Source organism: Bartonella sp. CL266QHHD (assembly GCF_042195355.1).
Classification (GTDB): domain Bacteria; phylum Pseudomonadota; class Alphaproteobacteria; order Rhizobiales; family Rhizobiaceae; genus Bartonella.
The window spans coordinates 173,015-230,288 of the sequence record NZ_JBHIOD010000018.1 but is presented as its reverse complement, the minus strand read 5'-3'; the positions used below and the strand labels follow the sequence as shown (position 1 = coordinate 230,288).

At 39.5% G+C, this 57,274-nt stretch carries 60 protein-coding genes and 4 pseudogenes; 37 read left to right on the top strand and 27 right to left on the bottom strand.

Features of this window, described 5'->3' with window-relative positions; translation table 11 throughout:
• Positions 1-560 precede the first annotated feature (560 nt).
• From ACFIK7_RS02290 to dut (ACFIK7_RS02280), 3 genes and pseudogenes are all read left to right on the top strand, one after another.
• Complete coding sequence (locus tag ACFIK7_RS02290; protein WP_375637786.1) at positions 561-1,370, top strand: VIT1/CCC1 transporter family protein; 810 nt, start codon at positions 561-563, stop codon at positions 1,368-1,370.
• 259 nt (positions 1,371-1,629) lie between these two features.
• Positions 1,630-2,160, top strand: a complete 531-nt coding sequence (gene dut, locus ACFIK7_RS02285; RefSeq protein WP_375643289.1) for a dUTP diphosphatase — start codon at positions 1,630-1,632, stop codon at positions 2,158-2,160.
• 82 nt (positions 2,161-2,242) lie between these two features.
• Positions 2,243-2,813 (top strand): annotated as a pseudogene (gene dut, locus ACFIK7_RS02280) (dUTP diphosphatase).
• Between the two features lie 155 nt (positions 2,814-2,968).
• Here dut (ACFIK7_RS02280) and ACFIK7_RS02275 read toward each other — a convergent pair.
• The 3 genes from ACFIK7_RS02275 to ACFIK7_RS02265 all read right to left on the bottom strand — a co-directional run bounded on the left by ACFIK7_RS02275 (position 2,969) and on the right by ACFIK7_RS02265 (position 5,346).
• Positions 2,969-3,091, bottom strand: a complete 123-nt coding sequence (locus ACFIK7_RS02275) for a hypothetical protein (RefSeq protein ID WP_375654362.1) — start codon at positions 3,089-3,091, stop codon at positions 2,969-2,971.
• A 774-nt stretch (positions 3,092-3,865) separates the two neighbouring features.
• On the bottom strand, positions 3,866-4,447 hold the full coding sequence (locus ACFIK7_RS02270; RefSeq protein ID WP_375630957.1) for a biopolymer transporter ExbD: 582 nt from the start codon (positions 4,445-4,447) through the stop codon (positions 3,866-3,868).
• The gene (locus tag ACFIK7_RS02265; RefSeq protein ID WP_375630956.1) at positions 4,444-5,346 is read right to left on the bottom strand and encodes a MotA/TolQ/ExbB proton channel family protein; all 903 of its coding nucleotides are present in this window, start codon (positions 5,344-5,346) and stop codon (positions 4,444-4,446) included. Before ACFIK7_RS02265 ends, ACFIK7_RS02270 begins: the two co-directional genes overlap by 4 nt.
• A 1,002-nt stretch (positions 5,347-6,348) precedes the next feature.
• On the opposite strand from ACFIK7_RS02265, the gene ACFIK7_RS02260 reads away from it, so the two are divergent.
• Both ACFIK7_RS02260 and ACFIK7_RS02255 read left to right on the top strand, forming a co-directional pair.
• Positions 6,349-6,687, top strand: coding sequence for a YqjD family protein (locus ACFIK7_RS02260; protein ID WP_375613241.1), 339 nt, complete (start codon positions 6,349-6,351; stop codon positions 6,685-6,687).
• Between the two features lie 3 nt (positions 6,688-6,690).
• The gene (locus tag ACFIK7_RS02255; RefSeq protein ID WP_375630955.1) at positions 6,691-7,134 is read left to right on the top strand and encodes a hypothetical protein; all 444 of its coding nucleotides are present in this window, start codon (positions 6,691-6,693) and stop codon (positions 7,132-7,134) included.
• A gap of 583 nt (positions 7,135-7,717) precedes the next feature.
• On the opposite strand, the gene ACFIK7_RS02250 is transcribed toward ACFIK7_RS02255, so the two are convergent.
• A complete protein-coding gene (locus tag ACFIK7_RS02250) occupies positions 7,718-8,485 on the bottom strand; it encodes a nuclease (RefSeq protein WP_375662851.1) in 768 nt (255 codons plus the stop codon).
• A 159-nt stretch (positions 8,486-8,644) separates the two neighbouring features.
• Between ACFIK7_RS02250 and ACFIK7_RS02245 the strand changes: the two genes are divergently transcribed.
• The 22 genes from ACFIK7_RS02245 (at position 8,645) to virB11 (ending at position 22,088) form a co-directional block, all read left to right on the top strand.
• A complete protein-coding gene (locus tag ACFIK7_RS02245; protein ID WP_375662850.1) occupies positions 8,645-8,992 on the top strand; it encodes a TrbC/VirB2 family protein in 348 nt (115 codons plus the stop codon).
• A 22-nt stretch (positions 8,993-9,014) separates the two neighbouring features.
• The gene (locus ACFIK7_RS02240) at positions 9,015-9,341 is read left to right on the top strand and encodes a type IV secretion system protein VirB3 (protein ID WP_375612517.1); all 327 of its coding nucleotides are present in this window, start codon (positions 9,015-9,017) and stop codon (positions 9,339-9,341) included.
• A complete protein-coding gene (locus ACFIK7_RS02235) occupies positions 9,338-11,698 on the top strand; it encodes a VirB4 family type IV secretion/conjugal transfer ATPase (protein ID WP_375662849.1) in 2,361 nt (786 codons plus the stop codon). The genes ACFIK7_RS02240 and ACFIK7_RS02235 overlap by 4 nt, the downstream gene beginning before the upstream one ends.
• A complete protein-coding gene (locus ACFIK7_RS02230) occupies positions 11,695-12,474 on the top strand; it encodes a type IV secretion system protein (RefSeq protein ID WP_375662848.1) in 780 nt (259 codons plus the stop codon). Before ACFIK7_RS02235 ends, ACFIK7_RS02230 begins: the two co-directional genes overlap by 4 nt.
• Before the next feature lie 24 nt (positions 12,475-12,498).
• Positions 12,499-12,771, top strand: coding sequence for an EexN family lipoprotein (locus tag ACFIK7_RS02225; protein WP_375662847.1), 273 nt, complete (start codon positions 12,499-12,501; stop codon positions 12,769-12,771).
• A 2-nt stretch (positions 12,772-12,773) separates the two neighbouring features.
• Positions 12,774-13,151: an EexN family lipoprotein gene (locus tag ACFIK7_RS02220; protein WP_375662846.1), complete on the top strand. Its 378-nt coding sequence runs from the start codon at positions 12,774-12,776 to the stop codon at positions 13,149-13,151.
• Complete coding sequence (locus ACFIK7_RS02215; RefSeq protein ID WP_375662845.1) at positions 13,151-13,420, top strand: EexN family lipoprotein; 270 nt, start codon at positions 13,151-13,153, stop codon at positions 13,418-13,420. The genes ACFIK7_RS02220 and ACFIK7_RS02215 overlap by 1 nt, the downstream gene beginning before the upstream one ends.
• Complete coding sequence (locus ACFIK7_RS02210) at positions 13,417-13,821, top strand: EexN family lipoprotein (protein WP_375662844.1); 405 nt, start codon at positions 13,417-13,419, stop codon at positions 13,819-13,821. Before ACFIK7_RS02215 ends, ACFIK7_RS02210 begins: the two co-directional genes overlap by 4 nt.
• Positions 13,822-13,856: 35 nt before the next feature.
• Entirely contained in the window at positions 13,857-14,075 is a 219-nt protein-coding gene (locus ACFIK7_RS02205) for a hypothetical protein (protein WP_375662843.1), read from the top strand.
• Between the two features lie 49 nt (positions 14,076-14,124).
• On the top strand, positions 14,125-14,505 hold the full coding sequence (locus tag ACFIK7_RS02200) for an EexN family lipoprotein (protein ID WP_375662842.1): 381 nt from the start codon (positions 14,125-14,127) through the stop codon (positions 14,503-14,505).
• Positions 14,505-14,909 (top strand): EexN family lipoprotein, encoded by a 405-nt coding sequence (locus ACFIK7_RS02195; RefSeq protein WP_375662841.1) that lies wholly within the window; start codon positions 14,505-14,507, stop codon positions 14,907-14,909. The genes ACFIK7_RS02200 and ACFIK7_RS02195 overlap by 1 nt, the downstream gene beginning before the upstream one ends.
• 283 nt (positions 14,910-15,192) lie before the next feature.
• Positions 15,193-15,528 (top strand): EexN family lipoprotein, encoded by a 336-nt coding sequence (locus ACFIK7_RS02190; RefSeq protein WP_375662840.1) that lies wholly within the window; start codon positions 15,193-15,195, stop codon positions 15,526-15,528.
• An 89-nt stretch (positions 15,529-15,617) separates the two neighbouring features.
• The gene (locus ACFIK7_RS02185; RefSeq protein WP_375613231.1) at positions 15,618-15,923 is read left to right on the top strand and encodes an EexN family lipoprotein; all 306 of its coding nucleotides are present in this window, start codon (positions 15,618-15,620) and stop codon (positions 15,921-15,923) included.
• On the top strand, positions 15,923-16,294 hold the full coding sequence (locus tag ACFIK7_RS02180; RefSeq protein WP_375662839.1) for an EexN family lipoprotein: 372 nt from the start codon (positions 15,923-15,925) through the stop codon (positions 16,292-16,294). Before ACFIK7_RS02185 ends, ACFIK7_RS02180 begins: the two co-directional genes overlap by 1 nt.
• A gap of 26 nt (positions 16,295-16,320) precedes the next feature.
• Entirely contained in the window at positions 16,321-16,524 is a 204-nt protein-coding gene (locus ACFIK7_RS02175; protein ID WP_375662838.1) for a hypothetical protein, read from the top strand.
• Between the two features lie 64 nt (positions 16,525-16,588).
• Positions 16,589-17,011: an EexN family lipoprotein gene (locus ACFIK7_RS02170; protein ID WP_375657596.1), complete on the top strand. Its 423-nt coding sequence runs from the start codon at positions 16,589-16,591 to the stop codon at positions 17,009-17,011.
• Positions 17,012-17,057: 46 nt separating this feature from the next.
• Positions 17,058-17,996, top strand: a complete 939-nt coding sequence (locus ACFIK7_RS02165; RefSeq protein ID WP_375657595.1) for a type IV secretion system protein — start codon at positions 17,058-17,060, stop codon at positions 17,994-17,996.
• A gap of 6 nt (positions 17,997-18,002) precedes the next feature.
• Positions 18,003-18,290 carry a type IV secretion protein VblB7 gene (locus tag ACFIK7_RS02160; RefSeq protein WP_375653609.1) on the top strand — a complete coding sequence of 96 codons (288 nt, stop codon included), beginning with the start codon at positions 18,003-18,005 and terminating at the stop codon, positions 18,288-18,290.
• The gene (locus tag ACFIK7_RS02155) at positions 18,287-18,958 is read left to right on the top strand and encodes a virB8 family protein (RefSeq protein ID WP_375662837.1); all 672 of its coding nucleotides are present in this window, start codon (positions 18,287-18,289) and stop codon (positions 18,956-18,958) included. The genes ACFIK7_RS02160 and ACFIK7_RS02155 overlap by 4 nt, the downstream gene beginning before the upstream one ends.
• Before the next feature lie 2 nt (positions 18,959-18,960).
• Entirely contained in the window at positions 18,961-19,812 is an 852-nt protein-coding gene (gene virB9, locus ACFIK7_RS02150; RefSeq protein ID WP_375662836.1) for a P-type conjugative transfer protein VirB9, read from the top strand.
• A gap of 27 nt (positions 19,813-19,839) precedes the next feature.
• The gene (gene virB10, locus ACFIK7_RS02145; protein ID WP_375630943.1) at positions 19,840-21,018 is read left to right on the top strand and encodes a type IV secretion system protein VirB10; all 1,179 of its coding nucleotides are present in this window, start codon (positions 19,840-19,842) and stop codon (positions 21,016-21,018) included.
• Between the two features lie 17 nt (positions 21,019-21,035).
• On the top strand, positions 21,036-22,088 hold the full coding sequence (gene virB11 / locus ACFIK7_RS02140) for a P-type DNA transfer ATPase VirB11 (protein WP_375655031.1): 1,053 nt from the start codon (positions 21,036-21,038) through the stop codon (positions 22,086-22,088).
• 818 nt (positions 22,089-22,906) lie between these two features.
• Here virB11 and ACFIK7_RS02135 read toward each other — a convergent pair.
• The 10 genes and pseudogenes from ACFIK7_RS02135 to ACFIK7_RS02090 all read right to left on the bottom strand — a co-directional run bounded on the left by ACFIK7_RS02135 (position 22,907) and on the right by ACFIK7_RS02090 (position 34,004).
• Entirely contained in the window at positions 22,907-23,026 is a 120-nt protein-coding gene (locus ACFIK7_RS02135) for a type II toxin-antitoxin system RelB/DinJ family antitoxin (protein WP_375630941.1), read from the bottom strand.
• Between the two features lie 293 nt (positions 23,027-23,319).
• Positions 23,320-23,520, bottom strand: a pseudogene (locus ACFIK7_RS02130) (HigA family addiction module antitoxin).
• 164 nt (positions 23,521-23,684) lie between these two features.
• Positions 23,685-23,906: a hypothetical protein gene (locus ACFIK7_RS02125; RefSeq protein ID WP_375630940.1), complete on the bottom strand. Its 222-nt coding sequence runs from the start codon at positions 23,904-23,906 to the stop codon at positions 23,685-23,687.
• 576 nt (positions 23,907-24,482) lie between these two features.
• Positions 24,483-25,856, bottom strand: coding sequence for a phosphoglucosamine mutase (gene glmM, locus ACFIK7_RS02120; protein WP_375617881.1), 1,374 nt, complete (start codon positions 25,854-25,856; stop codon positions 24,483-24,485).
• Between the two features lie 551 nt (positions 25,857-26,407).
• On the bottom strand, positions 26,408-28,570 hold the full coding sequence (gene ftsH, locus ACFIK7_RS02115; RefSeq protein ID WP_375637580.1) for an ATP-dependent zinc metalloprotease FtsH: 2,163 nt from the start codon (positions 28,568-28,570) through the stop codon (positions 26,408-26,410).
• Between the two features lie 114 nt (positions 28,571-28,684).
• A complete protein-coding gene (gene tilS / locus ACFIK7_RS02110) occupies positions 28,685-30,172 on the bottom strand; it encodes a tRNA lysidine(34) synthetase TilS (protein ID WP_375660650.1) in 1,488 nt (495 codons plus the stop codon).
• A gap of 18 nt (positions 30,173-30,190) precedes the next feature.
• Positions 30,191-31,030, bottom strand: a complete 840-nt coding sequence (locus tag ACFIK7_RS02105; protein WP_375662835.1) for a hypothetical protein — start codon at positions 31,028-31,030, stop codon at positions 30,191-30,193.
• A 24-nt stretch (positions 31,031-31,054) separates the two neighbouring features.
• A complete protein-coding gene (locus tag ACFIK7_RS02100; protein WP_375662834.1) occupies positions 31,055-32,530 on the bottom strand; it encodes a tol-pal system protein in 1,476 nt (491 codons plus the stop codon).
• Positions 32,531-32,582: 52 nt separating this feature from the next.
• A complete protein-coding gene (gene pal / locus ACFIK7_RS02095) occupies positions 32,583-33,104 on the bottom strand; it encodes a peptidoglycan-associated lipoprotein Pal (protein WP_273790460.1) in 522 nt (173 codons plus the stop codon).
• A gap of 204 nt (positions 33,105-33,308) precedes the next feature.
• Positions 33,309-34,004, bottom strand: coding sequence for a DUF1013 domain-containing protein (locus ACFIK7_RS02090; protein WP_375617877.1), 696 nt, complete (start codon positions 34,002-34,004; stop codon positions 33,309-33,311).
• A 368-nt stretch (positions 34,005-34,372) separates the two neighbouring features.
• Between ACFIK7_RS02090 and ACFIK7_RS02085 the strand changes: the two genes are divergently transcribed.
• Positions 34,373-35,119, top strand: coding sequence for a YebC/PmpR family DNA-binding transcriptional regulator (locus ACFIK7_RS02085; RefSeq protein WP_254492472.1), 747 nt, complete (start codon positions 34,373-34,375; stop codon positions 35,117-35,119).
• A 1,064-nt stretch (positions 35,120-36,183) separates the two neighbouring features.
• Here ACFIK7_RS02085 and tolB read toward each other — a convergent pair.
• From tolB to ACFIK7_RS02035, 11 genes and pseudogenes are all read right to left on the bottom strand, one after another.
• Positions 36,184-37,509, bottom strand: coding sequence for a Tol-Pal system beta propeller repeat protein TolB (gene tolB / locus ACFIK7_RS02080; RefSeq protein ID WP_375620980.1), 1,326 nt, complete (start codon positions 37,507-37,509; stop codon positions 36,184-36,186).
• A 38-nt stretch (positions 37,510-37,547) separates the two neighbouring features.
• The gene (locus tag ACFIK7_RS02075; RefSeq protein ID WP_375662833.1) at positions 37,548-38,969 is read right to left on the bottom strand and encodes a cell envelope biogenesis protein TolA; all 1,422 of its coding nucleotides are present in this window, start codon (positions 38,967-38,969) and stop codon (positions 37,548-37,550) included.
• Positions 38,970-39,077: 108 nt separating this feature from the next.
• Positions 39,078-39,530 (bottom strand): protein TolR, encoded by a 453-nt coding sequence (tolR, locus tag ACFIK7_RS02070; RefSeq protein ID WP_375643262.1) that lies wholly within the window; start codon positions 39,528-39,530, stop codon positions 39,078-39,080.
• 14 nt (positions 39,531-39,544) lie between these two features.
• Positions 39,545-40,258, bottom strand: coding sequence for a protein TolQ (tolQ, locus tag ACFIK7_RS02065; RefSeq protein WP_273790464.1), 714 nt, complete (start codon positions 40,256-40,258; stop codon positions 39,545-39,547).
• Positions 40,259-41,938: 1,680 nt separating this feature from the next.
• Positions 41,939-42,379, bottom strand: a complete 441-nt coding sequence (gene ybgC, locus ACFIK7_RS02060; protein ID WP_273790465.1) for a tol-pal system-associated acyl-CoA thioesterase — start codon at positions 42,377-42,379, stop codon at positions 41,939-41,941.
• 224 nt (positions 42,380-42,603) lie between these two features.
• On the bottom strand, positions 42,604-43,698 hold the full coding sequence (gene ruvB / locus ACFIK7_RS02055; protein WP_273790466.1) for a Holliday junction branch migration DNA helicase RuvB: 1,095 nt from the start codon (positions 43,696-43,698) through the stop codon (positions 42,604-42,606).
• Between the two features lie 13 nt (positions 43,699-43,711).
• Entirely contained in the window at positions 43,712-44,326 is a 615-nt protein-coding gene (gene ruvA, locus ACFIK7_RS02050) for a Holliday junction branch migration protein RuvA (protein WP_375659896.1), read from the bottom strand.
• A 13-nt stretch (positions 44,327-44,339) separates the two neighbouring features.
• A complete protein-coding gene (ruvC, locus tag ACFIK7_RS02045; protein ID WP_375659897.1) occupies positions 44,340-44,855 on the bottom strand; it encodes a crossover junction endodeoxyribonuclease RuvC in 516 nt (171 codons plus the stop codon).
• A gap of 1,329 nt (positions 44,856-46,184) precedes the next feature.
• Positions 46,185-46,455, bottom strand: a pseudogene (locus ACFIK7_RS09820) (DUF1465 family protein); the annotation flags it as partial.
• Positions 46,456-46,476: 21 nt separating this feature from the next.
• Positions 46,477-46,995 (bottom strand): DUF1465 family protein, encoded by a 519-nt coding sequence (locus ACFIK7_RS02040; protein ID WP_375649927.1) that lies wholly within the window; start codon positions 46,993-46,995, stop codon positions 46,477-46,479.
• Between the two features lie 179 nt (positions 46,996-47,174).
• Complete coding sequence (locus tag ACFIK7_RS02035) at positions 47,175-48,317, bottom strand: OpgC family protein (RefSeq protein ID WP_375662832.1); 1,143 nt, start codon at positions 48,315-48,317, stop codon at positions 47,175-47,177.
• 365 nt (positions 48,318-48,682) lie between these two features.
• Here ACFIK7_RS02035 and ACFIK7_RS02030 point away from each other — a divergent pair, with 365 nt between their 5' ends.
• Both ACFIK7_RS02030 and ACFIK7_RS02025 read left to right on the top strand, forming a co-directional pair.
• Positions 48,683-49,345 carry a thiamine phosphate synthase gene (locus ACFIK7_RS02030; RefSeq protein ID WP_375662831.1) on the top strand — a complete coding sequence of 221 codons (663 nt, stop codon included), beginning with the start codon at positions 48,683-48,685 and terminating at the stop codon, positions 49,343-49,345.
• A gap of 311 nt (positions 49,346-49,656) precedes the next feature.
• Complete coding sequence (locus ACFIK7_RS02025; RefSeq protein WP_375662830.1) at positions 49,657-50,397, top strand: TIR domain-containing protein; 741 nt, start codon at positions 49,657-49,659, stop codon at positions 50,395-50,397.
• A 272-nt stretch (positions 50,398-50,669) separates the two neighbouring features.
• Here the strand turns inward: ACFIK7_RS02025 and ACFIK7_RS02020 are convergent, their stop codons facing one another.
• Together ACFIK7_RS02020 and ACFIK7_RS02015 are read right to left on the bottom strand one after the other, a co-directional pair.
• Positions 50,670-50,957 carry a type II toxin-antitoxin system RelE/ParE family toxin gene (locus ACFIK7_RS02020; RefSeq protein ID WP_375662829.1) on the bottom strand — a complete coding sequence of 96 codons (288 nt, stop codon included), beginning with the start codon at positions 50,955-50,957 and terminating at the stop codon, positions 50,670-50,672.
• Positions 50,957-51,145, bottom strand: coding sequence for an antitoxin (locus tag ACFIK7_RS02015; protein WP_375613201.1), 189 nt, complete (start codon positions 51,143-51,145; stop codon positions 50,957-50,959). Before ACFIK7_RS02015 ends, ACFIK7_RS02020 begins: the two co-directional genes overlap by 1 nt.
• Positions 51,146-51,645: 500 nt before the next feature.
• Between ACFIK7_RS02015 and ACFIK7_RS02010 the strand changes: the two genes are divergently transcribed.
• The 7 genes and pseudogenes from ACFIK7_RS02010 (at position 51,646) to ACFIK7_RS01980 (ending at position 56,844) form a co-directional block, all read left to right on the top strand.
• On the top strand, positions 51,646-52,011 hold the full coding sequence (locus ACFIK7_RS02010) for a helix-turn-helix domain-containing protein (protein ID WP_375662828.1): 366 nt from the start codon (positions 51,646-51,648) through the stop codon (positions 52,009-52,011).
• A 371-nt stretch (positions 52,012-52,382) separates the two neighbouring features.
• Complete coding sequence (locus ACFIK7_RS02005) at positions 52,383-52,748, top strand: helix-turn-helix domain-containing protein (protein ID WP_375662827.1); 366 nt, start codon at positions 52,383-52,385, stop codon at positions 52,746-52,748.
• 364 nt (positions 52,749-53,112) lie between these two features.
• On the top strand, positions 53,113-54,156 hold the full coding sequence (locus ACFIK7_RS02000) for a tetratricopeptide repeat protein (protein ID WP_375662826.1): 1,044 nt from the start codon (positions 53,113-53,115) through the stop codon (positions 54,154-54,156).
• A gap of 607 nt (positions 54,157-54,763) precedes the next feature.
• On the top strand, positions 54,764-55,132 hold the full coding sequence (locus tag ACFIK7_RS01995) for a helix-turn-helix domain-containing protein (RefSeq protein ID WP_375637573.1): 369 nt from the start codon (positions 54,764-54,766) through the stop codon (positions 55,130-55,132).
• A 629-nt stretch (positions 55,133-55,761) separates the two neighbouring features.
• Complete coding sequence (locus tag ACFIK7_RS01990; protein WP_375630925.1) at positions 55,762-56,160, top strand: hypothetical protein; 399 nt, start codon at positions 55,762-55,764, stop codon at positions 56,158-56,160.
• Positions 56,161-56,352: 192 nt separating this feature from the next.
• Positions 56,353-56,490, top strand: a complete 138-nt coding sequence (locus tag ACFIK7_RS01985; RefSeq protein WP_375662825.1) for a hypothetical protein — start codon at positions 56,353-56,355, stop codon at positions 56,488-56,490.
• Positions 56,491-56,508: 18 nt separating this feature from the next.
• Positions 56,509-56,844 (top strand): annotated as a pseudogene (locus ACFIK7_RS01980) (helix-turn-helix domain-containing protein).
• Positions 56,845-57,274 lie beyond the last annotated feature (430 nt).

Genomic DNA, 57,274 nt, shown 5'->3' with positions numbered 1-57,274 from the left:
TAATGAACCGTGCTAAAGACTGTCGCAACACTGGGAGCTAAGGTGTATGATGATGCCAGCTTGCTCTTTTATGAAGCGTAAAGATTAAGAAGACTCAATGGAGTTTATATTATTTCATGGAAATTTTGCGGCTCTACCCTTCTATACTCTTCACGGGGGCCCACCCTCGCGAAATGGGCTTTTATCCCTTGAAAAAGGTCTCTTTTAAAGAATCATTTCAAATTCTAAGAGCTGTTACAGTCTTTTGAACGCATCAAATGAATGATGATGCTAGCTTATTCCTTTCCTATATTCTCGAGCATCAATACATTAGAATGCTCCATTCAAACGCCCCTGTAGCAAAATAAAGCACATTGTCTCTTAAATTTTTTCACGTAATCATTTCTTTCATGCGCCCCTGTCGTCTCCATTTAATGAATCTCCTTATACTTTCTCAGCATCCCATCACCTTTTTTCTCAGTGCAACCTTTTTGTAATTTGTCAGTTTTTAACTTTTAGATTGACTTTCGGTTTATTTTTCTTATGTTTTAGAATTATTCTAAAGTGCAGAGGAACAGAAAATGTTGAGATCGTTTTTTTCATTTGTACAACGTAAAGCTCTGTCCTTTCGTTCAGCACAAAACGTGATACTTAAAGCGCTCAAATTAAAAGAGCAACATGCGGCGCTCTATTTAAAATATGCAAAAGCTCTAGAACCTTATTCCTCTAAGGAAGCCGCGGTTTTTACCGCTATGGGGCTTCAAGAGCTTAAAAATTATAAGCAACTTTTGTGCCTTTCTTGTCATAATCGTGCAAACACTATCGGTTCATTATGTGACAAAACTTCTCTTGTGAAAGAAAAGAGCCGCCATCCCTCCCAAAAAACAACAGCGGCAAATCACACCATAAAAAAACCTTCAAAAACGCAAAGACAAACACTTTTGACTTGGATTCAACCAGGTCTTGCAGGATTAATGGATGGCTCTGTCTCTACCCTTGCCCCCATTTTTGCCGCAGCTTTTGCCACGGGAGACACGCATCAAACTTTTTTGATAGGGCTCTCAGCTTCAATTGGTGCGGGACTTTCAATGGGTTTTACAGAAGCAGCCCATGATGACGGCAAATTATCAGGGCGTGGTTCGCCATTAAAAAGAGGTCTTGCCAGCGGCATCATGACAACATTAGGAGGACTAGGTCATACTCTTCCCTATTTGATCAACTCTTTTTATGTAGCGACAATTATTGCTTTTATCATTGTTTTTTTCGAACTAGGCGCCATCGTCTGGATTCAGAACAAATTCATGTCCACTCCCTTTTGGCGCGCCTCTTTACAGGTCATCATTGGTGGTGCTCTGGTTTTTGCCACGGGTATTCTTATCGGTAGTATCTAAAAAATCTTATCTGTAACCATAATTTAGATCTCAAATAAGCGCATGCCCCTAGGCATAAGCCATCCTTGATGATGCCATTATTGAAAAATGCCATTGATAATGTTAGGTGGTGTTGTGGAATATTTTAGGTCAGTAAGAGATGATAAGCAAGCTCTGGGGACAACCTATATCCACACACCTTTATCGACTTGGTTTTATAGATATCTTTTGTTAAAGTATCATTTTCTTCTAGACCTCATATTTTGGAAATGCCTCGATCATGTCGCACACTGAAACAAACGCCTCTCTAAACAACCATCCTGTCTCTTCTCAATCTTCACGTGCCCAGACTTTATTTGTTCAGCGTCTTGCACACGGACAAGGTTTAGAACTTCCTTGCTACGCGACAGCGGGTTCTGCGGGTCTTGATCTACGGGCAGCAATTGGAGAAGAAGAAACGCTTGTTCTTGCCCCTGGGCAGCGGGCACTTATTCCAACAGGTCTCATTTTTCATTTATCTCTTGGGTTTGAAGCACAAATACGTCCACGCTCTGGCTTAGCCTTAAAACACGGCATCACATGCCTCAACACTCCAGGAACGATTGATAGTGACTACCGTGGTGAAGTCAAAGTCCTTCTTATCAATTTAGGACAAGAAGACTTTTCAATCCAACGGGGCATGCGCATTGCCCAAACAGTCATCGCCCCCGTATCCCAAGTTAATGTTTGCGCCATTGAACCAGAGCAAAATACCCAAAGCCATAACGAGAGCCGTGGAACAGGAGGTTTTGGTTCAACGGGACACACTTAAGAAGCTCTGAAAATCGCTCCTCTCAAAATAACACATACTTATTCCAACCACTCTTTCACTTAAAACCCCTTGGGCTTTTAAAGTGCAAAAGGAGTGCGCATTTGCTTTCAAAGTTTTTTCACTAAACGCCCCTCTAAACGGGCATCCTTACTCTTCTCCTGTCTCTTCTCAATCTTCACATGCCCAGACTTTATCCGTTCAGCATCTTGCACTTGGGACAAGAAAGCTTCCTCATTACGCAACGGCTGGTTCTGCGGGTCTTGGATTTACAAGCAGCAAATTGGTAAAGAAGAAACGCTTGTTCTTGCCCCTGGGCAGCGGGCACTTATTCCAACAGGTCTCATTTTTCATTTATCACGTGGGGTTTGAAGCACGCATCCGTCCACGCTCTGGCTTAGCCTTAAAACACGGGCATCACATGCCTCAACACTCTAAGAACGATTGAGTGTGACTATCCGGAAGTGAAGTCAAACTCCTTCTTATCAATTTAGGACAAGAAGACTTTTCCATTTAAACAGGGCATGCGCATTGCCCAAACAGTCATCGCCCCCGTATCTCAAGTTAATGTTTGCGCCATTGAACCAGAGCAAAACACCCAAAGCCATAACGAGAGCCGTGGAACAGGAGGTTTTGGTTCAACGGGACACACTTAAGAAGCTCTGAAAAATCGCTCCTCTCAAAATAACACACATACTTATTCCAACCACTCTTTCACTGGAAATTCTTTGCGCTTTTAAAGTGCAGAAGGAATGCGCATTTGCTTTCAAAGTTTTTTCACTAAACGCACCTCTAAACAATCATCTCTCAATTACGTCTCGTGCGCTATACAAAACTTCATTAACACCAGATACCCCTCCCCCATAACAAAAACATTGGCATTAACCATTGAGCGTTCACACACTGCTTGTAATGTCGACAATCTATACATCATACTGGAAATTCTTTGCGCTTTTAAAGTGCAGAAGGAGTGCGCATTTGCTTTCAAAGTTTTTTCACTAAACGCTGCTCTAAACAATCATCTCTCAATTACGTCTCGTGCGCTATACAAAACTTCATTAACACCCGATCCCCCTCCCCCATAACAAAAACATTGGCATTAACCATTGAGCGTTCACACACTGCTTGTAATGTCGACAATCTATACATCATATTGATTTATAATAATAATCAATTGTCTTTCAACTTAAATGAGAGATCTCAGTACTGTAAGATTGTTTCATGGCAAGCCTATTGATATTAAATCAATCAAAAGCATGTTTCTCACATTCCAAACGTGGCTAGCATGTAGATAAAAACTGAAAAAATGCCTACAATGAATACGTATATTAACACTGTCTTGGAAAAAAATATAAATACGATAATGGTGCTCGCTTACTCTTTTATTAAGCATAAAGAGAGTGAGGTTCGATAGATTTTTTGATTATTTTACGGGGGCTTTACGGTTATACCATTTATGAACACCGCCGCAAAAAGGGCTTTAAGATGTATTAAGACACACAACAATCGCCTCTGCTGTTTTCTTGATCGCACCTCTTGCGGCAAGATGAGTAGTGCTTAATCCTAAAAAACCGATTCAATATATGAATCCCCTGCATAATATCAAACCCATGCGTATTTGGTTTAATAAATCCACGGAACCCTCATCAATTTCACTCTACGACTTTGAGTAATATGCTTTGCTTCCTGCAACAAAGGCTGTTTTTTATCACTGATCAGAGACATCGGCTGGAATATTAGCGTTTCCCGTAGTGCTCGTTGTTACGGCATCCACATGCCCCACAACGTTACCGCCCGCTCCATCGACAGCAGCGTTCGCTACCCCTGTTGTTTTATTATTGATCTCACCTCTTGAGACAAGATTGGTAGAGTTTTGCAATCCTACAAGACCGATTTTATGATATCCAGCCATGCGTATTTGATTTAATAAATCGATGACAGTACCATAATCAATTTCGCTATCCGCTTTGATTAAAATTTTTGTCTCTAAATTTTGCGTCGTTTCCCTCAACAAAGCTTCTCTCAAAGCTGCTTGTTCTACAAGATGATCACCAATGTAAAGAGAACGATCTTTTTGCAACGTAACATAAAGAGGTTCATCAGACTGAACCACTGAAGGTGCTTGAGTTATAGAAGGAAGCTGAACGGAAATGGCAGATGTTGCCAAAGGCGCTGCAACCATAAAAACAATAAGCAACACCAATACAACATCAATAAAAGGGGTCACATTGATTTCGCTTTGCAACCCACTCTCGTCTATATCCCAATCATTATTAAGGCTTGCTTTCATTTTTTATGACTTTTCTGTTGTCTTTGTCTATCAAGTTCACGGCTCAAGAGCCTTTCAAGAGCAGCAGCGATATCACCTAAATCACTACGATAACCACTCAAAGCACGCATAAGGCTATTATACATAACAACGGCGGGAATAGCCACAAAAAGCCCAACAGCCGTTGCGAATAAGGCTTCAGCAATTCCAGGCGCCACCACATCAAGTCGCGTTGTTTGAGACTGAGCAATCCCAATAAAAGAATTCATAATTCCCCAAACAGTTGCAAAAAGACCAACAAAAGGAGCAATTGCGCCAATAGTTGCAAGAACAGCGCTTCCACATGCAACACGGCGTGTAGCAGCCAGCAAGCAGCGTGACAAAAGTGAATGAACCCTTTCTTTTAAACCTTCATGAACATCACGAGCCTTAGCATCGCGAACATCGCGGGAAACATCTTCATATTGATTGCTCTCCTCATAAAAGAGAATATCTTCAATCGTTTGTGCCCTTTCCTCTGTACTGGTTTTTTCACCAGAGCTTTCGTTTATCCCTTCAGGAGCAGAAAAATGAACCTGTTGTGCAGAAAGATACACCTCTTTAAGGACTTCTTTGAGAAAAAACACACCAGCCCCTTTGCTTTCTTTCAAGCTCGCTGCCAAACGCGTAAGAGTCTGAGCATTTAGAACCAATTGAAGTTCATGACGTACTCTTCGTTTTACCAAAGTGATCTCAACAATTTTCACAAAAGCAATTGTCCAAGACATAAGAGAAGCAAGTAACAAAATAATGATAACGGCTTTCACCACCCAATCAGCAGCCATAAACATAGAAAGAGGAGAAAAATCATGCACTGTCAATACAGCAGACATATTATCTAAAGGGACTGTTTTATCTAAAGGGACTGTTTCAGATTCCATTTTTATCTCACATTCTTGTGCTCTTATCTTTATTTATGAGCTGGATCGTCACCCCGCATAGCATCACTGTTCCAAAATGCCACTACCCTTTTAACGTCACTTGTGTATTCCTCTTAAGAAAGAAAACTTGATAAATCAAGTATAGTTTTATTTCACAAGCTCTCTCTTGTTTTAAAGAAATTACTCAAGAAATTTTTCTCTAACAATTCAACAAGTTTATCTTACCCAATCAATTTATTGCATAAATTAGGCAAAATGATAAACTTACAAGAAGTATCGCATATAATATTTTAATTTATAAGAATAATTTATCATCGTTCCTGTTAAATAAATCTCTCATATCGCAAAGTTTCTCTCATTTCAGCGGCTCTTTTAAAGCCAACAAAATATTTGCTTACATGAAACAAGCAGCAAAAATATCATAAAACTCTTGAAGAAAAGGATACGCACATCTCTAAAAACCCGTGCACTGAAGTACCTCTTCTACCCTAAAATAAAAATATACCTTACGTTTAAAAAAAGAACTATCGCAATATTTTAAACTGACCAAAAGTATCATGGGGAGCGCGTGTTGCCCCCAAATACATAGAGAGCAAAGAGCCGCAATATTATTTTCTTTTTCTTCTGCAAAAGCATAAAAATGACATTATTTCTGCCGCAAAATCACAACAACGATGTTTTTTACCTGTCACAAGCCTAAAAAATAAACCTCAACAGGCTTTTTAAAAAACTTTTATAAAAAACTGCGCCACGAGAAACTGAAGAATGGTGCTAAATTGCTGCAAAAGCATAAGACAATTCTCAACAGATGCGACCCTTTACAGACAAAGCATATCGTATAGGAAAGATTTATTTTATCAAAAACAGTTTTAAATTCGACAAAATGAAAGGAACCAAAAAAAGCTTTTGGCGTTACTCAAGCAGTGAAAATTTTCACTCCAATGCAAATGATCACTATGAACACACCAATACAAATATAATGAATCAAGAGGGAAAAATACCATGGCCCATAATAAAACAACACAGCACGATAAATCAGCCGTAGAAAAAGACCAACAAAAAGACCTACAAGGACAATTAGAAACGTTACGCACTGAAATTTCAGGGATTACCTCAACCCTAACAGATCTTGGTGCAAACAAATTTAACGCCGCCAAAGACAAAGCGGAAAAACTATATCACTCAGCGAAAGAAAGTGGTGAAGACATGATGTCTCAAGCAAAAGACAAAATCAGTGATCTTGAACAAACCATGAATCAATGCGTTCGCAAAAATCCTGGCAAAAGCGTTTTGTTTGCCGCAGGGGTTGGTTTTATTCTTTCTCAATTACTGCGTCGTTAAGCAATGCATAAGTTTATCGCGCCTCTTTTAAACCATCTTGTCGGTGGAGGGCTTAAAAGCACAGTCAAGCAAGTACGCCTTCAAGCAATTTTCTATGGGTTTATTGGCATTTCATTCTTCATGTCTTTGCTTTTTTTATGTACCATCGGTTTTATTGCGTTATGTTCTGTTATGAAGCCTCTTGCTGCCGCCAGTATCATGTTTTTAATTTGTCTTTCTCTTGCGGGATTAGGTCTTATTATCAGTCGCGTTCTCAAAACTTATCAACGCTATGACCAACAAAAAAAGACAGAAGAACAACGCCACAAACTCATGACAGATGCGACCGTTTCCAGCCTTGCAGCTCTCAGTCAACATCTCCCTTTTGCCAAATTGGGTGTTCCCATTCTCGGACTTGCAACTTATTTTTTGTGGAAAAAAGATAAAAAAGACCGCTTTTCAAAGTAAAATATGTAAAACTGTCACTCTAAATTCCCCCTCAGTGTGCTTTCTTTTATAGCAAAAGAAAGCACATTTTTTTCCTCATAGTCTCTTTAGCTTCTTCAAAAGCCTGAAAAAAAATCCCCTTCATTTTGCTAAAAATTCCATAGAACCGCTACACTCTCTTTCAGATTGCAACCCATATTTCATGAACATAACAACATAAGGCAAAACTTACATTAAAAATTCTGGTTTGATTTGAAGCAATTGGTTGTTTTTTGAAGGCAAGGTGTTTTCAGTTTTACCTTTTCTCTATTTTTTCATAAACCTTTTTTCATGACCATAGGTCACATCAGTAGTTTGCATGTGTTCAGATTTTTCTGAACACTCATGTTTGTTACAATGACTATTTTGTTTAGGGGAAGGAAACGCGCTCTCCCATAGCGCTGTAGTGAGCAACCTATATGCGTAAGCGAGCTTTAAACACAACAATTTTCCATAACGAGCGTTGTCCACCAAGGACTGTGTGGATTATAATTAACTTTTTTCTGATAAGATTTGCAGTAGAATATTGTCTTGATTTATAAATAGCGCTTGAGAGAACGCTTTATCAATTATGGTCAATGGGATTATAGCTTCCATGATCTCTTCGCCAATCTTCTGGTTGTTGAAATTGGCTCGACCATAAACCGTTTTGTGCTTTTTGAGCAGCAGATTGTAAGTTTTTATAGTCTGCTGGGGATGGAAAATGATGCTGATCTTTTGTCAACACCATCAACCCTTCAGCAAGCCCCAACCGCGCCAGATCAACCCCATCTACAAAACATTGTGCATAATGAACCTGTTGAACGACACGTGCTTGCCGACAAGTAACCTTTTTATCAATTGTTTTTGAAACAAGCCAAGCCGTAACAAAAGCACCGCAAGGCCACTTAACTCCGTTGCGTGAGGCAAATTGCCTCATTTCACAGCTTTCCACACCATATAAGCGGATATCACGGATGATCTTTTTTCTCCACCCATCATCTACAAGCGTAATCATTTTAAAGGTCACACCACTTGTAACCTGTATAGCACCGGAATAGACCGGCACATTTTCTTCATAAAATTGTGATGCGAGTTCTTCATAAAATTGTGATGCGAGTGGTTCTGGATGCAATACCACATTTTGTTGGTTTACGTCTTGTTGGTTTGCATAATCTATCAATTGTGACTTCGGATTTTGAACGGGGTTTCCAATTGTCTTTTCTGATCCTTTTAAAAAAGAAGTTTGAGTAAGTTGTTCATTATGTTGACTTAAATAAAAGTATCCTAAAATAATAATACAAATTAAGATAATATATTTAGGCGCTGATCGAAGATATTTTAAAAGTATCATTTTGAATATTGCTGTATTTTATTGTTCATTAAATAATAAAAGATTAAATATTATTAATTTATCGATAGAAAAAAATATTTTTTTCATTTATATGATTCCCGAATAATATTTTGAATATTAATTTTATAAACAACTTAAACATAAAGCGGGGAAATTTTCATGAAAAACATGAATAATTCGTTCAGTTGTGAACATACCTTACAAAAAACTATTCTATCCAACACCCAAAAGAAATGGTTAACAGCAGCATTGATGCTGTTTATTGCCTTCATGGCACTGAGTGAACCAGCATTTGCCGCAGGTGACTTCGGAAAAGTTGACGATGCGCTTAAAAAAATAATTGAAGCTTTAACAGGAAACATTGCAAAATCAATCGCAACCATTGCCGTTGCTGGTATTGGGCTTGCATGGATTGCTGGTTATGTTGAAATGCGTAAAGCTTTTTTCGTTTGTGTTGGCATCGGCATTGTTATGGGTGCATCGCAAATCGTATCAATGCTTTCCTAATTAAACTTTGCCTTTCAAAGCCATGAAAGAGCACGACAAGCTAACAGAAGATACGTTATTTCTTGCTTGCACGCGCCCTGCAATGATTGCGGGCGTGACGGTGGAAGCTATGGGATTAAATGGGATAGGAACGATGATATTGTTCATTATGGCAGGCAATATTTTTTTTCTAACCTTTGGTGTGATGCTGCATTTCATATTCAAGGAAATTCTAAAGCATGACCATAACAAATTTCGTATTCTTCTGACATGGCAAAAGACATCTATTTTTGCCAGAAATTCGAGTCTATGGGGTGGGGGAAGTATTTCTCCATTACGATTAATTCGTAATTATGAGGAATTACAATGAATAGAACAGAGCGCAAACGTGAAAAGCAGCCAGAGGCGATCATTCCTTATGTGCGCCATGTCAACAAGCACATCATTGCGCTGGATTCACGCGCTCTCATGAGCGTTATTAAACTTGAAGGCATTAACTTTGAGACAGCGGATATTATTGATCTGAATGTGCTTCACGAACAGCTCAATAATCTGTTTAAAAACATAGCGGATGAACGGATAGCGCTTTATAGCCATATTATCAGAAAGCGTGAAACTGTTTATCCGGATGGGACTTTCAGATCGACATTTGCCAAGCAATTAGATGATAAATATCGCGACCGGATGATTTCACAGGAGCTTTATCGCAATGATCTTTATCTTTCTATTTTGTGGAATCCACACGTTGATCAAACGGATAAATTAGTGGAGTTTTTCAAACGTTTAGGCAAAGCCAAGCAAGAAAAGACAGAAGTTGATGCAGAGTCCATTCGCAAGCTTGAAGATATTACAACAGATCTTATTCAAAATTTAGAGCGCTATGGTGCAAGAAGATTGAGTCTTTATGAACATGAAGGCAATATTTATTCGCAGCAAAGTGAGTTTATCCACCAATTGGTGGGAGGTCGTCGTGAACGTATCCCTCTCACATGGGGGACGATAGCTTCGACTGTTTATTCAGACCGTCTCATTTTTGGAAAAGAGATCATAGAAATACGCACCGAGGCGGCACAGCGGTTTGCGGGCATGTTTGGTTGGAAAGAATATCCAGCAAAAACCAGGGTAGGCATGGCGGATGGTTTGCTCACCCTTCCCTTTGAGTTTATTTTCACCCAATCTTTTATTTTCAAGAGCAAAAACATTGCCAAGCAGATTATGGGGCGCAAACAAAACCAAATGGTCAATGCAGGAGACCGTGCGGGCTCACAAATTATGGAACTTGATGATGCGCTTGATGATCTTGAATCCAATCGTTTTGTTTTAGGGGAGCATCATTTATCATTGGCAGTTTTTGCTGATACGCCGCAAGAGTTAGCGGATAATCTTGCCAAAGCGCGTTCTCGTCTTACAGATGGTGGGGCTGTCATTGCGCGGGAAGATTTAGGGTTAGCGGCGGCTTGGTGGGCACAATTGCCTGGCAATTATGCTTATCGCACCCGCTCTGGTGCAATAACAAGCCGCAATTATGCAGCGCTTTCTCCATTTCATTCTTTTCCGGTTGGGAAAATAGATGGCAATGTGTGGGGACCAGCGGTAGCCTTGATGAAAACCTCTGCTGGTTCACCGTTTTATTTTAACTTTCACTTTGGTGATTTAGGCAATACGTTTGTTTGTGGTCCCTCTGGTTCTGGGAAAACGGTTATTGTTAATTTTCTTTTAGCGCAACTTCAAAAGCATGATCCCAATATGGTCTTTTTTGACAAAGATCGGGGCGCAGAACTTTTTGTCAGAGCGGGTGGCGGCACTTATATGCCCTTGAAGAATGGTAGACCGACAGGCATAGCACCGCTAAAAGGCTTAGACTATAACAATCCAGCAGATAGAGTTTTTTTACGCCAATGGATTATCAAGCTTGTTTCTTCTGAAGATCAAAAGATCAGTGAATCAGAAAGACAAGATATTTCTGCTGCTGTTGACCAACTTGCCTTGTTGCCAAAAGAACAACGGACAATATCGGCCTTACAAATGTTTTTTGACACCACGCACAGGGAGGGGATAGCGGGTCGTTTAGAAAGATGGTGTAAAGGCAATGCCTTAGGGTGGGTTTTTGACAATCCTGATGACGACATTGGCATTGATGCAAAATTTATTGGTTATGACATGACGGATTTTTTAGACAATAATGAAATTCGTCCCCCCTTAATGATGTATCTTTTTCATAGGATTTTGTCTCTGATTGATGGACGTCGTATTATCATTGTCATTGATGAGTTTTGGAAAGCCTTAGAGGATGATTCCTTTAAAGCCTTTGCGCAAGACAGGCTGAAAACTATCCGTAAACAAAATGGTTTGATGTTGTTTGCAACGCAATCTCCCAAAGATGCGATCAATTCGACCATTGCCCACACCATTATAGAGCAATGCCCCACACAAATTTATTTTCCCAATCAAAAGGGCAATCATGGGGATTATGTAGAAGGTTTTAAATTATCGGACAGAGAATTTAACCTGATACAATCAGAATTAAGCCGTGAGTCACGGCGTTTTCTCATCAAACAAGGACAAAGTTCAGTTGTAGCAGAGCTAAATTTACGCGGCTTTGATGATGAAATAGCCATTTTAAGTGGCACCACCAAGAATATTGAACTCCTAGAGACCATTATGGATGAAGTTGGACAATCTCCAGAAAAATGGCTTCCTATTTTTCAAGAAAGGTCAAAGCAATGAAAAAACTTTTATTGGCAACAGCTCTTTGCGCAATTTCTTTTGGTTTAACAACCAATTCATTTGGTTTTGGCGGTATTGTATTTGATCCCAAGGCTTTTGGACAAATGATTAAACAAGTTCAACAAGGCCAACAACAGCTTAACAAGTTGCAAGAACAAATTCAACAAGGTGCACAACAGCTTGACCAATTAAAGAGCCAACTCGATCAAGCGAAACAATTATATAACTCCCTAAATGTCAAGCCTGACATTTCGGGATTGAAAGAGATGTTTAACAAGCAAGGGAGCAGTGGCGCCCTTCCTTCTGACTTTAACCACTTTCAACAATCGATGGGCAGCGGCGGCGGTGGCGGTGGCGGCGGCGGCGGCAGCAAAAACACGCAAAAATGGCAAGAAGAACTTAAATACAAAGAGCCCGCGGGGGGCGCAGACTCAAAAGAGGCAGTAGATGCTTTTTACGCACAAGAAGTGAAAAAAGCTGAACAGCGCGTAGTAGGAGAAGCGGCAAAAGGCCAGGACGTCTACGAAGAAGCCAGTGAAACACAAAAAAACATTACCAAGCTCCTTGACGAACTTGGAAGTACTAAAGATGCGGGTAAAATTCAAGGCATTCAAGCACAATTATCAGCGGTACAAGCAGACCTCCAAGCAAAAATACTCCAAATGCAAGCCGCCATGATGATTCAACAAGCAGAAGAAAAAGCTGCAAAACAACGTGAAATGGAAGAATTTAAAGCGCGATACAAAGCTTTAGCCAAAACACTGCGTGGTCAATAAACGGGAGAAAAGAGGGGCTTGAATATGAACAAGATCATCATAACAACATTGCTACTTTGCACAGGGCTCATCACCACTGGATGTGAAAAAACCCATAGCGTAGAAGAATTTAAGAAAGATCACAAATTATACGAAAAATGGAAAATGAAATGTATGACATCAGGGGATCTCGATTCGCAAAATTGTAAAAACGCAGAGCAAGCTTATCGTGAGAGTCTTCCAACATGGGGATGGGGGAGAACTGGCTCAACAAATGACGATAAACAAGAATCTGAAAAGAAACAGGACAGTCATTAATCATGAACAAGATCATCATAACAACATTGCTGCTTTGCACAGGGCTCATCACAGCTGGATGTGAAAAAACCTATAGCGTCGCAGAATTTAAAAAAGATAAAAAATTGATGGAAGAGTGGAATGCTAAATGTGGATTCGCAGGAACTGCAAAAAATTGTGAAAACTTAAGATTAGCACAACTTGAACTTCAAAAAGAATATGACGCAAAAGCTGAAGAAAGAAGCCGGAAAGCGGCAGAGAGCTTCAACAAAGCGATGGATGAACTTATGGCTAAACAAAAAGCTGAACATGAAAAATGGAAAGCTGAACAAAAAGCAAAAGAACAAGCCGAACGAGAAGCAAAAGAGCGCGCTAAAGCTAAACAACAGGACAATAAATAATGAATAAAGTTCTCATAACAACATTGCTACTTTGCACAGGGCTCATCACAGCTGGTTGTGAAAAAACCTACAGCGTAGAAGAATTTAAAAAAAATAAAAAACTGATGGAAGAAGTATTAGTGAAATGTTTGACGTCAGGGGATTTGAATTCGAAAAATTGTAAAAATGCAGAGCAAGCTGAATTTGAAACCCGTAAAAATTGGAGAGGCTTTGGCTCGACAAATGACGATAAACAAGAATCTGAAAAGAAACAGGACAATAAATCATGAATAAAGTTCTCGTAACAACATTGCTACTTTGCACAGGGCTCATCACGGCTGGCTGTGAAAAAACCTACAGCGTAGAAGAATTTAAAAAAAATGAAAAATTGATGGAAGAATGGGGAGCAAGATGTGGATGGTCAGGAACTTCAAAAAATTGTGAAAACCTAAGAGTAGCAGCTTTAGAACTTGAAAAGGAACGTCGGAAAAAAGCTGAAGAACATAATCGCAAACTAGATGAAGAATTTAAAGCTAAACAAAAAGCTTGGATTGAAAAAATGAGAGCTGAGAATGAAAAATTTAAAGCTGAACAAGAAGCAAAAGAACAAGCCGAAAGAGAAGCAGAAGAGCGCGCTAAAGCCGAACAAGAAGCAAAAGAACGAGCTGAACAACAACAAAATAACAATTAAATTATAAAATACACAACAAATAGCGGAGCATCTCAATGGCAATAGTAACCAAAGGCGTATTTACTTGGATAGATAATACTGTAATGCATTCCCTTACAAAAATAATGGATAGCACCATTACACATCGCTATTGCGCTTTAGCTGCTCAACTTAAAGAACCTTACAGACTATACAATAGATTTATGGCAAGATTATGTCGCTGCCCTAGATTTATCATCACTGGTTATAAAAAACCAGAACATAGCATAATTTAAAAATTGTGCTCAAACCTTGTAAAACTGAAAGGAAAAAGGGGAAATATCTATGAATAAAGTTCTCATAACAACATTGCTACTTTGCACAGGGCTCATCACCGCTGGATGTGAAAAAACCCATAGCGTCGCAGAATTTAAAAAAGATGAAAAATTACGCCTAGAGTGGGATGCTAAATGTGGATTTGCAGGAACTTCAAAAAATTGTGAAAACATGCGGTTAGCATTTTTAGAACTTCAGAAAGAACGTCAGGCACAAGATGAAGAAAGCGATCGTAAAACAATAGAGCGCTTCAACAAAGAGATCGAGGAACTTGTAGCCAAAAAAAAAGCTAAAAATGAAAAAAGAAGAGCTGAAGAAAAAGCAAAAGAACAAGCCGAACGAGAAGCAGAAGAGCGCGCTAAAGCTAAACAACAACAGGACAATAAATAATGAATAAAGTTCTCGTAACAACATTGCTACTTTGCACAGGGATGATCACGGCTGGTTGCGAAAAAACCTATAGCGTCGCAGAATTTAAAAAAGATAAAAATTTACGCTTAGAGTGGGATGCTAGATGTGGATTTGCAGGAACTTCAAAAAATTGTGAAAACATGCGGTTAGCATTTTTAGAACTTCAGAAAGAATATGAAGCAAAAGAAGCAGAAAGAAGTCGTAAAATTGCAGAAGAAAATCGCAAAAGATATGAAGAATTTATGGCGAAACAAAAAGCCAGACTTGAAAAAAGGGAGGCTGAGACTCAAAAAATACTCGAAAAACAAAGAGCGGAAACACGCGCTGAAGAAGAACGAAGAGCAAAAGAGCGCGCGGCAGAAGAACAACAAAATAACCATTAAGACATAATGAAGAGCGGAGCATCTCAATGGCAGTAGAAAGCAAAGGCATATTCACTAAGATAGACAATATGTTGATGAATCCCATTACAAAAACAATGGATAACATCTATTGCGCTTTAGCTGCTCAACTTAAAGAACCTTACAGACTATACAATAGATTTATGGCAACATTATGTCTGTGCTCTAGATTTATCATCACTGGTTATAAAAACCGATAACACAAGCAGAATTTAAAGATTGTGCTCAAACCTTGTAAAACTGAAAGGAAAAAGGGGAAATATCGATGAATAAAGTTCTCATAACAACATTGCTACTTGGCACTGGAATTATCGCTGCTGGCTGTGAAAAAACCTATAGTGTAGCAGAATTTAAAAAAGATAAAAAATTATTTGAAGAATGGGCTGTGAGATGTGGATGGTCAGGAACTTCAAAAAATTGTGAAAATGTAAGAGTAGCCGATCACGAACTTGCGGCAGAACGCAGGAAAAAGGCTGAAGAAGAAAACCGTAAACGTAGAGAAGAATGGGAAAAAAAGCAAAAAGAAGAAGAAGCTAAAAGAAAAGCTGAACATGAAAAATGGAGAGCTAAAGAAAAAAGCGAAAACAATTTCGATCCATAAAAATTATTATAACAATCAGAAATAAAAGTATTTAACAAGATTATGCAAATCAACTTCGCGGTCATTAAAAGTTAAAGAGGGACTTAATCATGAATAAAGTTCTCATAACAACATTGCTACTTTGCACTGGGCTCATCACAGCTGGATGTGAAAAAACCTACAGCGTAGAAGAATTTAAAAAAAATGAAAGCTTAATAAGAGAGTTTCAATGGAAGTGTGGAGCTTCTGATAATTCGAAAAATTGTCAAAATGTGCGACAAGCCGCGAAGGAACTTGATGAAGAACATTCTAAGAGAGCGTTAGAAAATTATAATAAAGCTCTAGAGAAAATAAATAAAAGGCGAGAAGAACGAGAAGCAGAAGAGCGCGCTAAACAACAACAGGACAATAAATAATGAATAAAGTTCTCATAACAACATTGCTACTTGGCACTGGAATTATCGCTGCTGGATGTGAAAAAACTCACAGTGTAGCAGAATTTAAAAAAGATGAAAAATTACGCTTAGAGTGGGATGCTAAATGTGGATTCGCAGGAACTTCAAAAAATTGTGAAAACATGCGGTTAGCATTTTTAGAACTTGAGAAAGAACGTCAGGCACAAGCTGAAGAAAGAAGCCGGAAAGAGGCAGAGCACTTTAAAAAAGAGATGGATGAACTTCTGGCTAAACGAAAAGCTGAGTATAATAAATGGAAAGCTGATTTTGAAAAAAGACAAGCTGAAGAAAAAGCAAAAGAGCGCGCGGCAAAAGAACAAAATAACCATTAAGACATAATGAAGAGCGGAGCATCTCAATGGCAATAGTAACCAAAGGTGTATTTACTTGGATAGATAATACTGTAATGCATTCCCTTACAAAGACAATGGATAGCACCATTACACATCGCTATTGCGCTTTAGCTGCTCAACTTAAAGAGCTTTATGCACTTTATAATATATTTATGGCAACATTATGTCTCTGCCCTAGATTTATCATCACTGGTTATAAAAACCGATAACACAAGCAGAATTTAAAGATTGTGCTCAAAACTTGTAAAACTGAAAGGAAAAAGGGGAATATCTATGAATAAAGTTCTCATAACAACATTGCTATTTTGCACTGGAATTATCGCTGCTGGATGTGAAAAAACCTATAGCGTTGCAGAATTTAAAAAAGATAAAAATTTACGCTTCGAGTGGGATGCGAAATGTGGATTCGCAGGAACTGCCAAAAATTGTGAAAACCTAAGATTAGCACAACTTGAACTTCAAAAGGAATATGAAGCCAAAGCTGAAGAAAGAAGCCGGAAAGCGGCAGAGCGCTTCAACAAAGCGATGGATGAACTTATGGACCAACAAAAAGCTGAACATGAAAAATGGAAAGCTGATTTTGAAAAAAGAAAAGCTGATTTTGAAAAAAGACAAGCCGAAGAAAAAGCAAAAGAACAAGCCGAACGAGAAGCAGAAGAGCGTGCTAAAGCTAAACAACAACAGGATAATAATTGAATCAGAAATGATCATATTTGCAGACATTAAATAAAACGGACGTGCAATGGCATTTGAAAATGTAACTGTATTTACTCGGATGGATAGTTTTGTAATAAAGGCTCTTGAAGATGTAATGAATAAAACTATTAATAATCTCTCATTAAGTTTAAGTGCTCCGCTTAAAGCATCTTGTACAATCTACATTATATTTATGGGATACAATATCATCTACGGGCGTTCTTCCATGCCCTTATGGGAATTTATAGCGACAGCTTTCAAACTCGGTATCATTGTTACACTCGCCACTAATGCTGCTCTTTATAATGCGTGGGTCAGGGATATATTTTTCAATGATCTGCCGAATGCCATTGCAAATGTCACACAAGGTGCAGCACACTCGGATCAAAATGTATGGGACAATCTGCTAAGACAAGCAGGTGCACACGTTTTTGACGCATCAGAGCAGTACACAGGATGGACCGAAACGGGTAAGTTTCTTGCGACATGGCTTGCTGGTTTTGGCTGTTTAGTGGATGCCATTATAGTTTCTGCAGTTGGTTTTATCGTCTCAATGTTTGCTAAACTTGGTTTATTTCTTGTCCTATCGATAGGACCACTTTTTATAAGCCTTGGTCTGTTTTCCCCAACAAGGCGTTTTACAGAAGCATGGTTAGGACAAGTTGCAAACTTCATCATTTTGCAGGTATTAATCGTGTTGCTTGGCGGTATGTATGTCAATCTTGCAATGCAAATCTTCTCAGTAAATCTTGAAGATATAATGCTTTCCTTAATTAATTTCTCAGCTGTTGGCTTTTGTGGTATTTACCTTTTCATCAAATTACCTGATATAGCATCAGCTTTAGCCTCGGGCGGTGCTTCTCTCACAAGTGCAATAACTGGAACGCAACGCGCTGGGAAAGAAGCTTTTCGCGCTGCTAAATTTGCAGGCAACACAATAATGAAGGGTGTTAAAAAATTAGCATCACTATTAGCAAAGGCCTAAGTTCAAATGCGGAAATTTAAAAAAATTGGGATTATCTTACCATTTCTCTTTCTCAGTGGCTGTGTGTCTTCACCAAACACACTGAAGTCACTCCCAAAATGTGATGGATATTCTAAACGTCCACTCAACAGATCAATGTGGAATTGGGAAGGGAAAAAACCCACGCCCACACCCATTATCATCAGTAACAACACCCCTTCACCCCTAAAAGAAGGGAAGCTGGAAATGCTTCTGGCACAAAAATTAACGGATGAAGAAATCAAATCTTACAAAAATTGCGGGCAAAAAGCATGAAAGAAAAAGATATAGAACAATACATCGCTGAAGCGCGCTCGTTCGATCAAGATCGCATGCTCGCCTCACGCCGCACCACCCGCGTCTCGCTTGCCATTGCCGGCATCGCGGTTGCTCTTGCAATACTGTCTTCTCTCGCGGTCATCACCCTCACACCCCTTAAAACCGTGGAACCTTTTGTCATCCGTGTAGACAATTCAACCGGCATCACCGAAGTTGTGGAAGCCTTAAAAGAAGGTCCCACCAATGTCGATGAAGCAATCACACGCTACTTTGCTGCAAAATATGTCCGCTCCCGTGAAGGCTTCACCACAGAAGAAACACAACACAACTTCCAAACCGTCTCCCTCCTCTCTTCTTCTGAAGAACAGGAAAGATTTGCCAGCTGGTATGGAGCAAGAAATCCCCAAAGTCCTCAAATTCTCTATAAACACGCCGCCGTTACAATAACAATAAAATCAATCTCCTTTATCAATGACGATGTCGCCCAAGTGCGTTACTACAGAACCATTCACGACAACGACAACAACAAAGAATTCATCACCCACTGGGTTGCAACACTTACCTTTGAATATATCAATGCCCCTATCTCTGTCCAAAACCGTTTGATAAATCCTCTAGGGTTTATTGTTAGTGAATATAGAACCGATCCGGAAGTGGTCAACTGATCATGACAAAAAAAATTCTTTTTTTCATTCTTAACATCGCTATTACCCTTTCTTTAACGCCTAGCCATGCCAGTATTTTTCCCACCCGTGCGCCAAGCGATAGCCGCATTCGCTTTATCAACTATGATGCCTATAATGTCACAAAAATTATTGGCTCCATACGCTCATCGGTACAAATAGAATTTTCTCCCAATGAAGAAATTGCCCATGTAGCAATTGGCAACAGCGTTGCATGGGAAGTCGCCCCCGCTGGCAATATTCTTTTCCTCAAAGCGCGGGAAGTCCAACCCATTACCAATCTCCAAGTCGTCACAACAAAGCTTGATGGCTCAAAGCGCTCCTATCAATTTGAACTCATGGTCAAAGATGGAGAAATTTCATCTGGACAAGAAACATATTTCCTTGTGAAATTTCGCTACCCACAAGAAGAAGCAGAACAAAGAAGACTCGCAGCCCTTATGCGACAAGAAAAACAACAAGCCCAGCGTATCGATAATGTCTTCAACGCTTCTGAAACCTACGGACCTCGCAATTGGGCTTACACCGCTCAAGGCTCTATCACTCTCGAACCCTCCTCTGTTTATGACAATGGCAAAACAACAACATTTACATTTCCAGACAACCAAGAAATCCCTGCCATTTACATTGTCAGCAATGACGGTACAGAATCGCTGGTTCCCAAAACCACAAGAGGCAACATGGTGATTGTCCATGCCATTAGCGCACGCTTCACCCTAAGACATGGAAAAAACGTCCTATGCGTCTTTAACGAAGCCTATCAACCAAAAGGCACAAATCCAAATACCGGAACAACCTCACCATCTGTTGAACGTAAAATTGCATCAGATCTTTAAATAAGCGGGAATTGAAGGGGACAACACATGAGTGATAAATCAATCATCGAAGATCGCGGATCTATTGGGGATGGCAAAAACAATAGCGCCAAAAGCGCTGGCAAAAAAATAGTTGTCGCAATAGCCTGTATAGGAATCTGCGGCTATGTGCTCTGGAACATCTTATCCTCCCCCACAGAACAAAAAGACACCGCAAAAGCTCATAAAAAACAAGAAAAAAGCTTTCACAATTCCCTCGCCCCTTTAGAGCTCGCGCCCTCTGACCCGCGTGCCAACATAGCGCCAATAACCTTACCACCCCCACAACCACTCGCACAAGAACCCAAAAAAGATGACCCACTACTTGATGCCGCAAGACGTGCCCCTGTTCTCGCTTTTGCCAAAGGCTCTAAATCTCAATTAAAAGACATCGTCAACACGACTCTCAACCCCTTTGAAAAATTCCATGCCCTTGAAAATCTCGCGAATGCGCAAAATTCTCCTGCCCTTCAAGACACACAAAATTTTGCAACCCTATTAAAGCCTACCAAAACAGAAGAAGCAAAAGCAAAAGCAAAACTCATCGGCAATAGAAACTTTATCATCGCCATGGGAACCTCTATTCCCTGTATCTTAGAAACCGCATTAAACAGTGAGCAACCAGGCTTTGCAAGCTGCATCATCAACCGTGATATCCTCTCTGACAATGGGCGCGTTGTTTTGCTTGATAAAGGAACCCAAGTGATTGGCGAATACCGCGGAGGGATAAAACAAGGTCAATCTCGCCTCTTTGTACTCTGGACAAGAGCAAAAACCCCAACCGGTGTCATCATCGACCTTGCCTCACCCGCAACCGACAGTTTAGGCAGAGCCGGTTTTGATGGCAACATCAACACCCATTGGTGGGAACGCTTTGGCTCTTCCCTTTTACTCACCGTTATTGATGGTGCCACAACAGTTTTAACAAATAAAATAGTAGGCAATTCCAATAAAGAAGGTTCAAACAACTCTGGAGGCGGCGGTTTTGAAGGCGCAAACAACACTGGAAAAGATGCCGCCAGTATTGCTCTTGAAAATCAAATCAACATCCCTCCTACCTTAGAAAAATTTCAAGGCGAACTGGTCAACATTTTCGTAGCAAAAGATCTCGATTTTTCCTCTGTCTATAAACTAGTCGTAAAGAGCAAAAGAAACCGCTCTACTCCCAGCTATTCCTTTTTTCATTAAGCCAATAAAGTCACATTATGCCATCAGCAAAAAATGCAGAACGCGCCTCCATCGTCTTAACAAAATTAAAGATCTTAGATGATTTCCTCAATGATGAGAATTTATTTGAAATTGTTATCAATCGCCCTGGCGAAGTAATCGTTGAGGGTCCCAATGGTTGGCAAACCCACATCTTAAAAGAACTAACCTACAGCGAACTAGAAGGGATTGCAAAAGTTGTTGCTGCCTACACAACACAAAAAATCAGTGTAGAAAACCCCGTTCTCTCCGCAACACTGCCAAACAACGAACGCATACAAATTGTTATGCCTCCAGCAGTTGCAGCCAATACCATTAGCATGACCATTCGTAAACCTTCATCACGCACTTTTTCTCTTGAAAGTTTACATGAAAACAATCTTTTTTCTGTTGCCCAAAACACCAGTTTCACACCCACGCAACAAATGACAGAACGGTTATCCGAACTCTCTGATACAGACAAAGAGCTAACAGATCTCTTTATCGCGAAAGATTTTTGCACCTTTTTAGAAAGAGCCGTTATTACACAACAAAATATCTTAATATCGGGCAAAACCGGTTCTGGTAAAACAACCCTCTCCAAAGCTTTGATTGCAAAAATCCCTGACTATGAACGAATTCTCACCATTGAAGACACACCAGAACTTGTCGTTCCGCACGCCAACAAAGTGCAGCTCTTTTATTCAAAAGATAACCAAGGCTTAGCAAAAGCAGGCGCAAAAGAACTGCTTGAATCAGGCTTACGCATGCGCCCCGACAGAATCCTTCTACAAGAGCTGCGTGATGGTACAGCCTTTTACTATATCCGTAATGTCAATTCTGGTCACCCCGGCTCCATTACCACCGTCCACGCCTCAACAGCCCTTGCAGCCTTTGAACAAATGACCCTTTTAGTCAAAGAAAGTGACGGTGGTGGTAATTTAGCACGCGATGATATCCGCGGCTTATTAATCTCGATGATAGATGTCATCATCCAATGCAAACGCCTCGAAGGAAAATTTCGTGTAACAGAAATCTATTACGACCCCTTCAAACGCCGTGATGCTTTTTAAAAAAAACGCTACCCCTCACACCCTTTTTTATAAGCAAAAACTATACCAATAGAGCTTTCTTAAAAACACGATTAATCGCTTCAAGTTCAGTGTTAATAATCGAAAACAACAAGTAAAAAGAAGTAAAAATATCATCCCCATTCCCAATCACGAATGCGCCCCACAGGAAAACCAAAACGTGCCGAAAATGATATCTATAACCCTATATTTTTTCTGATTTTTTTTGACATCAACATTTGCAGGAATATAGATACCAAATTTAGTATCCGCTTCACCTCTAGCTTCAGACAAGAGCTTCACGAGCACCTTGTAATATACGAGATCCTGCTTTATGTGCCTTATCCATTATTATTCTTTTCGATATTCATCAAGGCGCAATATAAAAATTTTCTTCAACGCATTCCTCTCTGATTTTATCAAATTACCTCAAGATGATTGACTGTAAATATCTTCGATCAACACCGGAATATTTTAACCACCAAAAAAGGGTATAACCTTATATCCCCCACTTTTACTCTTATGCTTTTAAACCTAACTTTCCTTGGCTTTCTCTTAACCCTTGCATAAGACCACCAGCATCTGAATGAGTAGCAATAAAAGAAACAATATCAAATAATTATTCAAGCGATATGCCTTCTTCTTTCACAGAAATTCAATAAGCTGCCATTTCAATCACGGTTTGCATACATCATTCAATATACGGAAACACCCATAACGATAATGATGTAAATGAAAAGCTAATTTGAAGTGAATGATCAGAAATATCAAATATCCAAATGAAAAAACAAATCTTACCTATCTTCAGCAATACATATCTCTTAACCCTTGTCACTTTTCTCGAAAGTTTTAAGCGTTTTCGCATTAGAAATAGACATATCAAACGGCAATCCTTTTTCATGAACAACTTTTGTCAAAGCAATACGGATGAAATCAGACACCGTAAGTCCTAAACTTGCTAATATTTCACCGGATTTTTTTTAACGCCCTATCTATGCAGGCACGTACAACATCTTTTGTCACACCCATATTAAACACCTCCTTTGATTACCTCTCTTTTACCGTATGGCTTAATCGAGTTATGAAAATAAGATTTTATTCCTTGTCTTATCCGCGTTACATCTTTTGACCTTGTACGCTCATACGCATGATTTAGCTCTTGTATACGTCTCTGTTGCAAAAACTTAACTGCCATTTGAAACTCTTTTATGCAATCTTGATCATGAGACTGTTGTTAAAAAATTGCTTTTGATAAATCATAATTTGTTTGCATAGCAAGCCAAGCACGTGCTGTGCTTACACCAGACATTTCAAGCCTAATAGCAAGATTAGCACTCATAGCGGCTTTTCCATTTAAAACTCTAGAAAGTGCTACACGAGATATACCAAGCTACTCTGCTGCTTCATTAACGGATAAACCAAGCTCTTTGATCACATCTTCTCACAATAATTCACCGAGATGTGAAGGATTCTTCATCATTGTTTAGATCTGCTTTTTGATGATAATCCAGATAATCAACCATTTCGACATCTATGCTATCAAAGCGAAATATTACGCGACAATTTCCATTTACAGTAATTGACTAATAATCCTTGAAATCACCTTTTAGCAGATGTAATCAAAAGGACGGATAACTCAAAATCTTTTGGCGATACATCTCCTTCAAGAGCACTTAGAATACGCTTTAATTTTTGAGCATGGGCGGTTCTAATCCCTTCAGTCGTACCAGTATTATAGAAGGCTTCAATCCTTTTATGTTTAAATCCTAAAATCATAAATGAATATAGAGTGTCCCCCTCCAAGATCCAAAAAATGTTCATTATTTTTACATCACACGGCTTTTTTTACTTTATAAACATTAGAACTGTCGTGAAAAAATTGCTTATTCTCATCTCTTTCTCATTATTCTACTAATTATTGGAAAAGTATAAGTTCATAATTAGGAGGAGCTAAACGTAATAGGAGCGTATCATATCTCCAATTGGCAGCGGCACTTAGAAACATCAAGATGATATAACCACAATGACCATTGCTGTTTGATGTTCATGGGGCGCTGCACCCGCTGTATGTCCAGTAAAAAGAATGAATAACACTAATAAACTCCCCCCCTACAAACTCTGTTAAACTAATAACCGGTTTACGAATAAGTAAAAGAAAAAGGAAAATCAAAAAAAGGCATATTTTTCATATCTTACGAACTATAGAGAAATCTATACGCATTGTAGTTATTAGAATTAGACTTTTCCCTTTTTTATTTAATTTGTTCGTAGATAGAGTATCCATTACCGTTATTACATCACTAACAGAGTTAATAATCATACCTTTTGTAATTGCCAAAATCCCGCATTAAAATCAGACCTTTATTCAAAGATGATCTGATAATTTTCTCAAAAAAATCAAGATTCCTCAAGTGCAGTCCCCATGCGTACATCATGATGAATAATAACATCCATCAACTCTGTCACGACAGTATCCAATACTTCTCGTGCATCGCCTTCAGCCATAAGGCGGATAACCGGCTCAGTTCCAGAAGCACGGATCACCAGCCGTGCCTCTTTTCCCAACCGCTTCTCTGCTTGATCAATGGCCGTTTTGACTGGATTTTTTTTCAGGACATTTTTATTTTTAATCGTTACATTTTTTAAAATTTGCGGTACAGGTTCAAACCGTTTACACAATTGGCTCATAGGGCTTTGACTTTCCTTCATACAGGCTAAAATCTGCAATGCAGCCACCAAGCCATCACCCGTTGTACCAAAATCACTGAGCACGATATGGCCAGAAGCCTCACCACCAACATTATATCCCTTTTGGCGCATGGCATCGACAACATAACGATCTCCAACTTTTGTCCTTACAAGGTGCAACCCTTTGCTATTCAAGAAACGTTCCAGTCCAAGATTTGACATAATCGTTGTGACAACACCATTACACCGTAATCGTCCCATTTTATGCCAATTTTCAGCAATTACAGCAATTAACTGATCTCCATCAACCGTTTGTGCTTTTTCATCAACAATGAGAACACGATCTCCATCTCCATCAAGAGCAATCCCCACATCAGCACGCACTTCATGCACTTTTCGTTTTAAAGAGCTTAAATCGGTTGATCCACATTTTTGATTAATATTGGTCCCATTGGGTTCATCATGAATAGCAAAAACCTCAGCCCCCAATTCCCATAAAGCACGGGGAGCCGCTTTATAAGCAGCCCCATTGGCACAATCCACAACAATACGCACAGTATCTAAGCGAACATCACGCGGCAAAGTTCGTTTGGCATATTCAATATAACGATAAATATCCCCCTCAACCCGTTTTGCATAACCAATTTCGGCAGAACTTGCTAAAGATTTTGAAAGATCTGTATCGATCAATTGTTCAATTTTGGCTTCCATATCATCTGAAAGTTTAAAACCATCAGGACCAAAAAGTTTAATTCCATTATCATAGAACGGATTATGAGAAGCAGAAATCATCACTCCAAGATCCGCTCGCAAAGAGCGGCAAAGCATTGCAACAGCAGGGGTTGGCACTGGACCCAATAAAAAAGCTTCCATCCCCGCAGCAGTCAATCCTGAAACCAAAGCGTTTTCCAACATATAACCAGATAATCGTGTATCCTTGCCAATCACCACACGATGAGATTGATGTTGTGAGCGAAATAAAACCCCTACAGCCATCCCTACCTTCATGGCAAAATCGGGTGTCATAGGAAATGAATTGGCTTTCCCCCGAATTCCATCTGTACCAAAATATTTTTGCACCATGCCTCTTTCCTTTAATATATAATTCTTCCCTTGGCTTTTCCTTAAACCCCTAACAAGCCCCCTTGGTACAATAGTCCCCCCGCTCCCCGTATAAAATCAGATCATTGATCTAAACTTTCATGCATTTAAACAATCAAGCCCCCTATTCACCATCTACACATCTAAACCACTCTCAAGCAATTATGTTTACACCCTTCCACATAAAAGCAATATTATCTCCTCAAAATGCTCTATACACCCCTTTAATACAACCAACGGATAATCTCACACACTTGCTAAATCCGTAAAGAAACCCAGCACCAAACCTCATACCCTACAAAATCAGCAAGGAAATCTATCGCCTAACCTCACAACCCTACCACATTAGAAAAGCAACAGTCCACCTCGCCTTGTAGCATGCTAAAGCCGTCATAATACAACGGCTTTGCTTAATTTTTTGCTTCCATATTTTTGCAAATATTATAAGAAAGGCGCAAACAAAACTTGCGCCTTTCTCAAAAAAATTAGAAGTTTTCCTAAAACATCGTCACTCAAGCGGTATTAAATAATTCTTATTTTTCTTTATCATCTCCCGCAGTATTGGACTTCTTTTCAGCATTACTTTTAGAGCGGTTGACTGATTTTGTAGTACCTTTTGTGCTTTGTGCTTTTTTCTCAGTCTCATCCGATTGCACTTCTTTAGACTGAGCCTCCTTAAGCGCAACATTACTGGATTTTGCTGTTTTTTTCCCAACAGCTGCCTCTGCTTTGTCTGCCTCGCCTTTATCGGTCTCTACTTTATGAGGCGCTGTTTTAGAGACTGCTTCAGCGTTTTTTTCATCCACCACTGTTGTCTCTGTCTTCATTTTTCCAGTTTTTGGAACAGAAGACCCCCGTGGCGCAGCACCCTCATCTTTCTGTGTGCGTGAAGGAGGCTTTCCTGCAATAACTTCGTTAATTTCAGCTCCCGTTAAAGTCTCATATTCCAACAAACCTTGTGCCAAAGCAAACCATTCTTTTCTTTTTGTTTTCAAAATGTTTGTCGCATTTTTATAGGCATCATCAATAAGCTTACGCACTTCCATATCAATCATGCGTGCTGTTTCTTCAGAGACATTTTGTGTTCGCGCAACAGAATGACCCAAAAAGACTTCATCTTGGTTATCGCCATAAGCTACATTTCCAAGCAGATCAGAAAATCCCCACCGTGTGATCATTGCACGTGCTAATTTCGTTGCTTGCTCAATATCAGAAGAAGCACCGGAGGTGATATTTTCCTTTCCAAACTTTAATTCTTCAGCCACACGTCCACCCATCATAATAGCCAAACGAGAAATCATCCACCGATAACTCATAGAATAGCGATCGCCTTCAGGCAATTGCATCACCATTCCCAATGCTCTTCCCCTTGGAACGATTGTTGCTTTGTGGACAGGATCAGCAACCGGCACATTAAGAGCCACAATAGCATGTCCTGCTTCGTGATAAGCAGTGAGTTCTTTTTCCTCTTGTGTCATAGCGGTTGAACGACGTTCAGCCCCCATCATCACCTTATCTTTGGCATCTTCGAATTCTTGCATCGTGACAACTCTTTTATTACGGCTCGCAGCCATAAGAGCAGCTTCATTGACCAGATTCATCAGGTCCGCACCGGAAAATCCTGGTGTTCCCCTTGCCAAAATTTTCAAATCAACGTTAGGCGCTAAAGGCACGTTGCGCACATGCACTTTCAAGATTTGCTCACGCCCAGAAACATCAGGGTTTGGCACAACAACTTGCCGATCAAAACGCCCTGGTCTCAATAAAGCAGGATCAAGGACATCAGGACGGTTTGTTGCGGCAATAAGAATAATACTTTCATTGGGCTCAAATCCATCCATTTCGACAAGCAACTGGTTTAAGGTCTGTTCACGTTCATCGTTTCCACCGCCAAGACCAGCCCCCCGATGGCGTCCAACAGCATCAATTTCATCGATAAAGATAATACAAGGTGCATTTTTTTTAGCCTGTTCGAACATATCGCGCACACGGCTTGCCCCAACACCAACAAACATTTCAACAAAATCAGACCCTGAAATGGTAAAGAATGGCACATTGGCTTCACCTGCCACAGAACGTGCTAGCAAAGTTTTACCGGTTCCTGGAGGACCAACAAGCAAAACACCGCGTGGGATACGCCCCCCTAAGCGTTGAAATTTTTGTGGTTCGCGTAAAAATTCAACAATTTCTTGAAGATCTTGCTTTGCTTCTTCAACGCCAGCAACATCTTTAAAGGTAATACGTCCTTGCGCTTCATTAAGCAATCTTGCTTTCGATTTCCCAAATCCCATTGCACCACGTGATCCATTTTGCATTTGCCGCATAAAAAAGACCCACGCCCCCACGATAATAATAACAGGTAATAAGGAAAAGAGGAGATTGAGGAAAATGCTATTTCCAGAGCTTTCAGGAATAGCTTTAACATTGACGTTTTTGCTTTCCAACTTTTGTATCAAACCTGGATCGCGAGGAGCATAGGTTGAAATAGCTCTATGTTCAATGGTTTTCCCTGTTAATTTTTGACCTTGAATGGTCACAGATTTCAACTCATTATTCTCAACTTTTTGCAAAAATTCAGAATAGGAGACTTCTCCACCACCAGAACGTTGGCTATCTCCATTAAAGAGAGAAAACGACACAATCAAAATCAAGGCAATAACTCCCCAAATAAGGAGAGAGCGGTAATTGGAATTCATATTCAGCCCACTTAATCAAATATAGATTTCAAACAGTTCCCCTTAACATATAACCTTGTCAGCCCCTTGCCAAGGGATGAGAAGCTGTTTATTTTCTTTTAGAGTAATTTTCCTTTATCTTTTCACCTCAATATTAAAAAAAGGTTCCACAACATTCACCAAGGCAGCATCTTCTCGTGAGGAAAGCCAATCGAAAGGTGCCATAATCCGCTTGACGATAACATGTTTATGAATAACTGCTTGAGAAATCAACTCTGGAATATCATACCCTTTATGATTTGAGATCATCAGCAGCGATTGTAAAGAGGGAAAATGAGGCTTTTCAAGCTCAAAATCGCTATTTTTTAATAAAAATTTCAGCTGTTCTAAATTTGCGGCTCCAACCTTTATAGCCTCATATCCATGATTTGTGATATGATAGCGCCCATCCCATATAAAAGTTTTATCTGGCTCAACGATAGCCTCTTTCATATTTCGCCCTTCACGCCACAAAGAAATTCCGTGCTTGTTATATTCAATAACAGAACCCGCATAAGTAAAACGCTTCTTTTCTGGAGAATCGAGACAGAGTTTTTGAACAAGCATGCTTAATTTCTGATTGGGGAGCAAATAAAATCCCCCTCCCATCAGCACAGCAAAGAGCCCCACCACGAAAGGAAAACTGGAATGTTTCTGTAAAAACAGCGCAGGCTTTGCTATGAAACAACGCCCATGTTGGACAGTAATATCCAGCGCTAAGATCAAATCAGCAATATTTTTGGCTTGTTGACGACGCTGCAATGCGGCTTCATTTATTTTTTGAGCAATATAAGCCAATTTTTGTGGAGAAAGAGATTGACGCACGCGCACACGTTCAAAATTGCGATCTTCATTGGTTGGATCATCAATCCATGTTTGTCCTTGTAAGCGTAAATAATTCCGTAATGTTTGGCGTTTTACACCAAGGAGTGGCCGAATCAAACGCACTTTTCTATGCAACAACGCCTCACGCGGAATACAGGATAAACCGCGCTCATAAAGGGGACCATAGTTTTTTTCGGCAATATTTTTTCTCGTTTTTCTGGTATGATCCTCATCACGTATACCCTCGGCTTCACCGCGCAAAGCACCAGCAAAACCACTGGCATAAACCTCATCGCGCATAGCAACAGCTTCACTATATAAAGCACCTCTATTCTTTTGGAGACGTTGATACCGCATATGATAGGTCTCAACCTGATCATTGAGTGTATGCCCCGTCATAATAAGTGATGCGCCTTGTTTTTGTGCTTCTTTAACCAAGAGATCATAGCGTGCAACACGCGCGCTGGAAGCAATATGCGTCTTTGGCTTTTCGCCTTCCCATCGCACAGTGATATGTTGAATATCATGGACACGACAAATTTTCGCAACAGTTTCTGCTTCACGCATCGATTCTTTACGCAATTGATGATCAACCGTGACAACAATCATTTCTGGAGGAAATGCGAGAGTTTCCAAATGCTCTTTGACCAAAAACATCAAAGCCAAAGAATCGCTTCCCCCTGAGACGGCAAGAATCAACTTCTGACATTGAATAAAATCCGATGTTTTAAAGAGATTTCTTGCCAGTCTAACGCACACCGAAAACGACCTCGCTGTTTATTTTGCAGGTTTACAAAAAACAGATGCTAATGTTTGTTGACGTTTTGATTTTTTCACAAAATGAGCACAATCGTCTTTATTTGGCTCAAGAGCGACCATACTTCTTGCTAATTTCAGCAAAATCTCAGAGGTATAGAGCTTCTTTTTATCTGCATACCATGCGGTAAGATAAACTTGTGCTGCTTCATGATAGCGTTTTTGCCCCAACAAAGATTCGGCCAACCAAAATAAAGCATCATCACTCAAAGAATCTTTTTTGTAACGATTTTGAAAAGCGCAAAAGCTTTTTTCAGCATCAACATAGTTAGCAGAACGAATAAAATCATACCCTTCCTTATACAAAGCTTTAGAAGAAGAAAGATTGTCACTCTGATGTGCTTCAATTGGAGCACTTACTTCATGCGCTTTGTTAAAAGGTTGACTGTTTTCATGATCATGGCTCTCCACCTTAGCTTCCACAGCAGCAACCTTTGTCTGATCACCTGTACTATGGTCCTGCTCTATCTCTTCTTTTACAGTCTGAGATTTTTCATCTACAGCAGACTTTTCAAAAGAACAAGAATAAACAGAAGAGGCTTCTGTATCAAAAAGCTCGTGAAACTGCTTGTTAACATTTTTTAGACTGTTATGCTCAAGCACCATTCGTATCTTATGCAAAAGCTTATCTAAATCATAATCTTTAAATAAAGCCTGTTGATTCTCTAAAATAATCCCTTGGTGCTCCGCAACACTAGTGGCTTTTTCCATCGCGCTAGATGCTGCTTTATCGGCTGCTTCAGGAGCTTCTTTTACAGCATCAATTGCCTTATCAACAGCGTCAGTGGCTTTTTCCACCACGCTAGATGCTGCTTTATCGGCTGCTTAAGGAGCTTCTTTTATAGCATCAATTGCCTTATCAACAGCGTCAGTGGCTTTTTCCACCACGCTAGATGCTGCTTTATCGGCTGCTTCAGGTGCTTCTTTTACAGCATCAATTGCCTTATTAACAGCGTCAGTGGCTTTTTCTATCACATCAGATGCTGCTTTATCAGCTGCTTCAGGTGCTTCTTTTACAGCATCGACAGCCTTATTAACAGCGTCAGTGGCTTTTTCCACCGCGCTAGATGCTGCTTTATCAGCTGCTTCAGGTGCTTCTTTTACAGCATCAATTGCCTTATCAACAGCGTCAGTGGCTTTTTCCACCACGCTAGATGCTGCTTTATCGGCTGCTTCAGGTGCTTCTTTTACAGAATCAATTGCCTTATTAACAGCGTCAGTGGCTTTTTCCACCACGCTAGATGCTGCTTTATCGGCTGCTTCAGGTGCTTCTTTTACAGAATCAATTGCCTTATTAACAGCGTCAGTGGCTTTTTCCACCACGCTAGATGCTGCTTTATCGGCTGCTTCAGGTGCTTCTTTTACAGCATCGACAGCCTTATTAACAGCGTCAGTGGCTTTTTCCACCGCGCTAGATGCTGCTTTATCGGCTGCTTCAGGTGCTTTCTTCACATCATCGACAGCCTTATCAACAGCATCAGTGGCTTTTTCTATCACATCAGATGCTGCTTTATCAGCTGCTTCAGGTGCTTTCTTCACATCATCGACAGCCTTATTAACAGCATCAGTAGCTTTTTCTATCACATCAGATGCTGCTTTATCAGCTGCTTCAGGTGCTTTCTTCACATCATCAACAGCCTTATTAACAGCGTCAGTAGCTTTTTCTATCACATCAGATGCTGCTTTATCAGCTGCTTCAGGTGCTTTCTTCACATCATCGACAGCCTTATTAACAGCATCAGTAGCTTTTTCTATCACATCAGATGCTGCTTTATCAGCTGCTTCAGGTGCTTTCTTCACATCATCAACAGCCTTATTAACAGCGTCAGTAGCTTTTTCTATCACATCAGATGCTGCTTTATCAGCTGCTTCAGGTGCTTTCTTCACATCATCGACAGCCTTATTAACAGCATCAGTGGCTTTTTCTATCACATCAGATGCTGCTTTATCGGCTGCTTCAGGCGCTTCCTTCACATCATCAACAGCCTTATTAACAGCGTCAGTGGCTTTTTCTATCACATCAGATGCTGCTTTATCGGCTGCTTCAGGTGCTTTCTTCACATCATCGACAGCCTTATCAACAGCGTCAGTGGCTTTTTCCGCCGCATCAGATGCTGCTTTATCGGCTGCTTCAGGCGCTTTCTTAACATCATCAGTTGCCTTATCAACTGCATCAACTTTATCCGTATCATGTGCAGGATATTCGGAAGCTTTTCGTGCCGCACTTTGAACAAGTGAAGTAGAACAAGCTATGAAAACCCCCATATAAAAGAGTGTTTTCCAATTGATTTTACGATACATTCTTTTTTCCCCTTAAGAGCTTATTAAATAGTTGAAACAAACAATCTGCTTTTTAATGACTATTCATGTCATTCAACGTTGTCACAGCACGTCGATTTTGATTCCAACAGGAAATATCATCACATACTGCTACAGGTCTTTCTTTTCCGTAAGAAATTGTTTGAATCCGTTGTGCAGACACACCTAGAGACACCAAATAGTTTCGCACAGCAACAGCACGGCGCTGTCCAAGTGCCAAGTTATATTCACGTGTTCCCCTCTCATCAGCATGACCTTCGATCATAATAGAATAATAAGGATAATGAAGCAACCATTCTGCTTGGCGCGTTAAAATACGTTCAGCATCAGCATCAAGTGAAGAAGAATCGAGACCAAAAAACACGCGATCACCCACATTAACCGTAAATTCTTGTCCTGAACCTGGTGACATCTGATTCAAACCAGCATCATTCATATAAGCGCCATTCATACCGTTAAGTGCACCAACATTTTTTTTGCCACACCCACCCAAGCATAGTGAGAAAAGAAAGAGGATAGCTAAGGAATGAGAGATGGTTTTTTTGGTAGAGCGCATAGTCCGTTTCTCCTTGAATTTGGTAAAGAAGGGTCAATTCTTAAAAATATTTTTAAGAATAACCGTTAATTCCTAATGAAGACGAAATTTTTTCTGTTTTTTTTCGTCCTCATTTTTACTTTTAAGTCTCTGCCAATTTTTCTTCTCTTTGGCCATTCCTCTAACATTTCCATAAGAAATGTTTCCCTTATGCGTCATGGCTTTTTATGCATCATCTTGATCTTGACGATTTTTTTGCAGCGCGTTCAGCTTTGCAAAAACTTTATCAGCGTCAAAAGTCTTATGCAGATTGTCTTCACTCTCATTTTCCTCTAGAGCAGCGTTTTCCGTCACAGAAGCGGGAAGCAACGACCTATCTTCTTCTGCAGCAACAGGGCGATTTTTCGCCGCACGCTGGAGCTCAAAATCTAAATCGATTTGCGAACACAAACCAAGCCCTACAGGATCAAGAGGAACCAAATTTGCACTATTCCAATGGGTTCTAAGGCGGATTTGTTCAATTGTCGCTTTTGTTGTCCCAATCAACCGTGCAATTTGTGCATCTTTCAACTCGGGATGGTTTGTAACCAACCATAGGATACCATTGGGACGATCTTGGCGTCGAGAAAGAGGGATATAGCGCGCCCCTTTACGTTTTTTTTCAGGAATATGCACCCTCGATTGAGAAATTTTCAATCGTGCGTTTTGATCAGCCTCCACCCGTGCAATTTCACTGCGCGTCAATTGCCCAGAACTAATCGGATCTAAACCTTTAATACCATAAGCCGCATCACCATCGGCAATAGCTTTTACTTCCAAGACATGCAATTTACAAAATTCTGCAATCTGATCAAAAGAAAGAGCTGTATTATCAACCAACCAAACAGCTGTTGCTTTGGGCATCAAAAGTTGCGTTGCCATTTTTATAAATCCTCTTCTGCGCCTCTTCTATGAGGCAGGTTACCGCCCACTCAAGAGCACTGGAACTTTTTTATATGTTTAGGTCTCTCCAACCACTCCTAAAACAAAGTGCGGCATGGAATAAACCATTTTGCTATGAGATTACATTCTGTTATAGCGTTATTTTTGCTCAACGACAAGAGATCTCTCTTGTAATGATCCTCAACTAAGGTGTCTTTACCTTTAAGATGAATTTTCTTATAAAGGGTTTATTCGATTATTTCACCTCATGCTGTGGCACATTTATTCTGGTGGGATGCGTGCTTTATCGCCTTAAATTCTAAAGAGTATCCAACTGGAAAGAAAGCCCTCAAATAGGAAGGAAAACTATGGCAGGCCATTCACAATTTAAGAATATTATGCACCGTAAAGGGCGTCAAGATGCAATGCGCTCGAAGATATTTTCTAAGCTTGCGCGCGAAATTACCGTAGCAGCAAAACAAGGTGCTCCTGATCCAGCCATGAACCCACGTTTAAGGCTGGCTGTTCAAAATGCCAAAGCACAATCGATGCCGAAAGATAATATTGAACGCGCGATTAAAAAAGCGTCAGGCGCCGATGTCGAAAATTATGATGAAGTACGCTATGAGGGCTATGGACCAGGCGGCGTTGCCGTCATTGTTGAAGCTTTAACTGATAACCGCAACCGCACCGCTTCAAATGTGCGCGCCGCCTTCACAAAATCAGGAGGAGCCTTAGGGGAAACAGGATCGGTCAGTTTCATGTTTAATCGGATTGGTGAAATAATCTATAAGCCAGAAGCAGGAACAGCCGATAACATCATGGATGCAGCAATTGAAGCCGGTGCCGAAGATGTGCAATCAGAAGAAACCGGACATCATATTACCTGCGCATTTGAAGATATTGGTGAAGTTTCCAAAACACTTGAAGCAAAACTTGGTGAAGCAGAATCGATTAAAACGATTTGGAAAGCCACCACCCTTGCACCAATAGATGAAGAAAAAGCTTTATCTGTTTTACGACTAATTTCAACATTAGAAGAAGATGATGATGTGCAAAATGTTTATGCAAATTTTGATGTCAGTGATGAGATTTTGGCAAAATTGTCTGTATAATTCCCATCATTTGCATAAGCCCTCTCTTCATGCATGAGGGCTTCAAAAGCATCTGTCACCTCTCCTCTTTATCCGCACATATAAAAGCCCCGCGTCAATAGCGGGGAAAAGCTGTCAGTGCAACAAGAAAACCGCAATTAATTTCAGAAAACATAATCCCAAAAAGAAAGCATACAAAACTCTGTAGCCTCACGCCTTTCTTACATGCCCCAAAGATTATCCCTATATTCCTCTCTATTTGATCTTTTTGTTCTTTAAGATTAACCTCCTCTCTCCGCTCTCAAGTAATGAAATGATCTAGCCTCTAAACAATTAGGGGTTTCTTGACGTATTCCTATGACGAATCACTCATAAAATTCACTTGAAACTTAAGGCTCAACAAACATACACTCCCCTAAATATTCGCTACGCACTTAAAAAACACTTAGAATATATCAAGGAGATTTATACGCCCTATATCCCCACACCTCAAAGGGCAGTGTTTTTACAACATCACAGAATAAAAATAAGCAAATGGAAAGCCAGAGCTGATTGTTTAGCAAAGTATTGTACAAAAAGCCGGTACATCTCTCTAATCCGTTGCGGATAAATTTTTGACTTTATGGCATCGTATATTTCTAAAATAACGTCATTTATCTTAAAAATCTGTCCTTTTGCTCTTACCAATCAATCAATATTCAGACCTAAAACAACCGCGTACTTGAATAAAACACATCAAAGAGCAACAGCCCCCCCTGACAAGAGGACTCTTCACAAACAAAATCGAAGAGGAAGTTTAAAAAAATATATATAGCGACACTTTGAATAAAAAGTTGAACTCTAGAGATCTTAGAATTTTCGGCTCTATTTTTTCAAGGTCTTGTTTTGAATTTTTTTAAGCATTTTCCCCCAAGGAAATTCCATTATCGATCAACAACCATAGATGATAGATGAAACCTACATAACTCCCCATGCACACTATAATCAATTCCTTCTTTTAAATAATTTAAAAACTATTGAGATTGTTTAAACTTGAGACTGTATAGACTATATTCCTTCTATATTCTATTTTTAAGCATTTTGTTTTATTGTATATTGAGCAAAGGCGACCATGCTGGATCTGAAGCATCATTGGGGGTGGGTAATTGACGTTCATTGCGACCCGTAATATCAATCGTATAAATTTTTGGTCCCATACCGGGATTTTTGCGAAAGAACATCAGCACACGACCATTAGGGGCCCACGTTGGTCCTTCATTGTGAAACCCTGTGGTTAAAATTCGTTCTCCTTGTCCATCAGGGCGCATAACACCGATAGAAAATTGTCCGCTTAATTGTTTTGTAAAGGCGATATAGTCACCCCGTGGAGACCAAATAGGTGTTGAATAACTCCCATCGTTTGAAGAAATACGCTGAATATCACTCCCATCCGCATTCATTTTATAGATTTGCGGCTTTCCACTACGATCTGAAGAAAAGACAATTTGTTTTCCATCCGGTGAATAAGAAGCAGAAGTATCAATAGCAGAAGTTGTTGTAAGTCGCGTCATCGTACGGGTTCGTAAATCCATAGTGTAAAGATTGGCACTCCCATCATTTTGTAACAAACTCATGATAACTTTTTGTCCATCAGAAGAAAAACGTGGAGCAATTGTCATGTTATTAAACGTTCCGATCAACTCTCTTTGCCCCATTTCAATTTGTTGGAGATAAACATGAGGTACTTGATTGTCCTCGTAAGCCATATAGGTCAATTCTTGTCTTTTTGGTGAAAACCGCGGTGTAAGCACCAATTCACTTCCATCAGACATATAAATCAAATTTGCTCCATCTTGATCCATCATTGCTAAACGTTTAATGCGTGCATTTTGAGGACCTGTTTCATCGATAAAAACAATTCGTGTATCAAAATAACCACTTTCTCCTGTCATCTCACTATAGATCTCATCTGCGATCATATGTGCCACACGCCGCCAACGTTCTGTCGCAGTATAAAAACGCCGTCCTTTCAATTGTCTTTGTCCAAACACATCCCATAAACGAAAATCGACCCTCAAACGTCCATCGATTTCTCTCATGACTTGCCCAGTAACTAAACCTTGCGCTTTTATTTTCTGCCAAGAAGCAAAATGCGGTTGTTTATTAGGATTAGAAATGTTTTCAAAAAAATTTGCTTTATCAAGCGGTAAAAAAAGCCCCGACCGTTCAAGATCGGCTGTCACCACAGCAGATATTTTCAACCCAATCGAATCATTGGAAATAAAGTCTGTAATTGCAATGGGAATGGGATTAAAATCAGCGCTCGAAATAGTTCCTTTCAATTGCGCATAACCCGATGAAATACTTGAAAGCCACAACCCACAAGTGACAATAAACCAAGCAAAAACTTTATGTCTCGTTATAGTCATCATGGAATGTGTCCTTTCGTTAAGCGCTTTTTTCTCGTTTATCATCTTATTTCTTGGAGGGGATCAACATTAAAGTCAAAACCTTGCCCCCATAGATCATATTGATCACGTGGGAGATCTGCATAAGGTTGGCATGAAAAGACAGCAGCATACACCTGTCTTATCATAATAGCTTGTTGACTCTCAAGGCCGCTTACGGGATCAATGATAGGGTCGCCCACAACCATCCCTTCACGGTCTAAATAAAATCGCAACCGCACAACCGGGCGGTTTTTTAAATCGCCGCCAAGCGCCACAAGTTTAAGCTTCTGTTGAATACATCCCCCCGCAATATTGACCAATGTTTGTGCCATTTTTGTGGTATCATTAATATTTTTTCTTGCACCCAAAGCTTCTTGTGTATGAGAACGTTTTGCCCCCCCTCCTTGTGACCGCGCACGATTAAGCAAATTATTTTCCTCCAGAGCTAAAATATCTTCAATGGTCTGTTTCTCTTGGTTTTTCTTGTTAAGCTTTGGCGTATTTTGATTCAATGCAGCCTCATTCTTCCTTGGAGATTTTTCGTCAAACTTTGGTTTAAACTGTGGAAGAAGAGATTTTTCTGGAAGTACAATTTTGGGCGCTTGATGAACAATCTGCTCTGCTGGTACTTTTGGGACCGTTGGAGCCAATTCTTTTGGCGATATCATCTCTTCATTTTTGTGCGCAGGCTTGAGCGCAACCTTAGAGGCATCTTCCGGCACTCTCAAAGGCATCTCAGGTGCAGCCTTGGGCGCATCCTCCGGTGCCTCCAAAGGCATCTCAGGTGCAACCTTGGGCGCATCCTCTGGTGCCTCCAAAGGCATCTCAGGCGCAACCTTAGAGGCATCTTCCGGCACTCTCAAAGGCATCTCAGGTGCAGCCTTGGGCGCATCCTCCGGTGGTGCCTCCAAAGGCATCTCAGGTGCAACCTTGGGCGCATCCTCTGGTGCCTCCAAAGGCATCTCAGGCGCAACCTTGGGCGCATCCTCTGGTGCCTCCAAAGGCATCTCAGGTGCAACCTTGGGCGCATCCTCTGTTTTTGCTTCTAATAATTCTGGTTTTGTAAGTTCTGGTGCAAATGTTTCTGATGTGTTCTCGCTTGATGGTGGCGATGCTGTTTCAACAGGACGGGGCTTTTCCTTTGGTTGAAATGGTGCAAGACTATCTATTTGTCCCTCTCCAATATGGCGTGCATCTTCTTTCTCTTGTGGCTGCATAGTTGGTTTGACGGCAGGGACAGCACGGATAGGAGCCTTCACGGCTCCTTGTTGAGAAGAAAACTCGTCCACTAAAGGAGCAAGAGTAATGGGAATTGCTTCCAATGGTTGTGGTAAAGAGACAGAGCTTGTAAACTGAATGGCTCCCCAACTGAGAAAAATGACATGGACCACAAGGGATAAAGCCAAGCCTCGTTTCATACTATGATAGGAGTCTTTGTTCATTCTTTATGCCTTATTTATGCCTTACATTTTTTCATTTTTAATCACTCTATGCTCTTTTTAAAAAAAAATTAAAAACAACCGGTTATGCGCAATTTTATTACTTATTATTTATTGTGCTAGACTTGCTAACGCAACTTGAGAAAACCCCGATTTTTGAATATCCGCCAGCAGTTTTAATACCTGCTGATATTCAACAGTTTTAGCAACCCGCACAAAAACCCGTTGATCTTTTTGTGTAGCATCTGCTTCCAGAAGAGTTTTCAGGTGTGCAATCAGGGCCTGTGACGTTTCATAATAATCTTGATTAATGGCAAAGCGCCCTTGCGCGTCAAGTGAAACCGTAAGGGGTGTTTTTTGAGCTCGTACGGGACCCGCTTGACTACGAGGCAAATCTAGAGGAACACCGTTCACTAAAAGGGGAGCAGAGACCATAAAAATAATCAACAAGACCAGCATGACATCCACAAAAGGAGTGACATTGATCTCACTCATCAGTTGGCTTCGTGAATGATGCCGCCTACGTGTATTTTTGCGAGAAGAAGAAGCAACAGAAACGCCCATGGATAAGCTCCTTTTTATAAAGAGGAAGGTGCTGTGCGTGTTTCATCAATACGCCGCGATACAATTGTTGAAAATTCATCGGCAAAATTTTCTATTTGTGCAATGATGCGCGCACTTTCATGAGTCAACTTGTTATAAGCAATAACGGCTGGAATTGCTGCAAACAAACCAATAGCGGTTGCCAAAAGCGCTTCTGCAATCCCCGGCGCGACAATAGCAAGTGATGTATTTTGAGAAGCTGAAATAGAAAGAAAAGACTCCATAATACCAATAACTGTTCCAAAAAGTCCGATAAAGGGTCCAGCGGATCCCAGTGTCGCAAGAAAACTTAATTTTGATTCTATTTTTTCACTTTCACGTCCCAGCGTCAAATCCATAGCCTTATCAATTCTGCTCTGCAAACTTTTCGATGTATGGGTCCCTTTTTCAAGAGATTTTTTCCATTCAACCATTGCTGCTATAAAAACTGCGGATATACTATTGGTACGTTGACTTTTGCATGATGCATAAAGATCTTCTAGCGCTTTGCCGGACCAAAATGTACGTTCAAACTGCTTTATTTCACGCCGTATTCTCCGATACGTAAAAATTTTATCAAAAATAATTGCCCAACTCCAGATGGAAGCGAGCAGCAAGCCAATCATAACACCTTTCACGATCCAACTCGCTTGCATAAACAAATGCAACATTCCAATTGTTTCCGGATTTGTTAGTTCACCATGCGGCATAATTTTTGTCCCTCTAAATGAAAGGTGTATTTTTAAAAGTTTTATAAAACAGATTATTTTATAGTTTCTAAATTTAAGTAAAAACTCTAGTCTCACATAAATCCATGCGCTAAAACAAGACTTGTTTCTTAAATTTCCTTAAAAAGTGATGACGAGAGACATCCCTCAATGCAGGCCCCTCCTCATTTCACAACAGCATTTATGAAAAATATAACGATAAGAACTTCTCCATAAATACTATAAAAATAAAAGATATAAAAATGCATAATATAAAATCTATTATGCACCACCATCTTTACGCTTATGATAAAGAACGCTAAATCATCATACGCGTTTTAAGCTTAAAATGCTGCAATAAGTCTTAGCACTTGAAAAGATTCATAAGAAGCATTTTATTCCTTTCTTAAGTGTTTTTGTACCCACTCATCAACCCCGCTTGTGATATGTAAGAAAATGTTTTTAATTAATTCGCAGCAATAGAGCTTGAAAAGAAAAAATCTTACAAGTTTCAGAATTATCTAAAAATTGCAACGCAATGAATTATCATTATAAATAAATATGTTATCATCATGAAAAATTATGCTTTGCCTCAGGCTATTGTTTCTCTCATTCTTTAATAAGATCACACCATCGGGCAAAAAAAACGACACTAAACCACCCTACCACACCTCACAACAATGCGCCTCCCCCATGCACCCCTACAAGTCCTATATAATCTAGTGTAAGTCTCATGTAATCTCATTGTGTTGTGAATTTGCCTCTTTCAATGCCTATCATCTCTCTGGCACTATGGTATAATGTAAAAGCTTCTGTGATATGAAAAAAGCCTTTTCACGTCTTTACTTCATGAAAACCAGCTTCTTCGCTCTCTTTGCTCTCTTGCGATATTTGATCGTTATTGCATTGAGAATGATACATAAGGAACATTTTTACAATTTTTTCAATGATTTTTATTGCTCTCTTATGATGTGTAAGCAAATGATTTTAATTGTTTCAACATGAACAGATTTGAAATGCAAAGTATTTTACTCTCATTACTCTATTGGAATTTGTACCCGTGAGAAGTGATAATTTATCTTTCTAAGTCAATATATTATAGAATAATATGCTTTTGAAACTTTAAATCAAGAATGCATTTCTGCTTTATATACATTGATCTCTCACTCATTTACTACGCTTAGAAGCGCACATAAAGTGATGCATTATAGATAGAAATGGATGAAACACGCGCTCTTGTGATGCCAAATGACAATCCAGTAAAAAAACAAATCAAATTGCTTAAAAACACCCTTTGGGCGTTTTTAGACAATTTTCAACCTAATGGCTTATTATCACTTTATTGCAATATTGCGCTGGGTATGTGCATTTTTATAAAAACAAATCTTAATCCATTTTTTATTTATTTTTTTGTACTTTTCGCTGTTTTCCGATGCCAACAAACCTTTCTTCAAAAGAAAGAAAATATCTTGAGTTTATAGCAGAAAATGGATGAGGCGTGTTTAATTTTGTGGGATATCATCTTCAATTTATTGTAGTGTTGTAGCAGAGCTGTTTTCTTTTGCTGTATCGTGTAACCTTGTTGGAAAACATTTAGGCTATGATAAATGTATAGTTTTAGATTGTAGATTACTTTATATCTGCCGATCTCTCCTAAAGCTGCTGGTTCAATGAATAATACTTTTAACCAAGAATTTTTGCAAAAAGTTCTTTGGGTAAACGTCGCGGTTTTGCCTCCTCATTAATCAGAGCAATTTCAACTTTGGCTGTTACCAACGTGGTCATCTCATGCAAAATAGATTGCTCCATAAAAAAGCGTGCCCCTTGGATATGAGTAACACGTGTTTTAACGACTAAAAGATTATCAATTTTAGCTGGTCTTGAAAAATTAATTTCCATATGACGAACAACAAAAAACAGTTTTTCTCCCTCAACCCCTGCTGCTAACATCTTATTATTAAAACCGGCATCTCGTAAAAACTCTGAACGTCCTCGTTCAAAAAACTCAAGATAACGCGCATGATAAACCACACCGGAAAAATCTGTATCAGCAACATAAACGCGGACCTGAAAATTATGAAAAGCGTTTGTATGATTGCTCTTAAAAGGTGTTATTTCTGTCATCGACTTCATGCCCCATAAAATCATCTAATATAGCTAATATAGCAAATTGTTTATCAATCAAAAGATTGAACACATTTTTGTGTTGAAGTTGTGGAAAGCAAAAGCAAAAAACCCTCAATAGTGCCAAACTTTTTCGACCAGAATATGTTAAAGGAAGCACGTCTCTTGTATTTTATGACCTTGCTATAAAATGTTCAAATAGTTTCTTTTAATGAAGAAATGCCTTAGTCATCTTCCCCATCCCATAAAGACGTCTGAAGTAATGAATTGTCTTGAGCATCAGAAAGTTGAGAACGCCTTTGTATAGACGTTGTAGAGGCTGGAGCAGAAAGCCCTAAATGGCTCCAAGCCTTTTCAGTTAGAATGCGTCCACGAGCAGTTCTTTGAATAAAACCTTGTTGGAGCAAATACGGTTCAACAATATCTTCAATGGCATCGCGTGGTTCTGATAAAGCAGCAGCAATCGTTTCAATCCCCACCGGTCCCCCTAAAAAAGTTTCCGCAATCAGAAGCAAGTAGCGACGGTCAAGCGGATCAAGACCAAGATGATCGACCTCAAGGCGCGAAAGCGCTTCATCGGCGATTTTTTGGTCAATTTGTTTTGCTTGTTTAACCAAAGCAAAATCACAAACGCGCCGTAAAAGCCGTCCGGCAATACGAGGGGTCCCCCGTGCTCGGCGTGCAATTTCATGGGCACCATCATCACTAATCTTGACGGCAAAAAGCCGCGCATTACGCTGCACAATATATTCCAATTCTTCTATCGTATAAAAATTGAGACGAATTGGGATGCCAAAACGGTCTCTCAGCGGTGTGGTCAAAAGCCCCAAACGTGTGGTTGCCGCTACCAAAGTAAATTTAGCCAGATCAATTTTCACCGAGCGTGCGGCCGGCCCCTCCCCAATGATCAAATCAAGTTGATAATCTTCCATGGCTGGATAAAGAATTTCCTCAATCGCCGGATTTAAGCGATGAATTTCATCAATAAACAAGACATCACGTTCTTCAAGATTGGTCAAGAGAGCGGCTAAATCTCCTGCTTTAGCGATGACCGGCCCTGAAGTAGAGCGAAAATTAACGCCTAATTCTTTTGCCATAATCTGTGAAAGCGTTGTTTTTCCCAACCCCGGTGGTCCTACAAACAAAACGTGATCCAGCGCTTCTTGCCGCGTTTTTGCTGCTTCAATAAATATTTTTAAATTAGCCCGTGCCGCTTCTTGACCAATAAAGTCATCGAGAACTTGTGGTCTTAAGGAACGATCTGGATCGTTAGGAAGGGAGGCGGAACCCAGAAGGCGTTTATCTTCATCTTTATGCATTGTTACCTTGATTTTAAGTAGGAGAAGAAAGCAATTTGAGACTATGGCGGATCAGCAGGGCAGAAGAAACAGTTTCCCCCTCAAGAGCGTTCATCGCAAGAGCAAGAGCACGGGATGCATGCTCCCGTTCAAACCCTAGCTTCATCAACGCGGAAAGCGCATCATGCGCAGGTTGATTGGTCATCTCACGCTGAGAAACCGAAACAGTCTTGAGCGCTTGTTCAAAGGGGAGTGTTTTACTTTTCAACTCACCCACAATTCTTTCACTGACTTTTTTACCAACGCCCGGCGCTCGACTAATCATCGCAACATCGTTTAAAGCAATAGCCTGTGCAAGTTCATCTGGCGATAAAGTACCCAAGATTGCCAAAGCAACCTTTGCCCCTACTCCAGGAACATTTTGTAGAAGACAAAACCACTCCTGTTCAGCTCTTGTAGCAAAACCAAAAAGGCGGATTGCGTCTTCCCGAACATGCGTTTCAATAAAAAGGCTTAACGCCTCCCCAACAGAGGGTAAAGAAGGACGCAGCCGATTTGACACAAAAACAACATAACCCACACCGTGAACATCAAGAAGGATATGATCATCAAAGACATGTTCAAGAGTGCCCTTTAATTTGCCAATCATGTTGCCACCCCACTCATATCGCCATCCTTGCCTGATAAGATCGGTCAATACTCTTACGGTGCATACTATGACAAAGAGCAAGAGCAAGAGCATCAGCCGCATCACTGCTATCAAATTCAGCCCGTGGGAGGAGAACTTTGACCATCATATGGATTTGTTCTTTAGCCCCATGTCCAACACCAATAACCGATTTTTTCACTTTGTTGGGCGCATATTCAAAAACAGGAAGATTTGCTTGCGCAGGAACCAGCAGTGCAATTGCACGTGCTTGCCCAAGTTTTAAAGTTGCTGTAGCATCTTTATTGACAAACACATGTTCTACAGCGGCTTCATGGGGCATAAATTGATGCACAACCTCTGAAAGACCTTTGTGGATCTGACATAGTCTGGAAGCCAGCTCACACTTTACATCAGAAGAAACCGTCCCTGCTGCAATAAACTGAAGACGATTACCCGCAACATCGATAACGCCCCACCCTGTACGCCGTAATCCGGGATCAATGCCTATAATACGAATCGTCTCTGCCATAAACTACAGTCTATACACTTTTCCCCCCTGTGAATAAAGATGTGAATAAAGACAAGACCACAAAGAAAACAGCAACCCAAGACAAAACCAGTAAAAAGATAATCATCCCCCCAAATTTATACAATTATAACACGCAACGAACAGCATCTTTATGAAACATACTTTATGAAGCATAACTGAAATCAATCAAAACCATTCACACATCACAAGCAAGCACCTTATCAAGCACCCTCTAAAGCATAAAAATTCCCTTTCTATATCATTTCCAATGCCATAACGGTTAAACATCGCAAGCGAGAAAATAGATCAGTGCTGGATTGCACATTCATAAGTATAAAGAGGCTATGAAACAGATGCTACACACTTTGCGAAAACTTTTTACATTATAGCATGGCGCTACCATAACAAGACAACACGTTGATTTATAAAGATAATTAATTATTTTGTATGTTGCATAAGAATCCCGAATATCCTAAGATTTTCTCATTACAAATCTGTTTATATTGAAGCAATCAAAACCATTCTCTTACATATGAAACGTGGGATTGCCGTATAGAGTGAAACTGTACAAGAAAGGACTAAAAATAATGCCTCTAATGAATTGTCTCAAGTTCCAAAGGCTGCCGCAACATTGGGGAGTGGTAAAGATGATGATAGTGCCGGCTTTTTCCTTTGCAAGCGTAAAAATGAGAGAGGCTCAACGGATATGAATAAGAACTGAGAGATATTTTTGAATATACTCATCACACCACAATGACATTGCGTAGAGAGGGACATTTCATAGAGAGGAACATGCATAGGGGCACAAGGAACCCATGGGACATTCATTATATGGCACTATATGGCATTTTATTTTGGATATTTTATTTTACGCGAAGGAAAATACCTTCCATTCAAAACAAAAGAAGCCCAAAAACTGTAACAATGTGTATCATCCTCATTAACACACACTTTACAGCAGCTTTATAGGCATAAATTATAGAGCATAAATAAATTGATGTACAAGCCCCTACTCTATCTTAGAGCCAGATCATTATCATAACCAAAACAAAATCACACGATAGATCAACAGAAAGTGTTCCAGCTGCAATCAACCAAAGCCGATTTCCCACAAAACCAACCATACTCCATCCCATGCCATATTCGAAATCAATACTTATACACCCCCTCTAAGCTATAAGCTCAAGATATTTCCTACGCTCAAATAGAAATTAGGCAGAAAAAAGCACTCTAGATTAGTTTTAGTTGTGAAATTTCGGTTGTAAAAAAAAATGGGTATACTGCTCTAAATATCGCAAGAAAGAAGCAAGGAGCTATTATTCTCAGCACGCCCACAAGTCGTTTCAGTAATTCGATTTGTTTTCCTACTGGATTATCATCGTTCAAGATAAAGCCGCCGCTTATTGACCAAAGTGCTTAAACTACAGCAGCATCTCTAAATGAAAAAAATGCACGCTTCTAAACGCAATGAATGAGAAACAAATTGGCGAAAAACTTCTGGCAATTCATGCCAATGAGGGGTTTCAAGTTCCAATGCTCAGTGTATGAAGTGACACTTTTACAATTTCTTTTTTATTTGTTCTGATGACATTTCTCCTTCGCACAAAGCAAGGGAGTACCTCTAAGAACGCCCAAAGGCTGTTTTGAGCAATTCGATTTGTTTTCCCACTGGATTATCATCTTCTAGAGCACAGGAGGCCGCAGTTTCCCACCCAGCACGCATATAGGTTATCCGCGCTTCTAAACGCAATGAATGAGAAACAAATTGGCGAAAAATTTCTGGCAATTCATGCCAATGCGGGGTTTCAAGTTCCAATGTCGGTGTATGAAGTGACACTTTTACAATTTCTTTTTTTATTTGTTCTGATGACATTTCCCCTTCACGCTCTGCGCGAAGAAGAAGGAGTTGAGAAGCGATTTGCATAAGTCGTGTACTTAAATACATAGCCTCTTTTGCATAGATTGCAGAAACCTCTGCCGAAAGAGAGCGTGCTACTAATTTCCCTTCTGAGTCAATATACGCTGCGGTTTTTTCAATCAGCGCCATTGTTTCTTCATAGAGACGATTAAAAGCATTTTCAAAAGCATTATGCTCAATCATGATAATAGGTTCATCATATGGACGTTTATGTACACTCACGCTTTTATACTCCAAGTATCAGCACAAAATTATACCACTCAACGAACAGAGTATTAAAAAGTTTCTTTTGTTGCTGTATAGAACGCTTTTTTTAAAACTGCTACCTCTTTTAATTTTTTTGCGCAACGCACTTTTTATACTAAGGTTAACGTGCCCAACAAACACTATAGGAATGTTTTTTATAAACGGATCATTTTCCTTGAAAATGACCACTGCCAAGATTGCCGTTTTTCACAATAATAAGCGACTCCAAATTGCAAAGCAATACCCGTTATTATTAAGAGGGTATCGGAAAAAAACGTTTCTGTCATCACTGTTTTTATAATTTGTCCAAACATCGCAAAAATGGTTCCCGTTACAAAGGCCGGTAAACTATGTTTTCCTAAAATTGCTAAAGGATGTTTCTGAGAGACATAAAACCATTTATTGATGCACGGCAAAGAAAGAATGAGAAAGGCTAATGCAAGAACATGGAGTAAACGTGGCAAGCTTAAAAAGGTTTTATTAAAGTTCAACAATGGGGAAGACCAGCCAAGCCACCCCAAAATGCCCCACCAGTTTAAGCGAACCCATAACAGCGCCAACAAGAGATACGCTGCCGCACAAACAATCCAAAAAGACTGAAAAGCGATTTTTTTTCCTTGTTTAAGCGCTAAAGTACTGGTCAATCCTATGACAAATAAGAATTGCCAAGACAAAGGATTTAAAAACCACTTTCCCTTTAAAGGATAAGAAGGAGGAGCAATTTTATAAAATCCGCAGATAAGATACAGTGTAAAGGAGCCCAAAAGCAGCCATTTTGTCTGCTTACAACTCAAATAAAGGATAAAAGGCGCAAAAAACATCAAAACGATATAAAGAGGAAGAATATTATTATATCCCAATTGATGCCCAAAGCTTAAGGTACTCAAAAATGCGATACCAGGCTCTTTAAAAAAGAGTCCCACATTGTTCATCGATAAAAGTTTTTCTGTTTTCCATAATAAAAAGGCAGCAAAAAAAAGACTTAACGTGACAAAAGTAGTAAAAAGATATGCACCATAGAGCTGCAGAGCTCTGTACCAAAGTTTTCGGATAATAAAAGCAAAGGATTTTTGCTGTAACCGTCCATGAAAGCTTAACCCAAGAGCAATCCCTGAAAGCAAAACAAACACTTCTGCACAATCAGAAAAACCGAAATTTCTATAAGTAAAAGACTCATAGATCGTTCTGGGAATATGGTTGATGAAAATCGTCAATAAGGCTAAAGAACGAAAAACATCAATACGTGTATCACGGCGAAAAGGTTGAGTATTATGCTCAAGAATACCTTGGTATTTCATCAGTGGACTCCCACACGTCACACCCCCCTTGAAGTCCCATAAAAATGGTGCTTACCCTTATTGCCAACAAGCATGAACAGGATGAAATTTTAATTTTTAAGTGTCAAGTTTCATTTTAAGCGTTTATTTTTTAAAAGGCAAAAGTTTTTTAAAGGCAAAAGAACGAAAAACGTCCATACGTGTATCACAACAAAAAGGCAACATATTATGCTTTAAAACACTTTCATTTCTCATAAGCAGGCTCCCACACACCCACAAATCCTTTAAATTACGTGAAAATGGTGGGCACTTTTATCACAAATAAGCATAATAGAATGAAACTTTAATTTTTAAGCATTATTTTTTCTAAGAAACAGGGATTTGACATGACACAACAAAAAAATAAACCAATTGATCCACCTCTTTTCCCTCAGTTGATTTTAACACTTGATGTTCGGCGCAACACCCCACACACATTTTTGCAGCAAATTTTGCAAACAAAGTCTTTTGCATGCGTCATCCTCCATGATTCTGAAAGGTTGAAAGATGATGGCTCTTTTTTACAACAACAAGCGCAAACTTACGCAGAAGATATTCAACATCATGACGCAGCCCTTCTCATCGCTGATGACAGCCGCATTGCTGGGCGCATAAAGGCTGATGGATTGCACATAGAAGATGATCTTAACGCTCTTGAAAGCTTCAAAAATCAGCAAAAGGAACAAAAAATCATAGGCTTTGGCAATCTACGCAATCGCCATAGTGCTATGCTTGCAGCGGAAACAGGTGTTGATTACCTGTTCTTTGGAAAACTCGGGGCTGATAAAAAACCCCAAGCGCACCCCCGCAATCTCCAGTTAGCAACATGGTGGGCAGAAATTATGCAAACCCCCGCCATTATCCAAGCAGGAAGCGATTTTTCAACCTTTGATGAAGTCTTAAAGACTGGATGTGAATTCATTGCTGTAGAAGAAGTCATTTTGGGGAACGACACCCCCTTAATACTGCTTAAAACAATGCAAGAAAAATGTGAGAACACCCCCTTGTAATATAGGAGGAGAATTTATAAATAAAGCGTTAACTTTCGTGTTTCTTATATAGAGCACATAACGGCATATACAAATAGGAGAAAAATTCGTTTCGTTCATTCACAATTCAATCAGATCGCTTCATCACGCAGTAAAATTTCCCATCATTTAGTCAAGTTTTCCCACGTTTCAATCAATTGAATGGAAGGTGACCGTCTCTTTTTGTGCATTGTATAAGAAAATGAAATCATAAAGCTATTTAAATTCAAATAGTTATAAAAATAAATCAACATTTTATATTAATAACCAGCGATATTGAAAGAATATAAACAGTGAAATATAGCGGCACCTTCGAAGACCTTAAAGATATAGTTAAAACAGCTGGATATAAAATCATAGAAACTAAGTCTCTATCACTTAATTCTTCTAAAGGATATCAGATCAAAACCTCCGAAGGAGGCGTTATTAATTGGTATGAAAGCACAGGAACAATCAACGTTCAAGGCAAAGAAAACATAAAACAAAAGTTAATAGAAGATTTAGCAAAGCATCTAGAAGAAACATCAACGATTCCTTCCTCAAAAACTGCCCCCAATCCCTCAAATAAAAAAATCTTTATCGTTCATGGCCATGACCATATTGCTCTAGAGCAACTTGAACTTATTCTTCGCAGGCTTGATCTCGAACCATACATCTTAAAAAATACTGGTGGTAATGGTTTAACCCTCATTGAAATTTTGGAAAAAGAAGCTTGTAACGATTCTATAGGATTTGGTATTGTGCTATTTACTCCCGATGATATAGGCTATGCTAGATCTGACAAGGAAAAAAAAGAACAATTTCGTGCACGACAAAACGTTATTTTTGAAATGGGCATGTTAACCGCTGCACTTTCTCGCAAAAATGTCGCTATTCTAAAAAAACAAGACCTTGAACTCCCTTCAGATTTTGGTGGGCTTAAATACATTCCTTTTAAAGAACACGTAAAAGAAACACTTCCGGATCTTATTGATCGACTATGTGAAGCCGGCTACAATTTAGATGCAAAAAAATTTGCTACAGCATCACGTTAAATTTGAATAATGCTTATGTTTATTTTTTTTAAGCGCACGCCCAAAACCACATGCCACCCCACCACATTCCACAGACACACATCCTATAGCACAGAGAAACGATCACCCCCCCTTCTTCAAACAGCAAGCGATTGTGCAAATTTTAATGAAGAGACCGCGCGTGAATTCATTACCGTGGAAGAAATCATTTTAGTCTCTTTGATAAACGCGGGGCTGATGTCATGATTTTGGTAATTGTTCCAGAAAGGTTTAAGAGGCAGTCTCTCATTAGATTAAAGAAAAATAGGAAATTCACGTCGGGCATGTACTACAGCTACAATTTCGATTTTATGTGCAGCTACTCGATACAATATAAGGTAATTTGGATGCGCTACAATTTCTCGTAATCCTAATACCTTCTCACTCTGTCTGTATAAATATGGATGTTCAGCCAATGGCAGTACGGATGCTTCCAAAAACCTTTTCATTCGGCGCGCCAGCAGATGGATCTTCGCGAGCAATATAGGTAACATCTGACGCAAATCGTCACGCGCCGAAGACAACCAAACAACCGGAAGCATCACTTGTCCTGTTCAGCTTCAAGCTGACTGATTATAACTTCCATTTCAGCCATAACCTCATCATGCGGAATAGGAGGATATGGATTTGCAAGACTGCTCGCTACCTTATCGCGCAGCCATGCAGTGTAGCTGCTTTCCTGTTCAACGGTTTCGAACTCTGAAATTAGCGGAGAAAGGGTGGGCTTCATAATATATGTCCTTTCTATTCCTGAATATTGGAGATAATTACTCTTGTCTATGTTGTCAATATTAGCGAATTGAAAATGTTTAACTTTTAAGCGTCCAAAGTTCTTTTGATCTTAAAACTTAAGGCTTTTTAACCCTCTCAAAAAACACGAAGGCTAATGTCATGATTTTGACAATCATTCCAGAGAGATTTAAGAAGCGGATAGCCTCTCATAAAAAACAAATTTTGTAAGTAAAAAACTATTTTTATTGTAAATTTCCTGAAATTACTTTATGAATTAAAAGATGTTTTGGTCGCATACGCAACGACCAAAAGGGGCCTTGAAAACCCTAAGTTCTAGCGTAAAGATGAACCCACTTTGTGGGTATCCCGGAATTCCGGGAGTTTTTGCTATGTCCAGGTGCTTTAAGCACTAAAAGCAAAAAGGCTGACTAGAACTCAGTATTTTCAAGCTCCCGGAATACTCATGCGAGGGCGCTCGCGACCGGCGGGGGCTTTAAAATGCGAACCAAAGATCTTGATAATGATATTTTCATTGGCAAAAAAATTCGTTTGAGACGAAAAATGCTAAAAATGTCTCAAACAACTTTAGGGCACGCTTTAGGCGTAAGCTTCCAACAAATTCAAAAATATGAAAAAGGCTTAAATCGTGTCAGCGCAGGGCGATTAAAGAAAATTTCCGATATCTTGAATGTTCCACTTTCCTTTTTTTATGCCGATATCTTAACAAAACAGCAGTCACCATACCACCATGATGAAATCGCATCAAGCACAGAGGAATACCTGCTGCTCAAAAGATTTAGAGTTCTAACAACGGTAAAAAAGAAAGCCTTTTTACAGCTGATCTCTGATGAGAATGCAAGCTAACATAACGCGATAGTGTGTGCTATTCAAAGTCCCCTTTGTGAACACTTTATTGCTTGAATGCAAAACATGCCAACTCCCTGTTTTAAGAAACGACACGTTAAGAGACACTATTTTAATTTTTATTGTAAATTTCCTAAAATTACTTTATGAATTAAAAGATGTTTTGGTCGCATACGCAACGACCAAGAGGGTCTTGAAAGCCCGAAAATCTAAACATGAATTTACCCCACTTTGTGGGTATCCCGGAATTCCGGGAGTTTTTGCTATGTCCAGGTGCTTTAAGCACTAAAAGCAAAAAAAGCTGATTAGATTTCAGTACTTTCAAGCTCCCGGAATACTCATGCGAGGGCGCTCGCAACCGGCGGGGAAAAATGCAATCTCAAAATCTTAATATTGATCTTTTTATTGGCAAAAAAATTCGTTTGAGACGAAAAATGCTAAAAATGTCTCAAACAACTTTAGGACACGCTTTAGGTGTCACTTTCCAACAAATTCAAAAATATGAAAAAGGCTTAAATCGTGTCAGCGCAGGGCGTTTAATGGAAATTTCTGATATTTTGAATGTTCCCATTGCCTTTTTTTATGCCGATATCATTACAAAACAACAGCCCCCATATCATCATGATGAAATCGCATCAAGCACAGAGGAATACCTGCTGCTCAAAAGATTTAGAATTCTAACAACGGTAAAAAAGAAAGCCTTTTTACAGCTGATCTCTGATGAGAATGCAAGCTAACATCACACGGATAGCGTGCGCTATTCATAAGCATTCATACGTATTTTAAAAAGCAACCTCCATTGTAAGCATTTTTTCATTTTAGGGGGATAAGCCATTGATATAATAGAAGATAAGCATCTTTACATACGATAACCCCTCATCATTATTATTTTTAACAGGACTGTATTATTTTTAACAGAACTGTTTTAAACAGTCTGTCTCTCGTCGACATTTATGCTACTTTTTTAACTTACCCAACCCTACCTTGAACCAAGACGAAAAACTGAGAGATAAAAAGTAATATAGAAATGAGATTCTTATACGGCTTGTAATGATGAAAAAAAAATGTGAAAATTCTGATCGGTAATGAGGAGAAAACACCATGATCAAGAGAAGCGTGAAGCTGCTTATCTTAGGCGTGATTGGGCTTGCAAGTTCTGCTGTAATTTCAGCGGGAAACACTGAAGAAATCTCAAATTCTGAAAGCTCTTTCAATACGATTCAAGAAGCTTCAAACACTCAAGAACCCTTTCAGCCCTTAAAAGCTGGAGACTATGACCAAGCCTATGACTATTACATCCAAGGTTATTATTTAAAAGCTTTTCGTGAAGCACTCCGACGTGCTGAAAAAAATGATCCTTTTGCACAAACTCTTCTTGCCCGAATTTATATGGAAGGATGTGCTGTTCCTATTGACGGTGCGCGTGCTGCTTTATGGTTTGAACGCGCTGCAAAACAGGGGGAACCCCAAGCACAACTACGCTATGGACTTATGTTGTTTGATGGTAACTTTATAAAACAAAATCAAGGACTTGGTGCGCAATTCATTCAAAAAGCTGTCAAAGCAGGCGTCAAGGAAGCCTATTTTTATTATGGACAACTGCTTCTTTATAAAGCCTCACAGGAAAAACAAGCTCTCCCTGGTGTTTCTTCCCAAAGTCGTGAAAATGAAGCAATAGAGCAAGCCTTAAAATGGTACTTAAAAGGTGCTGCTCTTGGCGATGCTGAAGCGGCTTTTTCTGCTGCAAAAATTCTTTCCTTAGGCACGTTAAAGCGACCAAAAGATGATTACAATGCCCGCAAGCTCATGGAGGTAGCGGCTCAAAACAACCACTTAAAAGCTCAACTTCATTTAGCACAATGGCTTGTACAGGGGCGTGGAGGAGAAACAGATTTTCAGCGTGCTTTTCATTTACTTCAAAGAAATGCTATCAACATGGTAGCACCAGCACAGATTTCCCTTGCAAGGCTTTATCGAGATGGCACAGGAACAAAAGGCGATATAATAATGGCAGCGGCATGGTATATGCTCGCAAAGGAGGCAAAAATGCAAGCTCCTGATCTTGAAATAATGCTCCAAGGCATGGATAAGGCACAACTAGAAAAAGCGCACAAAGAAGCAATAAAGCTCCTTCCTGTTTTTTAAAATACTCCTCTCTGCATCAAAAAGATAAAATTTATAGAAATTCCGGGAGATTTTGCTCTGTCCAGGTGCTTTAAGCACTAAAAGCAAAAAGGCTGATTCGGATTCAGTATTTTCAAGCTCCCAGAATACCAACGCGAGGACGCTCGCACTCGGAGGGGGCTTTAAAATGCGAGCCAAAAATCTTGATAACGACATTTTCATTGGTAAAGAAAACGCACTGGTATCATTTGCTTAAGCAAACAATACCCAATAAGCAAAAGAGCTAGGCTATCCTGAAAATTCCGAAAGCTCTATTTTTTCATTCTTTTTTCTTGGACGAAAAACACGCCGCCTCTCAGTAAAAAGCTATTTTTTATTGTAAATTTCCTAAAATTACTTTATGAATTAAAAGATGTTTTGGTCGCATACGCAACGACCAATAGGGCCTTGAAAACCCGAAAACTCAAACATGAATTGACCCCACTTTGTGGGTATCCCGGAATTCCGGGAGTTTTTGCTATGTCCAGGTGCTCTCAGCACTAAAAGCAAAAAGGCTGATTTGAGTTCAGTATTTTCAAGCTCCCGGAATACCAACGCGAGGGCGCTCGCAACCGGCGGGGACTTTAAAATGCGAGCCAGAAATCTTGATAACGACATTTTCATTGGCAAAAAAATTCGTTTGAGACGAAAAATGCTAAAAATGTCTCAAAAAACATTAGGTCAACATTTAGGTGTTACTTTCCAACAAATCCAGAAATATGAAAACGGCTTAAATCGTGTCAGCGCAGGGCGTTTAAAAGAAATTGCCGATATCTTAAATGTTCCACTTGTTTTTTTCTATGCGGACACCTCAGCAAAACAACAGCCCCCATACCTTCATGATGAAATCGCATCAAGTACAGAAGAATACCTGCTGCTCAAAAGATTTAGAGTTCTAACCTCGATAAAACAAAGAGCCATTTTACAATTACTCTCTGATCAAAATGAAAGCTTTTAACATCATAATATAGGGCGCTACACTCTCTATTCTTGACTTGCCTCCCACCCCTCAAAGGACAGAAGCCCCTTCCCTATCCAGTTGGGAAACAATCCGTCTTCTCAGAACAGAACTCTTTTAGCTTCCCATTTTATGTGGTTCATTTCACAAGATTATCCGGACAAGCTCCCTCAAATATTCACCACACACTCTCATAAAAACATCACATGTGCAAAATTTGATACCTTATAGCACCACACCTCAAACGATAGTATTTTACAGCAAACAGGATAAGCATTCATACGTATTTAAAAAAAGACATCCCTCAAAAAGCAATGCTTGAAAATTTTTTTGATCAATCTGGAATAACACTTAACACATCATTTTATAATGGTGATAGAGGACATGATCTTAACATGCAAACGCAAAAAATTGCTTTTTTATCATAATCACTAAAAGCAGCTGTTTATTAAAATATACGCCACCAGAAGCACTTCAAGCAACCTTTACAGCTGAAACCATTATTCATTGATTAATTAACCGATTGATTAGATACCGATATGTTGTTAATGTGCTATAAGTAAAGTTGCTCTTATTTCTGGAAGAGGAGCTTTGCAAAAAAGAGCAACAATAAGTAAGGGGAATTAAAGATGTTAAAATATTTATTGCTGTCACCGGTTGTGTTGGTGGCAGGTTGCGCATCTGTAGGCAATTATTCATCAAATTATGTTGATCAAAGTCTTACAAAGCGTCAGGCACAATTAGTCGCTAACAAATTTATTAGCGATATCAAGAGATCTCTACCACCAGCTACAACCACACTTCTTATAAAGAAAAATAATACAGCAGACAGCTTTACTCCTTTATTTATCAATCTGTTGCGACGGAATGGATATAATGTGATCTATACAGATCAACCTCAAAAGCAGCAAAACATGGGTGTGAATTTGAGTTATAGAATACAATTAAATAGTAGAGTTATAGTGTCTCTTCTTCAGTATAATGTGAACGGAGAACCACGTGCTCATATAAGTACTCAGCCCAAATGAACCCGCTATTTAATGTAAACATTCTCTATATTTTACACGTAAAGACTTAAAAGCTCTTGCGAAAGGCAAAGAAATTTTCACCTCAATAAAAAACCTCATTTTTAGCCAGAGTGGATAAATTTTATTATAGATTGTGACAATACAAAATAGTGTAAATTATAGCTTTGAGATTAAAGAAGAATACTAAAAATAATGAAAAATGCCCCACACCCTAGTGAATTGTTACGCGAAGATGTAAATGCAAAACTTGGCTTATCTGTGATTAAAGCGGCTGAACAGTTTTCTATATCCCGTGTAGCATTTTCTAGGGTCTTGGTAAAATCCTTATAACGACATTTTCAGTGGCAAATTCATTGGCAAAAAATTCGTTTGAGACGAAAAATGCTAAAAATGTCTCAAAAAACATTAGGTTAACATTTAGGTGCCACTTTCCAACAAATCCAGAAATATGAAAACGGCTTAAATCGTGTCAGCGCAGGGCGTTTAAAAGAAATTGCCGATATCTTAAATGTTCCACTTGTTTTTTTCTATGCGGACACCTCAGCAAAACAACAGCCCCCATACCCTCATGATGAAATCGCATCAAGTACAGAAAAATACCTGCTTTTAAAAAAATTTAGAGTCCTAATCTCGATAAAACAAAGAGCCATTTTACAATTACTCTCTGATCAAAATGAAAGCTAACATCATACGATAACACACACCACGCTCTATCCCATGAGACACTCATAATAAACTCCGTATTCACATATTCTTAATTAAAAACACCTCATGGTTTTAGGGAACTTATATCATTACCATCAATTATATCATTGCCATCAATGATGATATTTTACGACACAACGGGATAAATTTCCCCAAAAATTCTAAAAAATTTTTGTGCAAATTTTTAAAAAGCTTGCGTCTGAGCGCTTTTTATGGTCTTGCAAAGAACTGAAAAGCAAAAATACATAAAGGTCCTTTTTTACTTAAGCTTTTCTCTTTGCAAAAAGCAGGAGAAAGCCCATAAAGAGCACACAGGACCATGAGAGAGCCGCAAGGTTAATCAAAGGGATTTTAGCCCGAAAATAACAAAAGAGCTTGACTGTTAAAGGCAGCAAAGAAAAGCGCCATA

Excerpts from the sequence above, each read along its gene's own strand:
- ACFIK7_RS02275 (WP_375654362.1), bottom strand. The coding sequence starts at position 3,091 with ATGATGTATAGATTGTCGACATTACAAGCAGTGTGTGAACGCTCAATG.
- ACFIK7_RS01985 (WP_375662825.1), top strand. The coding sequence starts at position 56,353 with ATGAAAAATGCCCCACACCCTAGTGAATTGTTACGCGAAGATGTAAAT.
- ACFIK7_RS02220 (WP_375662846.1), top strand. The coding sequence starts at position 12,774 with ATGAACAAGATCATCATAACAACATTGCTGCTTTGCACAGGGCTCATC.
- ACFIK7_RS02230 (WP_375662848.1), top strand. The coding sequence starts at position 11,695 with ATGAAAAAACTTTTATTGGCAACAGCTCTTTGCGCAATTTCTTTTGGT.
- ACFIK7_RS02270 (WP_375630957.1), bottom strand. The coding sequence starts at position 4,447 with ATGAAAGCAAGCCTTAATAATGATTGGGATATAGACGAGAGTGGGTTG.
- ACFIK7_RS02290 (WP_375637786.1), top strand. The coding sequence starts at position 561 with ATGTTGAGATCGTTTTTTTCATTTGTACAACGTAAAGCTCTGTCCTTT.
- tolQ (WP_273790464.1), bottom strand. The coding sequence starts at position 40,258 with ATGCCGCATGGTGAACTAACAAATCCGGAAACAATTGGAATGTTGCAT.
- ACFIK7_RS02235 (WP_375662849.1), top strand. The coding sequence starts at position 9,338 with ATGAATAGAACAGAGCGCAAACGTGAAAAGCAGCCAGAGGCGATCATT.
- pal (WP_273790460.1), bottom strand. The coding sequence starts at position 33,104 with ATGCGCTCTACCAAAAAAACCATCTCTCATTCCTTAGCTATCCTCTTT.
- ACFIK7_RS02165 (WP_375657595.1), top strand. The coding sequence starts at position 17,058 with ATGGCATTTGAAAATGTAACTGTATTTACTCGGATGGATAGTTTTGTA.
- ACFIK7_RS02100 (WP_375662834.1), bottom strand. The coding sequence starts at position 32,530 with ATGTATCGTAAAATCAATTGGAAAACACTCTTTTATATGGGGGTTTTC.
- glmM (WP_375617881.1), bottom strand. The coding sequence starts at position 25,856 with ATGGTGCAAAAATATTTTGGTACAGATGGAATTCGGGGGAAAGCCAAT.
- ACFIK7_RS02035 (WP_375662832.1), bottom strand. The coding sequence starts at position 48,317 with ATGAAATACCAAGGTATTCTTGAGCATAATACTCAACCTTTTCGCCGT.
- ACFIK7_RS01995 (WP_375637573.1), top strand. The coding sequence starts at position 54,764 with ATGCGAGCCAGAAATCTTGATAACGACATTTTCATTGGCAAAAAAATT.
- ACFIK7_RS02010 (WP_375662828.1), top strand. The coding sequence starts at position 51,646 with ATGCGAACCAAAGATCTTGATAATGATATTTTCATTGGCAAAAAAATT.
- ybgC (WP_273790465.1), bottom strand. The coding sequence starts at position 42,379 with ATGACAGAAATAACACCTTTTAAGAGCAATCATACAAACGCTTTTCAT.
- ACFIK7_RS02020 (WP_375662829.1), bottom strand. The coding sequence starts at position 50,957 with ATGCTTCCGGTTGTTTGGTTGTCTTCGGCGCGTGACGATTTGCGTCAG.
- ACFIK7_RS02255 (WP_375630955.1), top strand. The coding sequence starts at position 6,691 with ATGCATAAGTTTATCGCGCCTCTTTTAAACCATCTTGTCGGTGGAGGG.
- ACFIK7_RS02030 (WP_375662831.1), top strand. The coding sequence starts at position 48,683 with ATGACACAACAAAAAAATAAACCAATTGATCCACCTCTTTTCCCTCAG.
- ACFIK7_RS02180 (WP_375662839.1), top strand. The coding sequence starts at position 15,923 with ATGAATAAAGTTCTCATAACAACATTGCTACTTGGCACTGGAATTATC.
- ACFIK7_RS02245 (WP_375662850.1), top strand. The coding sequence starts at position 8,645 with ATGAAAAACATGAATAATTCGTTCAGTTGTGAACATACCTTACAAAAA.
- ACFIK7_RS02210 (WP_375662844.1), top strand. The coding sequence starts at position 13,417 with ATGAATAAAGTTCTCGTAACAACATTGCTACTTTGCACAGGGCTCATC.
- ACFIK7_RS02250 (WP_375662851.1), bottom strand. The coding sequence starts at position 8,485 with ATGATACTTTTAAAATATCTTCGATCAGCGCCTAAATATATTATCTTA.
- virB10 (WP_375630943.1), top strand. The coding sequence starts at position 19,840 with ATGAGTGATAAATCAATCATCGAAGATCGCGGATCTATTGGGGATGGC.
- ACFIK7_RS02265 (WP_375630956.1), bottom strand. The coding sequence starts at position 5,346 with ATGGAATCTGAAACAGTCCCTTTAGATAAAACAGTCCCTTTAGATAAT.
- ACFIK7_RS02000 (WP_375662826.1), top strand. The coding sequence starts at position 53,113 with ATGATCAAGAGAAGCGTGAAGCTGCTTATCTTAGGCGTGATTGGGCTT.
- ruvA (WP_375659896.1), bottom strand. The coding sequence starts at position 44,326 with ATGATTGGCAAATTAAAGGGCACTCTTGAACATGTCTTTGATGATCAT.
- ACFIK7_RS02190 (WP_375662840.1), top strand. The coding sequence starts at position 15,193 with ATGAATAAAGTTCTCATAACAACATTGCTACTTGGCACTGGAATTATC.
- ACFIK7_RS02125 (WP_375630940.1), bottom strand. The coding sequence starts at position 23,906 with ATGAACATTTTTTGGATCTTGGAGGGGGACACTCTATATTCATTTATG.
- ACFIK7_RS02085 (WP_254492472.1), top strand. The coding sequence starts at position 34,373 with ATGGCAGGCCATTCACAATTTAAGAATATTATGCACCGTAAAGGGCGT.
- ruvB (WP_273790466.1), bottom strand. The coding sequence starts at position 43,698 with ATGCATAAAGATGAAGATAAACGCCTTCTGGGTTCCGCCTCCCTTCCT.
- ACFIK7_RS02090 (WP_375617877.1), bottom strand. The coding sequence starts at position 34,004 with ATGGCAACGCAACTTTTGATGCCCAAAGCAACAGCTGTTTGGTTGGTT.
- ACFIK7_RS02215 (WP_375662845.1), top strand. The coding sequence starts at position 13,151 with ATGAATAAAGTTCTCATAACAACATTGCTACTTTGCACAGGGCTCATC.
- virB9 (WP_375662836.1), top strand. The coding sequence starts at position 18,961 with ATGACAAAAAAAATTCTTTTTTTCATTCTTAACATCGCTATTACCCTT.
- ACFIK7_RS02170 (WP_375657596.1), top strand. The coding sequence starts at position 16,589 with ATGAATAAAGTTCTCATAACAACATTGCTATTTTGCACTGGAATTATC.
- ACFIK7_RS02155 (WP_375662837.1), top strand. The coding sequence starts at position 18,287 with ATGAAAGAAAAAGATATAGAACAATACATCGCTGAAGCGCGCTCGTTC.
- virB11 (WP_375655031.1), top strand. The coding sequence starts at position 21,036 with ATGCCATCAGCAAAAAATGCAGAACGCGCCTCCATCGTCTTAACAAAA.
- dut (WP_375643289.1), top strand. The coding sequence starts at position 1,630 with ATGTCGCACACTGAAACAAACGCCTCTCTAAACAACCATCCTGTCTCT.
- ACFIK7_RS02205 (WP_375662843.1), top strand. The coding sequence starts at position 13,857 with ATGGCAATAGTAACCAAAGGCGTATTTACTTGGATAGATAATACTGTA.
- ACFIK7_RS02225 (WP_375662847.1), top strand. The coding sequence starts at position 12,499 with ATGAACAAGATCATCATAACAACATTGCTACTTTGCACAGGGCTCATC.
- ACFIK7_RS02015 (WP_375613201.1), bottom strand. The coding sequence starts at position 51,145 with ATGAAGCCCACCCTTTCTCCGCTAATTTCAGAGTTCGAAACCGTTGAA.
- ACFIK7_RS02175 (WP_375662838.1), top strand. The coding sequence starts at position 16,321 with ATGGCAATAGTAACCAAAGGTGTATTTACTTGGATAGATAATACTGTA.
- ACFIK7_RS02200 (WP_375662842.1), top strand. The coding sequence starts at position 14,125 with ATGAATAAAGTTCTCATAACAACATTGCTACTTTGCACAGGGCTCATC.
- tolB (WP_375620980.1), bottom strand. The coding sequence starts at position 37,509 with ATGATGACTATAACGAGACATAAAGTTTTTGCTTGGTTTATTGTCACT.
- ACFIK7_RS02005 (WP_375662827.1), top strand. The coding sequence starts at position 52,383 with ATGCAATCTCAAAATCTTAATATTGATCTTTTTATTGGCAAAAAAATT.
- ftsH (WP_375637580.1), bottom strand. The coding sequence starts at position 28,570 with ATGAATTCCAATTACCGCTCTCTCCTTATTTGGGGAGTTATTGCCTTG.
- ACFIK7_RS02185 (WP_375613231.1), top strand. The coding sequence starts at position 15,618 with ATGAATAAAGTTCTCATAACAACATTGCTACTTTGCACTGGGCTCATC.
- ruvC (WP_375659897.1), bottom strand. The coding sequence starts at position 44,855 with ATGGCAGAGACGATTCGTATTATAGGCATTGATCCCGGATTACGGCGT.
- ACFIK7_RS02160 (WP_375653609.1), top strand. The coding sequence starts at position 18,003 with ATGCGGAAATTTAAAAAAATTGGGATTATCTTACCATTTCTCTTTCTC.
- ACFIK7_RS02075 (WP_375662833.1), bottom strand. The coding sequence starts at position 38,969 with ATGAACAAAGACTCCTATCATAGTATGAAACGAGGCTTGGCTTTATCC.
- tolR (WP_375643262.1), bottom strand. The coding sequence starts at position 39,530 with ATGGGCGTTTCTGTTGCTTCTTCTTCTCGCAAAAATACACGTAGGCGG.
- ACFIK7_RS02260 (WP_375613241.1), top strand. The coding sequence starts at position 6,349 with ATGGCCCATAATAAAACAACACAGCACGATAAATCAGCCGTAGAAAAA.
- ACFIK7_RS01990 (WP_375630925.1), top strand. The coding sequence starts at position 55,762 with ATGTTAAAATATTTATTGCTGTCACCGGTTGTGTTGGTGGCAGGTTGC.
- ACFIK7_RS02240 (WP_375612517.1), top strand. The coding sequence starts at position 9,015 with ATGAAAGAGCACGACAAGCTAACAGAAGATACGTTATTTCTTGCTTGC.
- ACFIK7_RS02195 (WP_375662841.1), top strand. The coding sequence starts at position 14,505 with ATGAATAAAGTTCTCGTAACAACATTGCTACTTTGCACAGGGATGATC.